The organism is Vogesella aquatica, from assembly GCF_028548455.1.
Taxonomy (GTDB): Bacteria; Pseudomonadota; Gammaproteobacteria; order Burkholderiales; family Chromobacteriaceae; genus Vogesella; species Vogesella aquatica.
On the sequence record NZ_JAQQLF010000001.1, the window covers coordinates 168,200 to 222,665 of the forward strand.

General features: G+C 66.0%; 57 protein-coding genes and 1 riboswitch (1 of these 58 only partly in view). Of the genes, 28 read left to right on the forward strand and 29 right to left on the reverse strand.

Going from position 1 to position 54,466, the window contains the following annotated elements:
* Positions 1–206 precede the first annotated feature (206 nt).
* From PQU95_RS00805 to PQU95_RS00830, 6 genes are read left to right on the forward strand one after another with little or no spacing between them, the layout of a single operon-like run.
* Positions 207–563, forward strand: a complete 357-nt coding sequence (locus PQU95_RS00805; RefSeq protein ID WP_272750246.1) for a VOC family protein — start codon at positions 207–209, stop codon at positions 561–563.
* A gap of 23 nt (positions 564–586) precedes the next feature.
* Entirely contained in the window at positions 587–949 is a 363-nt protein-coding gene (locus tag PQU95_RS00810; RefSeq protein WP_272750247.1) for a DUF1801 domain-containing protein, read from the forward strand.
* Complete coding sequence (locus tag PQU95_RS00815) at positions 946–1,425, forward strand: EVE domain-containing protein (protein ID WP_272750248.1); 480 nt, start codon at positions 946–948, stop codon at positions 1,423–1,425. Before PQU95_RS00810 ends, PQU95_RS00815 begins: the two co-directional genes overlap by 4 nt.
* 9 nt (positions 1,426–1,434) lie before the next feature.
* On the forward strand, positions 1,435–1,677 hold the full coding sequence (locus PQU95_RS00820) for a recombinase RecA (protein WP_272750249.1): 243 nt from the start codon (positions 1,435–1,437) through the stop codon (positions 1,675–1,677).
* A 7-nt stretch (positions 1,678–1,684) separates the two neighbouring features.
* Entirely contained in the window at positions 1,685–2,386 is a 702-nt protein-coding gene (locus PQU95_RS00825) for a helix-turn-helix transcriptional regulator (RefSeq protein ID WP_272750250.1), read from the forward strand.
* A gap of 60 nt (positions 2,387–2,446) precedes the next feature.
* Positions 2,447–2,854 (forward strand): VOC family protein, encoded by a 408-nt coding sequence (locus tag PQU95_RS00830; protein WP_272750251.1) that lies wholly within the window; start codon positions 2,447–2,449, stop codon positions 2,852–2,854.
* A 47-nt stretch (positions 2,855–2,901) separates the two neighbouring features.
* Here PQU95_RS00830 and PQU95_RS00835 read toward each other — a convergent pair whose 3' ends face one another.
* The 7 genes from PQU95_RS00835 to PQU95_RS00865 all read right to left on the reverse strand — a co-directional run bounded on the left by PQU95_RS00835 (position 2,902) and on the right by PQU95_RS00865 (position 12,919).
* Positions 2,902–4,539, reverse strand: coding sequence for a diguanylate cyclase (locus tag PQU95_RS00835; RefSeq protein ID WP_272750252.1), 1,638 nt, complete (start codon positions 4,537–4,539; stop codon positions 2,902–2,904).
* Positions 4,540–4,773: 234 nt separating this feature from the next.
* Positions 4,774–5,172, reverse strand: a complete 399-nt coding sequence (locus PQU95_RS00840; protein ID WP_272750253.1) for a helix-turn-helix domain-containing protein — start codon at positions 5,170–5,172, stop codon at positions 4,774–4,776.
* A gap of 519 nt (positions 5,173–5,691) precedes the next feature.
* Complete coding sequence (locus tag PQU95_RS00845; RefSeq protein ID WP_272750254.1) at positions 5,692–9,822, reverse strand: DEAD/DEAH box helicase; 4,131 nt, start codon at positions 9,820–9,822, stop codon at positions 5,692–5,694.
* A 250-nt stretch (positions 9,823–10,072) separates the two neighbouring features.
* Positions 10,073–11,350 (reverse strand): glutamate-1-semialdehyde 2,1-aminomutase, encoded by a 1,278-nt coding sequence (gene hemL, locus PQU95_RS00850; protein WP_272750255.1) that lies wholly within the window; start codon positions 11,348–11,350, stop codon positions 10,073–10,075.
* Between the two features lie 261 nt (positions 11,351–11,611).
* On the reverse strand, positions 11,612–11,944 hold the full coding sequence (locus PQU95_RS00855) for a thioredoxin family protein (RefSeq protein ID WP_272750256.1): 333 nt from the start codon (positions 11,942–11,944) through the stop codon (positions 11,612–11,614).
* A gap of 57 nt (positions 11,945–12,001) precedes the next feature.
* The gene (locus tag PQU95_RS00860) at positions 12,002–12,394 is read right to left on the reverse strand and encodes a hypothetical protein (RefSeq protein ID WP_272750257.1); all 393 of its coding nucleotides are present in this window, start codon (positions 12,392–12,394) and stop codon (positions 12,002–12,004) included.
* A 114-nt stretch (positions 12,395–12,508) separates the two neighbouring features.
* Entirely contained in the window at positions 12,509–12,919 is a 411-nt protein-coding gene (locus PQU95_RS00865; protein WP_147686410.1) for an EamA family transporter, read from the reverse strand.
* Positions 12,920–13,021: 102 nt separating this feature from the next.
* Between PQU95_RS00865 and PQU95_RS00870 the strand changes: the two genes are divergently transcribed.
* Entirely contained in the window at positions 13,022–13,906 is an 885-nt protein-coding gene (locus tag PQU95_RS00870; RefSeq protein WP_272750258.1) for a LysR family transcriptional regulator, read from the forward strand.
* A gap of 45 nt (positions 13,907–13,951) precedes the next feature.
* Here PQU95_RS00870 and PQU95_RS00875 read toward each other — a convergent pair whose 3' ends face one another.
* The 6 genes from PQU95_RS00875 to PQU95_RS00900 are packed head-to-tail and all read right to left on the reverse strand — an operon-like array spanning position 13,952 to position 16,593.
* The gene (locus PQU95_RS00875; protein WP_272750259.1) at positions 13,952–14,413 is read right to left on the reverse strand and encodes a CYTH domain-containing protein; all 462 of its coding nucleotides are present in this window, start codon (positions 14,411–14,413) and stop codon (positions 13,952–13,954) included.
* Positions 14,397–14,807 (reverse strand): DVU_2496 family lipoprotein, encoded by a 411-nt coding sequence (locus PQU95_RS00880; protein WP_272750260.1) that lies wholly within the window; start codon positions 14,805–14,807, stop codon positions 14,397–14,399. The genes PQU95_RS00875 and PQU95_RS00880 overlap by 17 nt, the downstream gene beginning before the upstream one ends.
* Entirely contained in the window at positions 14,807–15,223 is a 417-nt protein-coding gene (locus tag PQU95_RS00885; protein ID WP_147693151.1) for a CopD family protein, read from the reverse strand. Before PQU95_RS00885 ends, PQU95_RS00880 begins: the two co-directional genes overlap by 1 nt.
* Before the next feature lie 2 nt (positions 15,224–15,225).
* The gene (locus PQU95_RS00890; protein WP_272750261.1) at positions 15,226–15,576 is read right to left on the reverse strand and encodes an MmcQ/YjbR family DNA-binding protein; all 351 of its coding nucleotides are present in this window, start codon (positions 15,574–15,576) and stop codon (positions 15,226–15,228) included.
* Between the two features lie 10 nt (positions 15,577–15,586).
* Positions 15,587–16,399 (reverse strand): M48 family metallopeptidase, encoded by an 813-nt coding sequence (locus tag PQU95_RS00895; RefSeq protein ID WP_272750262.1) that lies wholly within the window; start codon positions 16,397–16,399, stop codon positions 15,587–15,589.
* A gap of 29 nt (positions 16,400–16,428) precedes the next feature.
* Positions 16,429–16,593 (reverse strand): rubredoxin, encoded by a 165-nt coding sequence (locus tag PQU95_RS00900; RefSeq protein WP_026107757.1) that lies wholly within the window; start codon positions 16,591–16,593, stop codon positions 16,429–16,431.
* A 112-nt stretch (positions 16,594–16,705) separates the two neighbouring features.
* Here PQU95_RS00900 and thiD point away from each other — a divergent pair, with 112 nt between their 5' ends.
* The 4 genes from thiD to PQU95_RS00920 are packed head-to-tail and all read left to right on the forward strand — an operon-like array spanning position 16,706 to position 19,351.
* A complete protein-coding gene (gene thiD / locus PQU95_RS00905; RefSeq protein WP_272750263.1) occupies positions 16,706–17,560 on the forward strand; it encodes a bifunctional hydroxymethylpyrimidine kinase/phosphomethylpyrimidine kinase in 855 nt (284 codons plus the stop codon).
* Entirely contained in the window at positions 17,557–18,165 is a 609-nt protein-coding gene (thiE, locus tag PQU95_RS00910) for a thiamine phosphate synthase (RefSeq protein ID WP_272750264.1), read from the forward strand. The genes thiD and thiE overlap by 4 nt, the downstream gene beginning before the upstream one ends.
* Positions 18,162–18,656: a GNAT family N-acetyltransferase gene (locus tag PQU95_RS00915; protein ID WP_272750265.1), complete on the forward strand. Its 495-nt coding sequence runs from the start codon at positions 18,162–18,164 to the stop codon at positions 18,654–18,656. Before thiE ends, PQU95_RS00915 begins: the two co-directional genes overlap by 4 nt.
* Before the next feature lie 53 nt (positions 18,657–18,709).
* Entirely contained in the window at positions 18,710–19,351 is a 642-nt protein-coding gene (locus PQU95_RS00920; RefSeq protein ID WP_272750266.1) for an HAD family hydrolase, read from the forward strand.
* A gap of 30 nt (positions 19,352–19,381) precedes the next feature.
* Here PQU95_RS00920 and PQU95_RS00925 read toward each other — a convergent pair whose 3' ends face one another.
* The 4 genes from PQU95_RS00925 to PQU95_RS00940 form a co-directional block, all read right to left on the reverse strand.
* The gene (locus tag PQU95_RS00925; RefSeq protein WP_272750267.1) at positions 19,382–20,173 is read right to left on the reverse strand and encodes a DinB family protein; all 792 of its coding nucleotides are present in this window, start codon (positions 20,171–20,173) and stop codon (positions 19,382–19,384) included.
* A 117-nt stretch (positions 20,174–20,290) separates the two neighbouring features.
* Positions 20,291–21,568, reverse strand: coding sequence for a DASH family cryptochrome (locus PQU95_RS00930; protein WP_272750268.1), 1,278 nt, complete (start codon positions 21,566–21,568; stop codon positions 20,291–20,293).
* Positions 21,565–21,714: a DUF2256 domain-containing protein gene (locus PQU95_RS00935; RefSeq protein ID WP_017507755.1), complete on the reverse strand. Its 150-nt coding sequence runs from the start codon at positions 21,712–21,714 to the stop codon at positions 21,565–21,567. The genes PQU95_RS00930 and PQU95_RS00935 overlap by 4 nt, the downstream gene beginning before the upstream one ends.
* 42 nt (positions 21,715–21,756) lie before the next feature.
* Positions 21,757–22,695, reverse strand: coding sequence for a LysR substrate-binding domain-containing protein (locus tag PQU95_RS00940; protein ID WP_272750269.1), 939 nt, complete (start codon positions 22,693–22,695; stop codon positions 21,757–21,759).
* A gap of 121 nt (positions 22,696–22,816) precedes the next feature.
* Here PQU95_RS00940 and PQU95_RS00945 point away from each other — a divergent pair, with 121 nt between their 5' ends.
* Entirely contained in the window at positions 22,817–23,419 is a 603-nt protein-coding gene (locus PQU95_RS00945; RefSeq protein ID WP_272750270.1) for an FMN-dependent NADH-azoreductase, read from the forward strand.
* 88 nt (positions 23,420–23,507) lie between these two features.
* On the opposite strand, the gene PQU95_RS00950 is transcribed toward PQU95_RS00945, so the two are convergent.
* The 3 genes from PQU95_RS00950 to PQU95_RS00960 form a co-directional block, all read right to left on the reverse strand.
* On the reverse strand, positions 23,508–25,040 hold the full coding sequence (locus tag PQU95_RS00950; protein WP_272750271.1) for an FAD-binding domain-containing protein: 1,533 nt from the start codon (positions 25,038–25,040) through the stop codon (positions 23,508–23,510).
* On the reverse strand, positions 25,037–25,783 hold the full coding sequence (locus tag PQU95_RS00955; RefSeq protein ID WP_272750272.1) for an SDR family NAD(P)-dependent oxidoreductase: 747 nt from the start codon (positions 25,781–25,783) through the stop codon (positions 25,037–25,039). Before PQU95_RS00955 ends, PQU95_RS00950 begins: the two co-directional genes overlap by 4 nt.
* A 109-nt stretch (positions 25,784–25,892) precedes the next feature.
* Positions 25,893–27,479, reverse strand: a complete 1,587-nt coding sequence (locus tag PQU95_RS00960) for a GGDEF domain-containing protein (RefSeq protein WP_272750273.1) — start codon at positions 27,477–27,479, stop codon at positions 25,893–25,895.
* Positions 27,480–27,728: 249 nt separating this feature from the next.
* Between PQU95_RS00960 and PQU95_RS00965 the strand changes: the two genes are divergently transcribed.
* From PQU95_RS00965 to PQU95_RS00985, 5 genes are read left to right on the forward strand one after another with little or no spacing between them, the layout of a single operon-like run.
* Positions 27,729–29,162: a circularly permuted type 2 ATP-grasp protein gene (locus tag PQU95_RS00965; RefSeq protein WP_272750274.1), complete on the forward strand. Its 1,434-nt coding sequence runs from the start codon at positions 27,729–27,731 to the stop codon at positions 29,160–29,162.
* On the forward strand, positions 29,159–30,082 hold the full coding sequence (locus PQU95_RS00970) for an alpha-E domain-containing protein (protein WP_272750275.1): 924 nt from the start codon (positions 29,159–29,161) through the stop codon (positions 30,080–30,082). The genes PQU95_RS00965 and PQU95_RS00970 overlap by 4 nt, the downstream gene beginning before the upstream one ends.
* On the forward strand, positions 30,079–30,606 hold the full coding sequence (locus PQU95_RS00975) for an arsinothricin resistance N-acetyltransferase ArsN1 family B (RefSeq protein WP_272750276.1): 528 nt from the start codon (positions 30,079–30,081) through the stop codon (positions 30,604–30,606). Before PQU95_RS00970 ends, PQU95_RS00975 begins: the two co-directional genes overlap by 4 nt.
* Positions 30,597–31,391 (forward strand): transglutaminase family protein, encoded by a 795-nt coding sequence (locus PQU95_RS00980; RefSeq protein WP_272750277.1) that lies wholly within the window; start codon positions 30,597–30,599, stop codon positions 31,389–31,391. Before PQU95_RS00975 ends, PQU95_RS00980 begins: the two co-directional genes overlap by 10 nt.
* On the forward strand, positions 31,388–32,137 hold the full coding sequence (locus tag PQU95_RS00985) for a proteasome-type protease (RefSeq protein WP_272750278.1): 750 nt from the start codon (positions 31,388–31,390) through the stop codon (positions 32,135–32,137). Before PQU95_RS00980 ends, PQU95_RS00985 begins: the two co-directional genes overlap by 4 nt.
* 86 nt (positions 32,138–32,223) lie before the next feature.
* Here the strand turns inward: PQU95_RS00985 and purT are convergent, their stop codons facing one another.
* Complete coding sequence (purT, locus tag PQU95_RS00990; RefSeq protein ID WP_272750279.1) at positions 32,224–33,426, reverse strand: formate-dependent phosphoribosylglycinamide formyltransferase; 1,203 nt, start codon at positions 33,424–33,426, stop codon at positions 32,224–32,226.
* Between the two features lie 190 nt (positions 33,427–33,616).
* Between purT and PQU95_RS00995 the strand changes: the two genes are divergently transcribed.
* Positions 33,617–34,285, forward strand: coding sequence for a flagellar basal body L-ring protein FlgH (locus tag PQU95_RS00995; protein ID WP_227302077.1), 669 nt, complete (start codon positions 33,617–33,619; stop codon positions 34,283–34,285).
* Between the two features lie 3 nt (positions 34,286–34,288).
* Here the strand turns inward: PQU95_RS00995 and PQU95_RS01000 are convergent, their stop codons facing one another.
* On the reverse strand, positions 34,289–34,816 hold the full coding sequence (locus PQU95_RS01000) for a hypothetical protein (protein ID WP_272750280.1): 528 nt from the start codon (positions 34,814–34,816) through the stop codon (positions 34,289–34,291).
* 241 nt (positions 34,817–35,057) lie between these two features.
* On the opposite strand from PQU95_RS01000, the gene PQU95_RS01005 reads away from it, so the two are divergent.
* Positions 35,058–35,822: a response regulator gene (locus tag PQU95_RS01005; RefSeq protein WP_272750281.1), complete on the forward strand. Its 765-nt coding sequence runs from the start codon at positions 35,058–35,060 to the stop codon at positions 35,820–35,822.
* 62 nt (positions 35,823–35,884) lie between these two features.
* Here the strand turns inward: PQU95_RS01005 and PQU95_RS01010 are convergent, their stop codons facing one another.
* The 3 genes from PQU95_RS01010 to PQU95_RS01020 all read right to left on the reverse strand — a co-directional run bounded on the left by PQU95_RS01010 (position 35,885) and on the right by PQU95_RS01020 (position 41,133).
* Positions 35,885–37,918 carry a M3 family metallopeptidase gene (locus PQU95_RS01010; RefSeq protein ID WP_272750282.1) on the reverse strand — a complete coding sequence of 678 codons (2,034 nt, stop codon included), beginning with the start codon at positions 37,916–37,918 and terminating at the stop codon, positions 35,885–35,887.
* A 105-nt stretch (positions 37,919–38,023) separates the two neighbouring features.
* Positions 38,024–39,622, reverse strand: a complete 1,599-nt coding sequence (locus PQU95_RS01015) for an NAD(P)-binding protein (protein WP_272750283.1) — start codon at positions 39,620–39,622, stop codon at positions 38,024–38,026.
* A complete protein-coding gene (locus tag PQU95_RS01020) occupies positions 39,622–41,133 on the reverse strand; it encodes a polyamine aminopropyltransferase (protein ID WP_272750284.1) in 1,512 nt (503 codons plus the stop codon). The genes PQU95_RS01015 and PQU95_RS01020 overlap by 1 nt, the downstream gene beginning before the upstream one ends.
* 67 nt (positions 41,134–41,200) lie before the next feature.
* On the opposite strand from PQU95_RS01020, the gene PQU95_RS01025 reads away from it, so the two are divergent.
* From PQU95_RS01025 to PQU95_RS01050, 6 genes are all read left to right on the forward strand, one after another.
* On the forward strand, positions 41,201–41,602 hold the full coding sequence (locus PQU95_RS01025; RefSeq protein ID WP_272750285.1) for a DUF350 domain-containing protein: 402 nt from the start codon (positions 41,201–41,203) through the stop codon (positions 41,600–41,602).
* Between the two features lie 138 nt (positions 41,603–41,740).
* Positions 41,741–42,760 carry an SPFH domain-containing protein gene (locus PQU95_RS01030; protein ID WP_272750386.1) on the forward strand — a complete coding sequence of 340 codons (1,020 nt, stop codon included), beginning with the start codon at positions 41,741–41,743 and terminating at the stop codon, positions 42,758–42,760.
* Positions 42,761–42,791: 31 nt separating this feature from the next.
* The gene (locus PQU95_RS01035; protein WP_272750286.1) at positions 42,792–44,258 is read left to right on the forward strand and encodes a DUF4178 domain-containing protein; all 1,467 of its coding nucleotides are present in this window, start codon (positions 42,792–42,794) and stop codon (positions 44,256–44,258) included.
* Position 44,259: 1 nt separating this feature from the next.
* Positions 44,260–44,415, forward strand: a complete 156-nt coding sequence (locus PQU95_RS01040; RefSeq protein ID WP_272750287.1) for a hypothetical protein — start codon at positions 44,260–44,262, stop codon at positions 44,413–44,415.
* Positions 44,412–44,771 carry an adenosylmethionine decarboxylase gene (speD, locus tag PQU95_RS01045; protein ID WP_272750288.1) on the forward strand — a complete coding sequence of 120 codons (360 nt, stop codon included), beginning with the start codon at positions 44,412–44,414 and terminating at the stop codon, positions 44,769–44,771. The genes PQU95_RS01040 and speD overlap by 4 nt, the downstream gene beginning before the upstream one ends.
* A gap of 419 nt (positions 44,772–45,190) precedes the next feature.
* Positions 45,191–45,733, forward strand: a complete 543-nt coding sequence (locus PQU95_RS01050; RefSeq protein ID WP_272750289.1) for a cysteine hydrolase family protein — start codon at positions 45,191–45,193, stop codon at positions 45,731–45,733.
* 4 nt (positions 45,734–45,737) lie between these two features.
* Here PQU95_RS01050 and ung read toward each other — a convergent pair whose 3' ends face one another.
* From ung to PQU95_RS01065, 3 genes are all read right to left on the reverse strand, one after another.
* Positions 45,738–46,451 (reverse strand): uracil-DNA glycosylase, encoded by a 714-nt coding sequence (gene ung, locus PQU95_RS01055; RefSeq protein WP_272750290.1) that lies wholly within the window; start codon positions 46,449–46,451, stop codon positions 45,738–45,740.
* 75 nt (positions 46,452–46,526) lie between these two features.
* Positions 46,527–46,853: a rhodanese-like domain-containing protein gene (locus tag PQU95_RS01060; protein ID WP_272750291.1), complete on the reverse strand. Its 327-nt coding sequence runs from the start codon at positions 46,851–46,853 to the stop codon at positions 46,527–46,529.
* On the reverse strand, positions 46,853–47,512 hold the full coding sequence (locus tag PQU95_RS01065; RefSeq protein WP_272750292.1) for a protein-L-isoaspartate O-methyltransferase family protein: 660 nt from the start codon (positions 47,510–47,512) through the stop codon (positions 46,853–46,855). The genes PQU95_RS01060 and PQU95_RS01065 overlap by 1 nt, the downstream gene beginning before the upstream one ends.
* A gap of 129 nt (positions 47,513–47,641) precedes the next feature.
* Positions 47,642–47,776, forward strand: a riboswitch (TPP riboswitch).
* A gap of 104 nt (positions 47,777–47,880) precedes the next feature.
* On the opposite strand from PQU95_RS01065, the gene thiC reads away from it, so the two are divergent.
* Entirely contained in the window at positions 47,881–49,785 is a 1,905-nt protein-coding gene (gene thiC / locus PQU95_RS01070; protein ID WP_272750293.1) for a phosphomethylpyrimidine synthase ThiC, read from the forward strand.
* Between the two features lie 83 nt (positions 49,786–49,868).
* Here thiC and PQU95_RS01075 read toward each other — a convergent pair whose 3' ends face one another.
* The gene (locus PQU95_RS01075) at positions 49,869–51,389 is read right to left on the reverse strand and encodes a TPR end-of-group domain-containing protein (RefSeq protein ID WP_272750294.1); all 1,521 of its coding nucleotides are present in this window, start codon (positions 51,387–51,389) and stop codon (positions 49,869–49,871) included.
* Positions 51,390–51,512: 123 nt separating this feature from the next.
* On the opposite strand from PQU95_RS01075, the gene PQU95_RS01080 reads away from it, so the two are divergent.
* Positions 51,513–52,481 (forward strand): tetratricopeptide repeat protein, encoded by a 969-nt coding sequence (locus PQU95_RS01080; RefSeq protein ID WP_272750295.1) that lies wholly within the window; start codon positions 51,513–51,515, stop codon positions 52,479–52,481.
* Between the two features lie 192 nt (positions 52,482–52,673).
* Positions 52,674–54,466 carry the 5' portion of a tetratricopeptide repeat protein gene (locus PQU95_RS01085; RefSeq protein ID WP_272750296.1) on the forward strand. The gene runs 271 nt beyond the window's last position, so only the first 1,793 of its 2,064 coding nucleotides appear in the window; its start codon is at positions 52,674–52,676; the stop codon falls past the right edge of the window.

Consider the following 54,466-nt stretch of genomic DNA (forward strand, 5'->3'; position numbering starts at 1 on the left):
CTGCGTAGCGGGTGATCATACCCAGTACGCTGCGTATTAGGACAAAAGCAAAAAATACGCCGGCAAATAGCCAGGCACTGTGGCGCGGGTTGTTGCCGTTTTGCCACTGCACAACCTTCTGTCCGCCGCTGCTGACAGAATGCTGGCAGCAGGGTAGCGGCATAGTGGCAGCAGCAACCCGCTACTACCTCATCAGGAGACACATCATGAGCAATATGATTCACTGGTTCGAGATCCCGGCTACCGACTTTGACCGTGCCGTCGCGTTTTACCAGCAGGTGTTCCACGTGGAACTGAAAGTGGAACAGTTCATGGATGACCACATTGCCGTATTTCCCGATAGCAGCGGCTGCATCATGGCCAGCCCGCGGCTGCAGCCCGCTGCCCAGGGCACACGCATTTATCTGGACGGCAGCCCCGATGTCAGCACGGTACTGAGCCGTGCAGCACAACACGGCGGCCAGGTGCTATTGCCCGAAATGTCCCTGCCGGATGGCAATGGCCAGATCGGTCTGTTTGCCGACAGCGAAGGCAACATTATCGGCTTGCACACCGAACCCTAAACACCGCCACAGAGGTAGCCGCCATGTCACCACCCATCTCCCGCACACAGCAATGGCTGTGCGATATCAGCCAGCAACAGCCACTGCAGCACACCATCCTGCAAGCGGTACGCCAGCACATCCTGGCGCTGGCACCCGGTATACAGGAGGAGATCAAGTACGGTGGCATCCTGTTTGCCGACAATGCGCCGTTTTGCGGGCTATTTGCCTACCAAGCCCACGTTTCGCTGGAATTCAGTGCCGGGGCGCAGCTAGCCGACCCGCACCGGACGCTGGAGGGTAGCGGCAAACTGCGGCGCCATATCAAACTGCACAGCCTGGAGGAGGTAGGCCGCAAGCAGGTTGCGGCCTACCTGCTTGCCGCGTGGCAGCAGCAAGCCACATGAGGCGCCAGGGCGAACTCGGCGGCATCGCCCCGCGACCGCCGCGCTACTGGGTGGGCGTGGCCTGCAAAGAGCACGTTGGCCGCGGCCTGGTAGGCGGCTTTGCCCAGCTCTGCCACGGCAAGCACGCCGCGCTGGCGCGCATGCAGCCCGGTGATGGCCTGGTGTACTACTCGCCGGTGCTGACCCTGCAGGGGCGCGAGCCTTGCCAGCAGTTTACCGCCTTGGGCTACGTGGCTGACGCTAACGCGTATCAGGTGGCCATGCATGAAGACCTTGTGCCATGGCGGCGCGATATCCACTGGCTACCCAGCCAGCCGGCCGCCATCCGTCCCTTGCTAAGCCGGCTTTCATTTATAGAAAACCCGGCACGCTGGGGCTACCCTTTCCGCTATGGCCACCTGGAGATCAGCGCCAGTGATTTTGCCTTGATCGCACAGGCCATGGGCGCGACACTGCCGGCTACCACAGCGACATAAGAGGCCATCATGCCGTTTCCCGCTCACGAACACGCCGCCATGCTGGCACTCAAAGGCGTCGGCCCTACCGTCATCAGCCGGCTGGAACAGCTGGGCTATAGCTCGCTGGCACAGCTGGCCGGGGCCGATGCGCAAGCGCTCTGCCGGCAAATAGCCGGGCTATTGCGCAGCAGCTGCTGGCAGAACAGCCCGCAAGCGCGCGCCAGTATCGCGGCCATCCTGACACTGGCAGAGCAATATGCGCCGGGCTGACCGACTGATGCAGATACTGCTGCTGCTACGCGGGCGGCGGCGTACTACCGCCGCGCAGCTGGCGCAGTGGCTGGAGGTATCACAGCGTACCGTGTATCGCGATATGGCGGACTTGCTCACCAGCGGCGCGCCGGTAAATGGCGAAGCCGGGGAAGGCTACTGGCTGGAAGCCGGCTTTACGCCGCCACCGCTGAGCTTCAGCGCCGAAGAGTTGGCCGCACTGGAGGTGGGCGCCCGCATGCTGGCCAGCTGGGCCGACAGTGACACCGCGGCCGCCGCCGCTAGCGCAGTCAGCAAGATCCATGGCGTACTGGGCAGCGCCGGCCTGACGCCGGCACCGCTATTTGTACCGCCCGGCGGCCACTACCCGCTGCACACCTTGCCTACACTGCGCACCGCCTGCGAGCAACAACATTGCCTGCTGCTGCACTACCGCGACGAAGCCGGCAATGGCACGCAGCGCGAAGTGGCACCACTGGGGCTGTTTTTCTGGGGCGATCGCTGGACGCTGGCGGCCTGGTGCCTGCTGCGCCGCGATTACCGCCACTTTCGCATCGACCGCATCCAGAGCCTGGCAAGCAGTGCGCAAAGCTGGCCGGATACCATCTCGCTAGACACCTTCCTGCAGCAAAGCGATGCCGGCGACAGCGCACGCGAACGGTTGTACCGTCAAACCCACCAACCGTGGCACCGCCGCAGCGCAGACTGACGGCCAAGCCACAGCGACCAACGCAAGCACGGTGTGCGCGCTACTTAACGGAGACTTTTCATGGAAGCACGACTAAGCTTTGTCACCCTGGGCGTGGCCGACCTGGCCCGCGCCACCGCCTTTTACCGCGACGTGCTACAGCTGCCGCAGGTCCCCATGCCGGACGGCGCCGGCGTGGCATTTTTCGAGCTGGGCAAAACCTGGCTATCGCTATACCCACGCGCCGCGCTGGCCGGGGACGCTAGCGTGGCCGACAGCCCGACAGCGGCGTTTCCGGGCTTTACGCTGGCGCACAATGTGCGCGAAAAGCACCAGGTAGACGAGGTGCTGGCCGGGTTGGCCGCACGCGGCGCCAGCATCGTGAAACCAGCAGAAGATGTGTTCTGGGGCGGGCGTAGCGGCTATTTCCGCGACCCGGACGGCTTTCTGTGGGAAGTAGCGTGGAACCCGGGTTTTCCGCACACCTGACACCCGGGCTGCACCCCGCGCCTTGCCGCAGCGCCAGCGGCGCGGGGCTAGGTCTGCGCCGTGCCGGCACCCTGCACGCTGGCCAGGCACACCTGGCGGCGGCCGCCATCCTTGGCGCGGTACAGCGCCTGGTCTGCCGCACCCAGCAATGCACGCAGGCGCTGCTTGCCCCCCGAGGCGCCCTCGGCATACAGCTCGGCCACCCCGGCACTGAGGGTCACCTGATGGCCGGGTAACAGGCTGAACGAGCTTGCGGCCAACTGTTGCAGTAACTGTTCTGCCAGCAACGCCGCCTCGGCAGCACGAGTGTCGGGCAACAGCAACACAAACTCTTCGCCACCAAAACGGCAGTACAGGTCCTGCGGCCGGGCCAGTGCGGCCAACAGCTCGCCAATACCGCGCAATACCTGATCCCCCGCCAGGTGGCCAAAGGTGTCGTTCACCCGCTTGAAGTGGTCGGCATCCACCAGCACCAGGCTGCTCCAGCGCGCACCCACGCCCAACATGGCATCAGCCCGTGGCCAGAAGTGATGGCGGTTGGGCAGGCCGGTCAACATATCGGTATTGGCCTGCTGCTCGGCCGCCTGCAGCCGCGCACTACGCCGCTCCACCTCCCGCGCCAGGTTATTGCTGGTTTCACGGTAATACTCGCGCTCACGCTCGGCCTGATGCAGGCGGAACATCAGCTCCACATGCTTCATGCGCGCCTCGAACTGCTGGGTAAACACACGCTCGCGGCCTTGGTGGAAACGCTGGAAATGTTCGAACGCCAGCTGGTAATCGCCCAGCGCCTGGTAACACATGGCGGCTTCGTAATCGCACTCGTGCAACGCGCTACGCATATCGTGCAGCGACAGCAAAGCCAGCGCCTGCATCAGCTTGCCCAGCGCCGCCTCGCAGCGGCCATGCTGGCGGTACAGCGCACCGGCACGGTACAGCGCGTCGGCCTCCTGGCGCAGGCGGCCGTGTTCGCGCGCCAGCGCCTGTACCTTGTCCAGCAGCCGCAACGCCTCCGGCAGGTTGCCCAGGCCTGCCTCGCTGCTGGCGTAGCTCAGGTACAGCTCGCACAGGGACTCATAGCCCTTGGTGTCTGTGGCGCTGAACAGGAACAAGGCCTCGCCCAGCAGCTGGCGTGCCTCGGCAAACTTGCCTTGCTGCATGTACGCCCGCGCCAGGCTGTCCAGCGCCATGGCCAGCGTGTGGTTGTGCCCGTTCTGCCGCGCCAGCGCCACGCAGCGCTCGATAAACGGCGCCGCCTTGTCCGCCATCTTGATCTGCACATAGGCGTAACCCAGGTTGTTCAGCAACCTGGCATACCACTCGCTGGACTGCGATTGCTCGATATGCGGCAACGCCTGCAGGTAGAGCGTGAGCGCGTCGGTAAACAAGCCTTCGTGCACGTACACGTTGCCAATCAAGGCGTCTTGTATCGCCACGCTGAAAGGGTCGCCCAGCTGGCCAAACAGCTGGCGCGCCGCCAGCGCGTCTTCCAGCGCCTGCCCCAGCAAACCGCGCGCGCTATAAATGCGCCCGCGTATCTGCAAAGCCTGCGCCAGCAGCAGCACCTGCCCCTCGGCACGCGCTACCGCCTGCTCGGCATATTGTTGCGCTTGCAACAAATCGTTCAGACGCAGCGCATTGGCCCGCTGAATCAGGTCTTCGGTGGAGAGTAAAGGGTCAATCATTGGCAAAGGCATCGCTAGTCAGGCTGATCGAAGTACGACAGTCTACCCGTCGTCACCCGTCTGACATAGCTGCAATGCCCATTCAGGGTAGCCAGGCCGCCCGGCATGGCTGTTGTTTTGTGACACCCTCCGTCACGAAATCATACAAGCCGCTGAAAACACACAATTGTCACGATTAATGTCACACAAACAAGCCTGCCTGCGGTCGGGCCCGCGCACAGCATCACCGGCACGCTAGAACTCGATCGTGACCTTCTTGGCACCCATGGATTTGGCACGCGCGATCAACTGTTCCAGTGTGGCGTCGGCTAGCAAAATGCCCGGCGCCAGTACCGGCTCGCTGCGCACCGCAGTAGCAGCCACAGCCGGCAAGACCTGCGGCGCAGGGCGCGGCAAAGTAGCCGCCGGCGTGCTGCTGTGCTGCAGTAATTCAGCCAGCACCTTGCACAGGCGCTCGTAAGCGTCGCGGCTGGGTTTGATGTTGCTGCCATCCTGCGCCTCGTAACGCTGGATGGCAGCAGTAGACAAGCCTACCTGCGCAGCCAGCGCAGTACGGGACAGCTGCAGCTGTTTGCGGATGGCTTTCAGCGCGGGGGCGAATTCGGCACTTTCAAAGTCAGGCAACACAGACATGGCAGGCTCCGGCAGGTAGCGAAAAACGGCAATCATACAGACGGCGCAGTATTAATACAATCAATACACACAACAGGTATGGCTGTATGTATTGATTTTACAACAAGCGCGACGTAGCACAGCAGGCGCACAAGGAATTACCCCAGCAATAACAACAACAAAGCCTGGCAAATACACTGCTCGCCACTTGTATTAATACATAAACACAATTAAATCACACAATTCACACAATTAATGTGTGCATCTGTCTGCTTTGTTGTATTAATGCAGGCGCAAATCATACAAAATCACACACCCAGTTTTGTGGTCAACCGCACGCTGACCGTGGCCCAGCCACCACGCCACATGCAATGCGCGTCACACAATACAACTTGCCAGCCACCTGGCCATGGCCGGGCGGCGCTTATTTCGTGACCGCCGCGCCGGTATGTTCACACCCGGCAGACAGTCGACAAAAAAATACCGCCCCGGCGTGGGGCGGTATGGGCGCGAACGTTTCGTACGGCTGCGGGCCAGCACCTAAGCAATGTCGCCTTTCAACAAGGCCAGCAGTGCTTCGGCGTCCAGCTTGGCACTGATGTCACCACCGGACAGCAAGCTGTCGGCCAGATCGCGCTTGGCGTGGTGTAGTGCCACGATCTGCTCTTCGATGGTGTGCTCGGCCACCAGACGGTAGATGGTTACCGGGCGCAGCTGGCCCATGCGGTAGGCACGGTCGCTGGCCTGGTCTTCTACCGCCGGGTTCCACCACGGGTCCAGGTGGATCACGTAGTCGGCCGCCGTCAGGTTCAGGCCGGTACCGCCGGCTTTCAGGCTGATCAGGAAAATGTCGCCGTCGCCTTTCTGGAAAGCGTCGACGCGCGCCTTGCGCTCGCGCGCCGGGGTGCTGCCATCCAGGTACTGGTAGCGCACGCCGCGTTCGTCCAGCAGCTGGCGCACGATGGCCAGATGGTCGACAAACTGGCTGAACACCAGCGCCTTGTGGCCGTTCTCCAGCAGCTCGTCGGCGATATCGGCAAAGGCCGCCAGCTTGCTGCCGGACAGCGTGGAATCCGGCAACGCCAGCTTGGGGTGGCAACAGAAGCGGCGCAGGCGGGTGATCTCGGCCAGCACCTGCATCTGCTTGCCGTCGTCGCCCTGCAGCTCGTCCAGCTTTTCGACCGCTTGCTGGCGCATGGCTTCGTACAGGTGCAGCTCGTCGGCCGACAGCGGCACCTTGCGGGTGATTTCGGTACGCGGCGGCAGCTCGTCCAGCACCTGGGTCTTGGTGCGGCGCAGGATAAACGGCTGGATCAGCTGCTTCAGCGCACGGCGGGCGTTTTTGTCACCGCGCTCGATCGGCGTGGCAAAGCGCTGCGCAAAGCGTTCCTGGCTGCCCAGCAGGCCGGGGTTCACAAAGCGGAACAGGTTCCACAGCTCGCCCAGGTGGTTTTCTACCGGGGTGCCGCTGGCAGCCAGGCGGAAGCCAGCCTGCAGGTTCATGGCGGCTTGCGAGCGCTTGGTACCGGCGTTCTTGATGGCTTGCGCCTCGTCCAGCACCACGGTTTGCCACGGCACGGTGGCAAAGGCGTCGGCGTCTTGCTGCAGCAGGCCGTAGCTGACAATCACCAGATCCATGGCGTCCAGCCCCAGCAGCGTGCGCTGCTGCTGGTAGGCGCGCACTTTCAGCGTGGGGGCAAAGCGCGCGGCTTCGGCGATCCAGTTCAGCGCTACCGAGGTCGGCGCTACCACCAGCTGCGGGCCATCCGGTGCGCGCTCCAGCAGCAGGGCCAGGGTTTGCACGGTCTTGCCCAGGCCCATATCGTCGGCCAGGCAGGCACCCACACCCCAGCGCGCCAGGCGCGACATCCAGGCGTAGCCTTCCTGCTGGTAGTCGCGCAGCGTGGCTTGCAGCGTGGACGGCACCTGCGGCTGGTAATCGCGCAGGCTTTCCAGTGCGGCCAACTGTTGCTGCCAGGCGTCGTCGGCGTCGAATTCGCCCACCTCGCCGGCCAGCTCGGCCAGCAGCGGGGCGTTCAGGGCCGACAGGTAAACGCCGTCCTTGCCCACGTGGTCGGCCAGCAGCGCCAGCTCGTCCAGGCGCTTTTTCATGACATCGGTCAGCGCCAGCCAGTCTTCATCGCCCAGCTGCAGGAAGCGCCCGGGCTGGTTTTGCACCAGCGCCAGCAGCTCCTTGAGCTGCAGTACGCGGCCGTCGTCCAGCTTGAGCTGGCCGTTCAGCACGAACCAGTCGCCTTGCTGCTTCAGGCCCATGGCCAGCTGCGGCAGGCCACGGCGGCCCTTGATGCGCATGCGTTCGCCTTCCGGCCACACACAGGCCAGCAGGCTGGCGTCCAGCGCCTGCAGCTCGGACAGCACTTGCAATGCGGCTTGCGGGTCCGGCAGCTGCCATTCCTGGCCATCGCTTTCGGCGGCCGCCAGACCGGGGCAGGCGTCCAGCACTTTTTGCAGCGCGGCTTTTTCGGCTTTCAGGCGGCGCTGGGTTTGCACAGTGCGGCCGTCCAGCTCGCCCACGATGGTTTCCAGGCCCTGGCCCGGGCGGCTCCAGCTGCCACCGGGCAGCGGGCGCACCAAGAGCTGCATGCGCAGGCCCTGCGCCAGCGGCAGCAGGTGGGCGTACAGCGTGCCGTCGGCCGGCACGGCGTCCACATTGGCGGCCAACTCGGGCAGGTCGGAATGGATGGGCACCAGCGGGGCAATGCTGGTCACGGCTTCTACCAGCTGCGCTTTGGCCGCTACCGGCACGGTGAGCTCGCGCCCCAGAATGGCAGCGATCTGGCGTACCTCGCGGCTGACGCTGTACACCATCAGCCGGGTGGGGGTGTCTTTTTCCCATACCACTTCGCTGTCGGCGGTGATCTTGGCCGGCGACAGGCGCAGGCGGATCTGCCCGTCGCGCTCTTGCAGCTGCAGCGCCACGCTGCCGGCCACCACGTCGATGTGCACATCCGGCGCGTCGCCCCAGAACATGGCCGGGTGGCCTACCAGGAAGGGCAGCGCCTTTTCGGCGTCCAGCTCCCAGGCGCTGTTGCTGGAGTAATGATGCTGGTCGTGATGGCTGCGGATGTAACGCAGCAGCTGGCGGTCCTGCTCTTGCAGGTAATCGAAGCTTTCCGGCTCGTCCAGCAGGCGGCGCAGCGCTACGGCGCGGCCTTTGCTCCACTGGCTCTTGGCACCCAGCTTCTGTTCGCGCGGCTCCAGCAGGGCGCCGTGCGGGGCCAGCGTGAGCAGCCACGCCAGCCGGGTTTGTTTGCTATCCACGTTTGCCTTGCCTTCAGGGGATTTTCCGGCGCCCAGCAGCTTCAGCGCATTGAGCGCGTGTTGCCAGGCTTCCTGGCGCTGGTAGGCGGCTACCAGCGGGATCAGGCCACGCTCGGCGTGCCAGCGCGGGTGGGCGCGGCGTTCGCCAAACTGGCGCTCCAGCAGGGCGGCCAGCTCTTCGGCCACCCAGACATAGCCTTCTTCGAACATCTGGTCGCGGAAGCTGGCCAGCGCCGCCTGCCAGGCCGGGGTGCGCGCCTGGTTCACGTCCAGCCAGAACGCACCCAGGGCCAGCAGCAGGCCGTCCACACCACACAGGGCGCTGGCGTCCGGCAGCTGCAGCTTGGCCGATAGCGCGGTTCCCTCCTGCAGCAGCAACAAGTGCTGCAGCACGTAATAGCTATGGCCGTAGCGCTGCTTGATGGCGCTGGCGATGGCCTGCTTGAGCTGCGGCTGGCGGGCTTTTTCCTGGCTGCCGATCAGCGCCAGGCAGTAAAAGGCGTTGAGCGGCGCGGGCAAATCTACCGTGCGCTTTTTGGTTTGCGCGCGGATGTCGGCCAGCCAGTCGTCCAGCATGGACAGCGCCTCGGCAAAGCGGCCTTGCAGTACCGGCAGGTAGCACAGGCGCGCTACCGGCAGGCCGTCGCCTTCGGCGCCGGGCTGGCGCACCAGCTCGAAATCGGCACGCCAGATGCCTTGCAACAGCAGCTGGGCGGTGAGGTCGTCCCAGTCGCGGTAGCCGTCGTCCAGCCGCGACAACGCGTAGCGGTAGCCTTCGGCAAAGTGGTCCAGCCGCCAGTTGGCGTCGGGCAGATAGTCTTGCAGCAGCAGTACCTGGATGTCGTCGTCCAGGCGGTCGAACAGCTGGCGGCCGGCGGCGTTGGCGAACAGGCGCTTGAACGGCGGCTGCGGCGTGGCGCCACCGGCCTGCATCAGCTGCTGGTACTGCGCCAGCCACTGCTGGGTAGGCTCGGCCTTGCCCTGCAAAATGGCCAGCCACAGCCGCAGCTGGATGGCGGTAGCGCCGGGCACGTCCCACTGGTTACGCGGCAGCGGCAGGTGTTCGCACAATAGCTCGGCCCAGGCAGACAGCTCGCCCTGTTCGCCCATCAGCTGCAGCAATACGGCGTTACGGGCGGGTGGGGCAATGCGGTAGGGCAAGCCGGCGGTACGCACAATGGCACCGCGGTGTTCCAGGTCGCCCAGAATCACACCCAGCTTGTCGCCATTCACGGCCTTGCCGTGTTCGTCGCGAATCAGGTTCAGCTGCAGCAGCGCCAGCAGCGCGGCCTTGGACTCACCCGAGGGCAGCAGGGCCAGCGCGTGCAGCACGGCCATGGTGTGGGCGGGCAGGGTGTCCAGCGTAAAGTCGATGGAAAGCGCGGTCATGTAAGCCTGATAAACAATGGCTGAGCAAGCGGCTGCCCACCGGTAAAGGCCGTATTCGGGCAGCGTTGTTTTATCAGCGATTATTCAAATTAAACAGGCACGGCGGCCAAGGTGCAGCCACGCCTGCGGGTTAGACAAACCCGTAATACTACGGCAAGCGCGGGCACCCCGCCACGGCCAATACGCGGTGCAGCAAAACAAACACCCCGCGCTGGGACAGGGCGGGGTGTCGGGGTGCTGCGCCAGCAGCTCAGATACGTGCCAGGGCGCGGCCGGCGGCTGCGATGGTGTCCTCGATCAGCGCGTCGGTATGGGCAATCGAGGTAAAGCCCGCTTCGTATGCGGACGGTGCCAGGTACACGCCTTCGTCCAGCATGGCGTGGAAGAAGGCCTTGAAGCGCGGGATGTCGCACTGCGTGGCTTCGGCGTAGCTGGTGGGCACGCGGTCGCTAAAGTAAAAGCCGAACATGCCGCCCACGCTATCGGTGGTCATCGGCACGCCTGCGGCGCGGGCGGCGTCGGCCAGGCCTGCGGCCAACCTGGCACTACGGCGGCCCAGGGTGTCGTAGAAGCCCGGCTGCTGGATCAGGCGCAGCGTGGTCAGGCCGGCGGCCACCGACAGCGGGTTACCGGACAGCGTACCGGCCTGGTACACATTACCCAGCGGCGCGATCTTGGCCATGATGTCGGCGCGGCCGCCAAAGGCTGCCAGCGGCATGCCGCCGCCAATCACCTTGCCCATGGTGGTGAGGTCGGGGGTAATGCCGTGCAGGCCTTGCGCGCACTGCAGGCCGACGCGGAAGCCGGTCATTACCTCGTCGTAGATCAGCACCGCGCCGTGTTGCTCGGTGAGGCTGCGCAGCGCCTGCACAAACTCGGCCGACGGCTTGATCAGGTTCATATTGCCGGCGATCGGTTCCAGGATCACGCAGGCAATCTTGTCGCCCAGCTCCTTGAAGGTGTCGGCCAGCTGCTGCACGTCGTTGTACTGCAGCACCAGCGTATGCTTGGTGAAATCAGCCGGCACGCCGCCGGACGACGGGTTGCCGAAGGTCAGCAGGCCGGAGCCGGCTTTCACCAGCAGGCTGTCGGAGTGGCCGTGGTAGCAGCCTTCGAACTTCACGATCAGGTCGCGGCCGGTAAAGCCACGCGCCAGGCGGATAGCGCTCATGGTGGCCTCGGTACCCGAGCTCACCAAACGCACCTGTTCTACCGACGGCAGCAGCTTGCAGATTTCTTCGGCGATCTCGATCTCGCCTTCGGTCGGGGCGCCGAAAGACAGGCCGCCCACCGCGGCATCCTGTACCGCCTTCACCACCTCGGGGTGGGCGTGGCCCAGGATGGCCGGGCCCCAGCTGCCCACGTAGTCCAGGTACTGCTTGTCGTCGGCGTCCCAGAAATAGGCACCCTCGGCACGCTTCACAAAGCGCGGGGTACCGCCTACCTGACCAAAGGCACGCACCGGCGAGTTCACGCCACCGGGGATCACCTGCTTGCCACGTTCAAACAGCTCGAGATTGCGGGACATCGTATTCCTTTCTGGCGGCATCACACGCCGCACGGGCTAATGGGGCATCGGGCAGCGCACGCTACCCGGCAAAATCCTGTCGGTCAGGATACGGCAAGCTGCGCAGGCAAGCGTTGACCTGTATCCAGCCACCGTCATGTCTTGGCCATGGCGGCGGCGCACCCTGCAGCGGGCGTCTGTCATCAAGGGCAGGATTGTCCGGCAAATCGGCGCGCAAGGCCACCACCGGGCAGAAACGCAGCGTTCGGCGCTGCCGGCGGCCTAGTCTGCTGCGGGCAGCAAGGCCAGCAGTGGCGCCAGCTCGGCGCGGGAGGTTGGCCGCACCACACGGCCCAGCTCCACGCCACCGTGCAGCAGGATCAGCGTGGGCCACAGCTTCACGCGAAAAGTACGCCCCAGCCGCCGCCCGGCACCGTCTTCTACCTTCACGTGCTGCCACTGCGGCGCCTGTTGCAGCAGCTGTTCGATGGCCGGCTGTGCCGCCTGGCAATGCGGGCACCAGCCGGCGCCGAACTCCAGCAAAACAGGGCCGGGCAGGGCGTCCAGCGCGGCGCGCTCGGGGGCGTCGGGGGAATAGGTGGCGAGATAGGGCATGGCAGGACTCCGGCAAAGAGGGACTGCCGACAAGGTAGCGCAGCCGGCACCTGGCGGCTAGCGCCGCCCGGCCTTGCGCCGCCAGTCGCGGAACAACTTGAAGCACAGGCCGATACACACGCAGCTCATCGCGAGATGCAGTGCGGCACCAAGGGCAAAAGCCGCGGGTTGGTTCGCAGCGCTTACCTCGACACTGCGCCCGATCGCACGCAGCGTCCAGGCGATACGGCCGCTGGCCACCTCGGCCATCAGGCTTGGCACGATCATGAGCGTCGCCAGCACGGCAACAAAAAACACGACGCCAGCCTCGGATGCATCGGGCGATGCCTTGCCTGCAGACACCGGCGCCTTGGCCTGCTCGCGCCCAGTCAGCCGTACCACCAGCCACACGATCAGCAGCGGTATGGCAGCAAATGCCAGTAATAACAGCAAAGCGAACAGACCTGGCATGCTGCGCCCCCAGAATGCCAAATGAAAACAGCATCATGCCATAGCCCTGCGACCAACCCCAGTGCCACCCGCGCCTACCGCTCATACAGCCAGGGTTGGCCGCAAGGCTGTGGCTTATTTCTGCAGCATCAGCCACAAGCCGGTCAGGCTCAGCCCGGCACCGGCCAGCCGTGGCCAGGATAGGGTTTCGCGGAACAGCCAGTAACCCAGCGGCAGCAATAGCAAGGTACTCAGCGCTGTGCTGCTCAGCCCGGCCACGCCCATACTGCCACCCGCACGGTAGGCCAGCAGGAAGCCCAGCTCGATACCGAGAATGCCCAGCGCCACGCCGGCGCTACTCCAGTCCAGCGCACCCAGCTGGCGGCTGCCGGCGACAAAGGGCAGCGCTACCAGGCACACCAGCATGGCCAGGCCGTAGCTGATAGCCAACGTCAGAAAGGGGTTGATCCCCGCCGGGATCTGCTTGATGGACAGGTGGTAAACAATCGAGCCGGCAACCGCCAGCAACAAGGCAGCCAGATACATGGTGCACTCCGGTAATAGGGGACGATAGCCCATGCTAGCGGCCAAGCTTGGCTATAGGTAGACTGCCCTTTTCGAGCACACTCATAAGCAATACTTATAACCATGGACATCGACACCAGCCTGCTGCGCAGCTTTGTCAGCATCGTGAACCTCGGTAGCATCAACCGTGCCGCGCAACAGCTGAACAAGACGCAACCGGCGCTGAGCCTGCAGCTGCGCAAGCTGGAGCAGCAGCTTGGCAACACCCTGCTACAGCGCAGCACGCGCGGCGTGGTACTGACCGCCGCCGGCGAGCGGCTGCTGCCCCACGCGCGCCGCCTGCTGGCGCTGACCGACGGCATTACCGGTCAGTACGCCAGCGCCGATACCGGCAGCGCACCGCTGCGCATCGGCCTGCTGGAAGACCTGGCCGGCAGCTGCCTGCCACAGGTACTGGCCGACTTTGCCGCGCACCAGCCCGGCCTGCGGCTGTCGGTGCAGCTGGGGCTGAGCAAGGCGCTGTTCCCGGCGCTGGCGCAGGGCGAGCTGGACATCATGGTGTGTACCCCGCTGCCGCAGCAGCCCGCCGCCGTAGTGGCCGACGAAACCCACGGCTGCCCGCTGCACTGGTACGCCGACCGCTATTTCACACTGCCGGACGGCGCACTGCCGCTGGTGATGTTTGCGCCACCGTGCAGCTGGCGCGACCGCATGCTGGCGGCGCTGGACCAGGCCGGCCAGCCGTGGCGCATCGTGTTCGAAAGCGCCAGCCTGCCGGCGGTGCAGGCGGCAGTGCGCGCAGGTCTGGGCGTGGCCGGCCTGTTGCCGGATACCGCGCCGCCAGACAGCGTGGTATTGCGCCACCCGCGCCTGCCGGCACTGGGCACCGTACCGCTGGCGGTATACCGGCCACCGGGTAGCCAGCACCCGCAAGCGCGCGCCTTGGCCACACTGTTTGGCCGTGCGCTGGCCACTATCGGCCAGCCTGTACCTGCGCAGCAGGCATGAAAAGGGCCGCCAACCCATGGGGTGGCGGCCAACTTGCCGTGCCGCTTACCAGCGGCTGAACGGGTTCTTTGACAGGTAGGCGTTGGTAAAGCGGCCGTCGAAGGTGACTTCTTCGCCCAGCCACGCCGGCTTGTCGAACGGCGTGTCTTCGGACGGCAGCTCGATCTCGGCCAGCACCAGGCCGGCGTTTTCGCCGAAGAACTCGTCCACTTCCCACACAAAGCCGCCCATTTCGATGCGGTAACGCAGCTTGTCCACCACCATCGGGCACATGGCGTCCATGATGGTTTGCGCCTCGGCTACCGGAATGGTGTATTCGAACTCGTGGCGGCTGATCTCGCTGATCTGGCCTTTCAGCGTCAGCCAGGCTTGCTCGCCCACCACGCGCACGCGCACGGTGCGCTCTTTTTCTACCGACAGGTAACCCTGCCGGTAGCGCACGCCTTCGGCCAGGCCACGCCAGGCCTCACCGTTTACGCGGTAACGGCGTTCAATTTCCACTGCCATGGGATTCCTCTTTCTTGATGGGGCGAGCCGGGGCTTTCAGGCGCCAGTCGGCCTCGCGGTAGGGGTAGACGTCTTGCGGCCAACGTGCGTCCAGCCGGTACACGTGCCAGGGTTGGCCAGGCTGCAGGCGGCCGCCTTTGAGCGCATCGGTGTAGTCGCTACGCGCCGCCAGTACGCTGCAGTAGGCCTTGGTGCCGGGGTAGTGGCCGTCGCTGGCGCGCTGCAGGCCGGGGGGGACCTGGCCGGGCAGCAGCTTGCCGGGCAGGGCGGCGGTAGTGGCAGCCGGGGTATCGCCCCAGTCGGTGCCGGACAGCACGAACACGCCGTCGGTACAGTCGTCGCGCTGGCAGCCGGCCAGCAAGGCCACCAGCAGGGCGGGGAGCAGCAGTTTCATCAGAACGGTTTCACGATCACAAGAATGAGCACGGCCAGCAACACCAGCACCGGCAGCTCGTTGAAGAAGCGGAACCACACGTGGCTGCGCGTATTTTGCCGCGCGATAAAGTCGCGCTGCAGCTTGAAACAGTAGCCGTGGTAGGCAATCAGGCCGGCCACCAGTGTGAGCTTGGCGTGCAGCCAGCCGCCGGAAACGCCGTAACCCAGCCACAGCACCAGGCCCAGCGCCATGGCCAGCACACCCAGCGGCGTCATGAAACGCAGCAGCTTGTGCGACATCAGCAGCAGGCGGTCGTACTCGGCACCGGGCGCGGCCATGGCCAGGTTCACAAACAGGCGCGGCAGGTAAAACAGGCCGGCAAACCACGAAATGACAAAAAACAGGTGAAACGCCTTGATATACAAATAGGCCATGGTCACAGTCCGTACGCGGCGCGTACTTTTTTGGGGAGTTTACTCAGCACCAGCCGGTGCGATGCGGCCAACCCTGCCGCCAGCTCGGCCAGCGGCAGCGCCTCGCTACTGGCGACGCTGATCCAGTGCGCACGCGCCAGATAAGGGGCCGGGCGCACGCCGGGCAGGCCGGACAGCGCCAGAAAATCGCCATCGGCTACCTTGTAGGCCAGCGCATCGGCCACGAAGGTGGCGAACATCTTGCCCTCCACCTTCAGCACCGTTACGCCGTCCCACAGTAGCTCGCTGCCGGCGCCGGGTAGCGCCAGCGCGCTAGCCTGCAGTTGGTCCAGCTGGGCGGGGGTAAGTTTCACGTGAAACGCCTCAGGCTCGCTTGGCGGATTGGTATAGCGGCATCACCTTGGGGATCAGGCGTTGCAGCTCGCCAATACGCGCATCGCCGGACGGGTGAGTCGACAAAAAGCCCGGCCCGCTGCCGCCACCGGCTTTCATCATCTTCTGCCACAGCGATACCGAGGCCTGCGGGTTGTAGCCGGCGCGCGCCATCAGCTCCAGACCGATGGTGTCGGCTTCGGTTTCCATCACGCGGCTGTGCGGCTTGGACAGCGCCACGTCGGTGGCCAGTGCGGCCAACTGCATGGACGTCTGCGACAGCCCGGCCAGCTGGCCCACGATATTCAGGCCGGCCTGCTTGGCGTACTCCTCGCTCATGCCTTCGCGGCTATGCTCGCGCAGCGCGTGGGCGATTTCGTGGCCGATCACCGTGGCCAGCTCGTCGTCGGTGGCCTTGAGCTTGTTGATCAGGCCGGTGTACACCATGATCTTGCCGCCAGCCATGCAGTAGGCGTTCAGTTCGTCCACGCTGGCCACGTTCACTTCCCACTGCCACTTCATGGCGTCCAGGCGGAAAGCGCCCACCTGGCGGATCAGGCGGTCGGAAATGGCACGCACGCGGCGGCTGGTGGCCGGGTCGGCGTTCAGCGCACCGGCTTGCTTGGCCTTGGCCAGCTCCTGGCTATAGGCCAGCGCCGACTGCTGGTCTACCTCTTGCGACGACAGCAGCACGAACTGCTTGCGCTTGACGCCCACCTCGCCGCTGGAAGTGGTGTTGACACAGCCTGCCAGCGCGGCGGCCAGAAGCAGGGCGGTAGCGGTGCGGGTAGCCAGCTTGTTCATCGTAGTTTGCCTTTCTGCTTGCAGATGGCTTAAAACGCCATCATTTCAAAGTCGTCCTTGCGGGCGTCACAATCGGGGCAGGTCCAGTTCATGGGCACGTCTTCCCACTTGGTACCCGGCGCGATACCGTCTTCGGGGCGGCCTGCCGCTTCGTCGTAGATAAAGCCGCAGATCAGACACATCCAGGTTTGCATAGCGTTAGCCTTTGAAAGAGTAATATGAAGTCATGGGGGCGCGTTACAATCGCCGCGCGGCACACCGCATTGCCCCTATTGTAAATCCAGCCGCGAGAAAAGAGGTCAAGCCTTGAGCACTGACAACCCGCTCCCCCCCATTGTGCTGACGCTGGCCGGCTCCGACCCCACCGGTGGCGCCGGCATCCAGGCCGATATCCTTACCCTGGCCAGCATGGGCTGCCACCCTTTATCGGTGATTACCGCCATCACCGTGCAGGATACGCGTGGCGTGCAGGACTTCATGGTGATCGACGACGAATGGGTGCTGGACCAGGCGCGCGCGGTGCTGGAAGACATGCCGGTGGCCGCGTTCAAGGTGGGGATGATAGGCAGCATCGACAATGCCGTGGCCATTGCCGAGCTGGCCAGCGACTACCCCGACATCCCGCTGATCTACGACCCGGTACTGGCCAGCGGCCGTGGCGACGAGCTGTCGCGCGAGGAGCTGATCCACGTGCTGCGCGACGTACTGCTGCCGCAAGTCACCGTACTCACGCCCAATAGCGTGGAAGCGCGCCGCCTGGCGGCCAACGATGACGAAGACGAAGAAAGCCTCAGCCTGGCCGACTGCGCCAAGCGCCTGACGCGGCTGGGCTGCGACTACGTGTTCATCACCGGCACCCACGAAGCCACCCGCGACGTGGAAAACCGCCTGTACGACCTGGCCGGCGAGATCCGCGCCGACACCTGGCCGCGGCTGAACGGCAGCTTCCACGGCTCCGGCTGCACGCTGGCCTCGGCCATTGCCGGCCTGGTGGCACGCGGCCTGGCGGTGCCCGAAGCGGTAAAAGAAGCACAAGATTTCACCTGGCAGGCGCTGCGCTACGGCTTCCGTCCCGGCATGGGCCAGTACATCCCCGACCGCCTGTTCTGGGCCAACGACGACGCCAGCGAAGACGACGACAAGGACACCGACACGCCATGATCCGCGGCCTGTACGCCATTACCCCCGACACCGACAACAGCGAACAGCTGATCGAGCAAGTCAGCGCCGCCCTCGACGGTGGCGCGCGCATCCTGCAATACCGCAACAAGGGCAGCGACGCCGTGCGCCGCCTGTGGCAGGCCAACATCCTGAAAAGCCTGGCACAAAGCCGTGGCGCGCTGTTTATCGTGAACGACGACGTGGCGCTGGCCGAAGCCGTCCGCGCCGACGGCGTACACCTAGGGCGTGACGACGACGCCATTGCCGCCGCCCGCGCGCGGCTGGGCGACGGTGCCATCATCGGCGCCAGCTGCTACAACAGCCTGGACCTGGCGCGCAGCGCGGTAGCTGCCGGCGCCAGCTACGTGGCCTTCGGCGCCATGTTTGCCTCCGGCACCAAGCCCGGCGCCGTGCACGCGCCGCTGTCGCTGTTTGCCGACGCGGCCGGCCTGGGCGTGCCGCGCGTGGCCATCGGCGGCATCACCCCCGACAACGCCGCCCAGGTGGTGGCGGCCGGCGCCGACGCCATCGCCGTGATCGGCAGCCTGTTCGACGGCGACGGCATCGCCGAACGCGCCGCCGCCCTGGCCGCACTGTACGCGTGAGCGCCACGCTGCGCCGCGCCAGCACCGACGATGCGGCCAAGCTGGCCGCACTGGGCGCGCTGGTCTGGCTGCATACCTACAGCACCGACGGCATCAACGCCAGCCTGGCCGGCTACGTGCTGGGCCGTTTCACCATCAAGGCCAAACAGGCGCTGCTGGCCGACCCGCAACACGAGCTGTGGCTGGCCGAGCGGGACGGCCAACTACTGGCCTACGCTACGCTGCACCACGGCCAAGCCTGCCCCGGCCAGCACGCGGCCAACTGCGAGCTGGCCACGCTGTACGTCCACCCGCTGTTTGCCGGCCTGGGGCTGGGCCGCCAGCTGCTGCAACACGCCCACCGCCGTGCCGGCGCGCTGTGGCTCAGCGTGTGGCAGCACAATACCCGCGCCATCGCCTTCTACCAGGCACAAGGGCTGCAACACGTCGGCGACACCGTGTTCGAGCTGGACGGCAGCGCCCACCGCAATCTGCTGCTGGCGCTGGGCTGAGCCACAACGGGGGCGTGTTACACTGCCCACCTCATTCCCATGGCATTAACCCGATGCAAACCCAAGCCCTGCTGTTTGACCTGGACGGTACGCTGGCCGCCAGCGAAAGCCTGAAAGGCCGCGCGCTGGCCGACACCTGCGCCGCCTTTGGCCACCCCGTCGACTACCGCCGCTACGCCGACGTAATGGGCGGTGACTGGCCCACCGTCACCGGCCATTTTTTCCGGCTGGCCAACCTTGAGATCGATCTGGCCACCTTTAACGAACACTTCCGCCCGCGCTACCAGCAGCTGCTGGCCGACGAAGCCTGCCTGAGCCCCGGCGCCGACGCGCTGCTGGCCGCCGCGCAGGCAGCCGGCGTGCGCCTGGCCGTGGTCAGCAGTGCGGCGCGCTGGATGGTGGACGCGGTACTACAGCGTTGCGGCGTGGCCGGGCGCTTCGAGCTGGTCATCAGCAAGGAAGACGTGGACCGCCACAAACCCGACCCGGCGGCCTACCTGCTGGCGCTGGACAAACTGCAGCTGCCCGCCAGCGCCGTGTGCGTGCTGGAAGACTCCGCCGCCGGCCTGGCCGCCGCCCGTGCCGCCGGCTGCCGCTGCCTGGTGCTGCGCCACGACTTCAACCACAGCCACGACTTCCGCAGCGCCGACGCCACGCTGCACACGCTGGCCGACGCGCTGCCGCTGCTGGCGTAAGCCCGTGCGGCCAACCCTGGCCGCGCCGCCTCACACTGCCACGCCGTCCAGCGCCTGCAACAGTTCGTCGATTTCCAGCCGGTGCGTCGCGTCATGGTCGGCCATGTCGGCCACCAGCTCGGCCAGCGTCAGCCGGCGCCGGCCTTCCCATACCGCCACCCGCGCCTGCTCGGCCTCGCCACAGCTGTGCAAGCGCGCCAGCAAGGCCGCCCGCGCCTGGGCAAAGCCGGCCAGCGCGGTGGCGAAATCCTGTTGCTGATAGCCGCGCTGCTGCGCCCACTCGCTACCGTTCACACCGTGCAGCTCGGCCAGCGGGCTGGCCAGCATAGCCTCGATGCGCGGCAGGAAGGCGTCGCGGTCGAGGTCGCGCAGGTGGCAGGCGTGCTCCAGCGCGCTGAAGGCGGTACCTGCCGGGCGTTCGCGCAGGCGCGCCGCCGGGATGGCGGCCAGCAGGGTGGCTACCTGCTGCGGCATCGCTGCCAGCTCGGCCAGCAGGGTGGCAAAGTCGCGCGCCACCGGCAGCGGCGACCATACCGCGCCGTAGCTGAAATAGCCGCCCGGCACGCGGCCACGCGGCCGCAGCAGCGCGTGGCCGTGGCGGCGCATCACCTCGCCCACCATGGCGCCGCAGAACTGGCGCGCGCTCTGGTCGGCGTCCAGCTCGGGAAAGCAGCGCTGCAGCGTGTGCACGATGGCGGTGACCGCCGGCAGGCCGGCACGCGACAGCGCAGCGTATTCGGTGTAACGCTGCGGGTGGTCGATCAGCGCTTCCAGCTGGCGGCCCAGCGCCGTCTGGCGAAACTGGTCAAAGCGGTTGTGCATAACAGCCCCCTAAGTAACGTATCGTATTGATACATTACTACCAGTGACGCCATCACGGCAAGCGGCCAGCTGGCGGGCTGTGGCTTTATTGCCAGCGCCCAGGGTTGGCCGCAGCGGCTAGCGCGTGCCCCACAGCCGGCGATAGGCCCCGTCGGCGTCGTAATCGGCAGCCTGCTTGTCGGGGTTGAAACGGCGGCTGCCGCGCGGGTCGGTGCCGCGCCCGGCCAGGTACAGCCAGTTGCCCTGGTTGCTGTACACGTCGTAATCCACCAGCTGCGCTTCGAACCACGCCGCGCCGGCGCGCCAGTCGCCGCCCAGATCGTGCAGCAGGTAGCTGGCCACGTTCTGGCGCAGGCGGTTGGACAGATAGCCGGTTGCGGCCAGCTCGCGCATGCCGGCATCGATAAAAGCGTGGCCGGTGCGGCCCTGGCACCAGCGCGCAAACGCCGCGTCGGCCATCGGCGCCGGCGGCTGGCCGTGCAGGCCACGGCCCCGGTACAGCCGGGCGCCGTACTGCACATGCAGCAGGCGGAAGTAATCGCGCCACAGCAGCTCGAACCACAGCCAATAGCTGCCGTCGCTGGCGCCGTGCTGTGCCTCGTAGCCTTGCAGCGCGGCGTACAGGGTGCGCGCCGACACACTGCCCAGGGCCAGCCACAGCGACCACTTGCTGGAGTAATCCTGCCCGACCAGGCCATTGCGGGTGGCCTTGTACGTGCGCGGCAGGTCCCGCGCCAGGTATTGCTGCAGATGCGCCAGGCCGGCCGCCTCGCCAGCGTGCGCCGCCGGCAGGTGCCAGGGCAGGCTGCTGCGCGGGTCGGGCTGGACGTCGATAAACGGCAAGGGCTGCCAGTCCACGCCGGCGGGTGGCGGTGGCAACCGGGCCGGTGCGGCCAACGGCGCGGGCGGGCGTACGCCGGCAGCTTCCACCCGCTGGCGGAAGGCGGTAAAGCTGGCCGGCAGCACGGCAGGGGCAAACGGCAGGCTGGCCGGGTCTAGCAGCGTGCTCTGCCATACAGTGTCTACAGCGAAGCCGGCCAGGCGCAGGGCGGCTACCTGCGCCTGCTCCTCGGGCGCGGCGATGTCTTCGGCCACGATGCGCTGCACGCCATGGCGCGCCAACAACGGCGGCAACACCTGCTGCGGCGCGCCATGCAGCACCAGCAGGCGGCTGCCGCGCGCTTGCAAGGCGGCGTCCAGCGCGGCGATGGCGTCGGCGCGCACCCGCTGCCGCGCCGGTGACAGGCGGGCAAACGGCCACGGCGAGTGCGGCTGCCAATGGTCGTCGAGGCACACCAGCGGCAGCAGGGTGTCGGCGTGCGCCAGCGCCTGGCACAAGGCCGGGTTGTCGCCCAGGCGCAGGTCGTGGCGGAACCAGTACGCTACGGCGCTCATGATGCGCTCCGGCGCGTATGGCGGCAGCGGTCGGAGCAGTACTTCACCTCGTCCCACACCGCCTGCCATTTCTTGCGCCAGCTGAACGGGCGGCCGCAGGCGGCGCACACCTTGCTGGGCAGGTCGGCTTTCTTGCGCATTTTCATGCTTGCTCTCCTTGCAACGGTGGCGGCGCCTGCGGTGCTTGTTCAGCCAGGCAAGGGCAGGCCGTGCCCTTCGCAGCGCGCCAACTGCGGCGGCAGCGCCTCCACCAGAAAATCGATAAAACAACGCACCGCCGGTATCAGGTGGCGGCGCCCGGTAAACGCGGCGTGCAAAATGCCGTCCGGCGTGCGGTAGCCGGGCAGCACGCGTTGCAGGCGGCCGTCGGCCAGCGCGTCGTGGCACACCATCAGCGGCAGCAGCGCCAGGCCGCTGCCGGCGATGGCGGCTTCGCGCAGTACCAGCAGGTCGTCGGTCATCAGCCGCGGTTCGGCGATGTCCAGCCGGGTGAGCTGGCCCACTTCGTCCAACAGCGGCCACTCGCCACGGCCGTCGGGGCGGCTCATCACCAGCGCCGGCCAGGCGGTAAGGGCGGCCGGGTGTTGCGGCCAACCCTGGGCCGCAATCAGCGCCGGGCTGGCCACCAGCGCGCTTTCGCTTTGCGCCAGCGGCCGCGCCACGATGCTGGCGCTGTCGTCCAGCCGCTGCCGCACGCGCAGCGCCACGTCGATGCCGTCGTTGATCAGGTCCACGCGGCGGCCGGTCACTTCCAGCACGATGCGCACCTGCGGGTGGCGCGCCATGAAGGCCGGCAGCAGCGGCGCCAGCAGCGTCTTGGCCAGCAGCTCCGGGCAGCTGACGCGCACCAGGCCGCGCGGCTCGGCGGTGTGGCGGGCGATGGTTTCTTCGGCCGCCTCGGCCTCGGCCAGCATGGCCTGGCAGTGGCGGTAGTACTGCGCGCCGACGTCGGTCAGCGCCAGCCGGCGCGTGGTGCGCTGGAGCAGGCGCACGCCGATGCGCGCTTCCAGCTCGGCCACGCGGCGCGACAGCCGCGACTTGGGCACGCCCAGCTGGCGGCTGGCGGCGTTGAAACCGCCGTGCTCGACCACCTTGGCAAAAAACAGCAGATCGTTGAGGTCTTGCATCACATTGTCTCGCCAGTGGAACAATGAATCCGATTCTAGCCGTCTAGTGCGCGATTGGTTGCAGATTTACAGTACACACATCGCCGCAGCGTGCGGCACACACCCACAACGGAGCCGCACCATGAACATCCTGCACCTCGATTCCAGCATCCTCGCCACCAACTCGGTATCCCGCGGCCTGACCCAGGCGCTGGTTAGCACCCTGGGCGCCCGCCACGCCGGCGCGCAGGTGACCTACCACGACCTGGCCGCTAACGAGATTCCGCACCTGTCCGGCGAAATCCTGGGCGCCGCCTTTACCGACAAGGCCGACTGGAGCCCGCTGCAGCAAGCCGAAGCCGCCCGCAGCGACGCACTGATCGCCGAATTCCTGGCCGCCGACGTGCTGGTGATCGGCGCCCCGATGTACAACTTTGGCGTACCGTCGCAACTGAAAGCCTGGATCGACCGCGTAGCCGTAGCCGGCCGCACCTTCAAGTACACCGAAACCGGCCCGGTTGGCCTGGCCGGTGGCAAAAAGGTGTACGTGGTGTCCGCCCGTGGCGGCGTGTACAGCAACGAACAAGGCCAGCAAATGGACTTCCAGGAAGACTACCTGAAGACCGTACTGGGCTTCCTGGGCATCACCGACGTGTCCTTCGTGCGCGCTGAAGGCGTGGCCATGGGCCCGGATGCCAAGGCAGCCGCCCTGGCTGCCGCCGAAGCTGCCATCGCCGCCGCTTAAGCATTCCGTACCGACTAACACGGCCGCCCCTGGCAACAGGGCGCGGCCGTGTTGTTTTGTGCGGGCGGGCAAGGGGGCGGCGCGCACCTTACCAATCCAGGCTCAGCTGGCCGGGCGTGGCCGGCGGCTGGCGGTGACCACGCGCCTCGCCACGCTTGCGCGAACCGTGCCGCGCCACGATGGCGGCCTTGCCGGCGCGCACCTCGGGCCGGCCGCGTAGCGCAAACAGCCGCGCCTTGGCCTCGCGGGTGGCGGCTTCCACGTCCACCAGCGGCTGCGGAATGTCGCGGCCAACCTGCACGCCGCAGCGCGCCTGGATGTCGGGCGGCATGCGCCACGGCTCGAACAGCCATACGTCGGGCACGCGGCGCAGCGGCGGCAGCCATTGCCGCACAAAGCGGCCGTACGGGTCGTGCTCGCGCGCCTGCTTCAGCGGGTTGTAGATGCGCGGCACGTTGATGCCGGTGGTACCGGACTGCATTTGCAGCTGGCTCCAGTGAATGCCCGGCTCGTAATCGACAAACTGCTGCGCCAGCCACAGCCCCACCGGCCGCCAGTGCAGCCACAGCGGGTAAGCCGCCACCGACACCAGCATGGCGCGCATGCGAAAGTTCAGCCAGCCGGTGTGGCGCAGCATGGCGATGCAGGCGTCTACCAGCGGCCAACCGGTGCGGCCGTCGCGCCAGGCGGCAAAGCGCGCCTCGTCCCAGTCGTTTTCGCGCAGGCCGTCGTAGCCGCGATGCAGGTTGCGCCATTCCAGCGCCGGCTCGCTTTCCAGCTTCTGGATGAAATGGCAGTGCCAGTACAGGCGGCTGATGAAAGCGCGGATGCCCGCCGTGCGCCGGCTGGCGGCACCATCGCCGTGCAGCTGCGCCAGCATGGCGCGGCTGGCCTGCACCACCTCGCGCATCGAGATGCACCCCAGCGCCAGATACGGCGACAAACGCGAGCAGGCGCTGGGCGCCGACAGCGGTGACGAGATGCCGCCACGGTACTGCGCGGCGCGATCCAGCAGGAAATCGTCCAGCACCGCCAGCGCCGCCGTGCGGCCACCGGGCTGCCGGCCCGGTGCGTCGCCGTCGCCCAAACCCAGTGCCGCCGCACCCGGCAGGTGCACCGGCGGCCAACTGAGTGCCACTTGTTGCAGCGCCGGCAGCGGCAATAACGGTGCTGCCATCAAGGCTTCCCACTGCGGCTGCCAGTGGTCGCGGTTCAGGCCGCCACGCACCACGCCAAACTGCGGCCACTCGCGCCACTGCACACGGTTGGCCGCACACCAGCGCGCCACGGCAATGTCGCGGCGGTAGGTCCAGTCGTTGCCGGTTTCCTCGTGGGCGAACAGCGCGTCGAACGGCGCTTGCGCGTACAACTGCGTCAGCACCTCGCCGATCTCGCCCACCGCCACGTACAGCCGCAGGCCGCGCTCGCGCAGCTGGCCAGCCAGGTCGTGCAGGCTTTCGCGCAGAAAATGATATTGCCGCGCCGAGGCGTCCGGCTGCTGCCACAGCCCCGGCTCTACCACGTACAGGCACAGCAGCGGGCCACGGGCGGCGGCGGCGCACAGCGGGGCGTGGTCGGCCAGGCGCAGGTCGCGCTTGAACCAGACAACGCGGTAGCTCATGCCTTGGGCAGCGGGTGAATCACGCCGTGGCCGCCATCCACGCCGATGTTCTGGCCGGTCATCCAGCCGGCTTCGGGCGACAGCAGGAAGGCGATCAGCGCGGCGCTGTCGTCGCCCTGGCCCACGCGCTGCATCGGGTTGGCCTGCGCGTTGCGGGCGATGGCTTCCGGCGTGCCGGTGAGCCGCGCCGACAGCGCCGACACCGTCAGCCCCGGGTGCACGCAATTCACACGGATACCGCGCTCGGCGTAGCTGGCGGCGGTGCTTTGCGCCAGCGCTGCCACCGCCGCCTTGGCACTGGCAATGGCTTCGTGATTGGGGAAGCCGGCCTGCGCCACCAGCGAGCCCACCAGCACGGCGCTGGCCGGCTGCTTGTGCTTGAGCGCAGCGGCAACAAAGGCTTTGAGCACGTGCACCGCGCTCAGCCAGTTGTGCTGCATCAGCTGCCAGGCGTCGTCTTCGGCGGTGAGGTGCAGCGGGCGGATCAGCGTACTGCCCACACAGTGCGCCAAGCCGGTGAGCGCCACGCCGTCGGCGGCCAGGCCGGCCACCGTATCGCGCACCGCGGCGGCGTCCAGCGTGTCCAGCGGGCGCACGAGTACCTCGCCGGGCAGGCTGGCGGCCAGTGCGGCCAACCCGTCTTCGCGGCGGGCACTCAGCACCAGGCGGTGGCCGGGCGACAGACGCCGCGCCAGCGCGCTACCGATGGCGCCGCTGGCGCCGGTAATCCAGATGGTTTGCATGGCCATGGCCTGTTTGATTTGTCCAATACAAATCATATACAGAAATGGCTTGAATCGATATGGCCGCCTGTACAAAGACTGGCCGCCAGTACTCGCTCGCGGCGACAGGCTAGGGCTGGTACACGCGCCAGGTGCGCCGCCCGGCCGCCTTGGCCTGGTAGAGCGCAGCATCCGCCTGCTGCAGCAAGTCGTCTTCGCTGTCTTGCCTGCCGCTACCAAACGTTACGCCGGCCGAGAAAGCCAGCGGCACCAGCGCGCCGCTATCGACACGCAGCTGGCTGCTATCCAGCGCGGCCTGCAGCTGCGGCAATAATTGTGCGACGCGGGCTTCGTCCGCCGCCGGCATCACCAGCAGGAACTCCTCGCCGCCGTAGCGCACCAGCAGGTCGCCAGGCGCCACGATGGCGGCCAGCCGGGCGGCAAACAGGCGCAGCACGGCGTCGCCCACCGCGTGACCGTGGTGGTCGTTTACCTGCTTGAAATGGTCCAGATCCAGCAACAGCACACACAGGCGGTGCTGCTGTTGCTGAGCCGCCTGCAACAATGCCGGCAGCTGCTGATGCAGATAGCGGCGGTTATGCAGGCCGGTCAGCGGGTCACGGCTGGCTTGCTCGCGCAGCTGTGCCTGCAGGCCTTCTACTTCGAGGATGCGGGCCGCCAGCTCCACATTGAGCTGCTGCAGCGCGTTGCGCGCCGTTTCTGCCTCTTGCTGGCGGCGCAGGGCCAGGTCGCGCTGCTGCGCCAGCCGGTCGGCAGCCTGGTGCAGCTGCCGGGTACGCTGGGTAAGGAAGCGGTAGCCCAGAAACACCATGGCAAACAGCAGCACGGACATGACCCAGTACACCGAGCGGGCCGAATCGCGGTAGAGCAGGGCACGTTGCTGCCATTGCTGCTCGGCAGCGCCGGGCATGGCCATCACGCTGCGGTCGGCCAGCACAAACGACAGCCACAAAAAGGCGATGACACCGGCCAGCGACGACAATGCGGCCAACCATACCCAGCGGTAGCGGGCCTCGCTAGCCAGGCTGGGCCAGTAGCGCTCGCGCCAGCGCAACACTGCGGGGCCAAACAGGTAGAGCAGCGGGGCACAGGTAGTCACTGTTTGCAGGAAATTGCCTGCCCACCAGCCTTGCCACGCCTGGAACGCCCCCAGCGCCGACAGCTTGTTGTAATAGCTCCAGATGAAGGAGCCGGTGGCGCTGGCAATGCCGGACACAAAGCTGATGGACACGAAAAACATCAGGGCAGCCACACTGCGCGGGAGAAAGCTCACGCGTACCTGCTGGTACACCAGCGCCATCACCAGCAGGCCCAGCGGGTTGGCCAGGCCAAAGACCATGGCCCAGCCCGGGTGCAGGCCGGACAGCAAGCCCACCATGAAGGTGGTGAGGTAAGCCAGCGAGGCACCCCAGGCGTAACCGAAACACAGCACCCAGAGCGTACTGATGGTCAGCGGCGGGTAAATGCTCAGCAGGAAAGTCAGCTCGCCGGCGTTCACCTCAAAGCCGTACCAGCCACCGTACAGCTGCAATACGCCCAGCCACAGGCTGGCCCCCAGCGACAGTAGCCAGCCCAGAATCAGCGGCCAGCGGGCAGCGCCGCCAGCCAGTAATACCCGTGGCGAGAGCGCATGGTAGAAGCCGGCGGTAACCGGCGTGTCGTCGGCGATGATATCCGTGGGAGGGGCGGCGGCCATGGTGGCGTTTTCGATAAATGTTTGTCCGCAATATACGAGCTGGATAGCGCTGGCGGCAAGCCACACTCTACCTGCCGCGCAAATGAGCCATTACGGGGCATGGCGCACCAGTACGACACCTGCATGCAACCCGTCTTCGTGCATGCCTCATTACTGTGCAAACCACACGCCGCCAAGCCATTGGCAAGCCCATGCCGACTGGCACAGGGCTTGCTGTTCTGCACAGGACATCTACCGCAGGAGAGTGCCATGCATGCCCTGACCCTACCCGAGTCCGGCCACTACGACGAGATGCTGCTAGACAGCGGCGGCATCCGCCCGCACTACCGCGACTTTGCCCGCTGGCTGCACTCGCAGCCGCCAGAAACCCTGGCGCGCAAACGTGCCGAGGCCGACCTGATGTTCCACCGTGTCGGCATTACCTTTGCCGTGTACGGCGACGATTCCGGCGCCGAGCGGCTGATTCCGTTCGATACCGTGCCGCGCATCATCCCGGCCAGCGACTGGCAAACGCTGGAAGCCGGCATGCGCCAGCGTGTTACCGCGCTGAACGCCTTCCTGCACGACATCTACCACGAACAGCACATCGTGAAAGCCGGGCTGATTCCGGCCGAGCAGGTGTTTTCCAACAGCCAGTACCAGCCGGCCATGCAGGGGCTGGACCTGCCGCACCGCATCTACGCGCACATCACCGGCGTAGACGTGATCCGCCACAGCGACGGCAACTTCTACGTGCTGGAAGACAACCTGCGCGTGCCGTCCGGCGTGTCCTACATGCTGGAAAACCGCAAGATGATGATGCGGCTGTTCCCCGAGCTGTTTGCCAGCCACGCGGTGGCGCCGGTGCAGCATTACCCCACGCTGCTGCTCAATACGCTGCGCCACGCCAGCGCGGTGGATAACCCCACCGTGGTGGTGCTGACGCCAGGCCACCACAATAGCGCCTACTTCGAGCACGCTTTCCTGGCGCAGCAGATGGGGGTGGAACTGGTGGAAGGGCAGGACCTGTTCGTGAAGAACAACCGCGTGTACATGCGCACCACCGCCGGCCACAAACAGGTAGACGTGATCTACCGCCGCATCGACGACGCCTTCCTCGACCCGCTGGCTTTCCGCGCCGACAGCATGCTGGGCGTGCCCGGCCTGCTGTCGGTGTACCGCGCCGGCGGCGTGATCCTGGCCAACGCCATCGGCACCGGCGTAGCGGACGACAAGTCCATCTACCCCTACGTGCCGGACATGATCCGCTTCTACCTGTCGGAAGAGCCGCTGCTGCAAAACGTGCCCACCTGGATGTGCCGCCGCCCAGCCGAGCTGGACCACGTGCTGAACAACCTGCACGAGCTGGTGGTGAAAGAAGTCCACGGCGCCGGCGGCTACGGCATGCTGATCGGCCCGGCCGCCAGCGCCGCCGAGATCGAAGACTTCCGCCAGCGCATCATCGCCGACCCCGGCAACTACATCGCCCAGCCCACGCTGTGCCTGTCGTCCTGCCCCACCTTTGTGGAGTCGGGCATTGCCCCGCGCCATATCGACCTGCGCCCCTTTGTGCTGTCCGGGCGCGACATCAGCATGGTGGCCGGCGGGCTGACCCGCGTGGCACTGAAAGAAGGCTCGCTGGTGGTGAATTCGTCGCAAGGCGGCGGCACCAAAGACACCTGGATTCTGGAGGACCAATCATGATGCTCTCGCGCACCGCATCCCAGCTGTACTGGATGAGCCGCTATATGGAACGCGCCGAAAACCTGGCGCGCCTGCTGGACGTAACCCACAGCCTGTCGCTGCTGCCGCAATCGCGCGGTGGGGCCGACATCAGCGCCGCGCTGGCCACCACCGGCGCACTGGAAGCCTGCCGCACGCGCCACCCGCAGCTGGCCGCCGGCGACGTGATGCACTTCATGACCTTTGATGCGGCCAACCCGGCCAGCATCGTGAACTGCCTGAAGTACGCGCGCGAAAACGCCCACGCCGTGCGCGGCAAGATCACCGGCGAAATGTGGGAAAGCATCAACGCCAGCTGGCTGGAGGCGCGCCAGATGGGGCTGGAAGGCCGCCCGCTGGCCGGCTTTTTCGACTGGGTGAAAGAACGCTCGCACCTGTTCCGCGGCACCACCTACGGCACCATCCAGCGTAACGATGCCTTCTCGTTCATCCGCCTGGGTACCTTCATGGAGCGTGCCGACAACACCGCACGGCTGATCAACGTGAAATCGCACCTGGTGGGCAACGCCGCCGAAGACAGCGCCGCCGACTTTTACCTGTGGGGCGCGCTGCTGCGCTCGCTGGGCGCCTTCGAGGCCTACCACGAGCTATACCGCGACACGCTCAGCTCGCGCCGCGTGGCCGAGCTGCTGATCCTGCGCCCGGACGTGCCGCGCTCGCTGCGTGCCTGCATGGACGAAATCGCCGAGCTGCTACCGCTCATCAAGGGCGACACCGGCCACCGCGCCAAACGCCTGGCCGCCACACTGCACGCCGAGCTCAGTTACGACGAAATCGACACCATTCTGGCCGGAGGCCTGCACGCCTACCTGACCCAGTTTCTCAGCCAGATCTACGGCCTGGGCGACGCCATTCACGGTGCCTACCTGGAGGCAGCATGAGCGAACTCTTCATCCGCGAGGCCACACCGGACGACGCCGCCGCCATCTGCGCCATCTACAACCCCTATATCGAGTACACCACCATCTCGTTCGAGGAAAAACCGGTAGCCGTCAGCGAGATGGCCGAGCGCATCGCCCACACCCAGGCCCAGGGCCTGCCATGGCTGGTGGCCGAAGCCGGCGGCGACATGCTGGGCTACGCCTACGCCACGCGCTGGCGCGTGCGCCCGGCCTACCGCCACGCGGTGGAAAGCAGCATCTACATGCGCCAGGCCACGGTAGGCCAGGGCGTGGGCAAGCTGCTGTACCGCGAGCTGATACGCCGCCTGGCCGTGCTGGGCCTGCACACCGTGATTGGCGGCGTGGCGCAGCCCAACCCGGCCAGCGACGGCCTGCACCGCGCGCTGGGCTTCAAGCAAGTGGCCCAGTTTGAACAGGTTGGCCGCAAGTTCGGCCGCTGGCTGGACGTGGCCTACTGGCAGCTCCCCCTTACCCGAGACCTTGCGGAGGCATCATGCAACTGACCATCGACCACGAAACCGTCTACCGTTACGACGACACCGTCAGCCACAGCACGCAGTACCTGCGCCTGACCCCGGCCAGCAGCGGCCACCAGCGCGTGGTGAGCTGGCAGCTGGAGCTACCGGTGGCCGCCAGCGAAAGTACCGACGCCTACGGCAATATCCTGCACGTGCTGACGCTGGACACGCCGCACAGCGAAATCCGCCTGAAAGCACGCGGCGTGGTGGAAACCTGCGACGACTGGCTAGGCCAGCCAGAAACACTGCCGGCACCGGTATTCCTGCGCGAAACCGCGCTGACCGAGCCGGACGACGCCATCCGGGCGCTGGCCGCCGCCCACGCCGACGCCATGGCGGCCAACCCCGAAACGGGCCTCGCCGCGCTGATGCTGGCCATTGCCGACGCCATGCCGTACACGCAGGACGTCACCCACGCCGCCACCACCGCCGCACAGGCACTGGCACTGGGTGCCGGCGTGTGTCAGGATCACAGCCATGTGTTTATCGCGGCCTGCCGCAGGCTGGGCCTGCCGGCGCGTTACGTCAGCGGCTACCTGCTGAGCGACCGCGATACGCACGTGGCCAGCCACGCCTGGGCAGAAGTGTATGCCGGCGAACAGTGGCTGGGTTTCGACATCAGCAACCGCAAGCGCCCCGACCGCCACCACCTGAAGCTGGCCGTGGGTCTGGACTACAGCGACGCCAGCCCGGTACGCGGCGTGCGCCGCGGGGGCGGCAGCGAAGCGCTGCAGGCGCATGCACGGGTTTCGGAGGCAGACCAGCAATGACCTATTGCGTAGGCATGGTACTGGACGAGGGGCTGATCTTTGCATCGGACTCGCGCACCAATGCGGGGGTGGACCACGTGGCCACCTTCCGCAAAATGAACGTGATCGCGGTACCGGGCGAGCGCCAGATCGTGCTGCTGAACGCCGGCAACCTGGCCACCACGCAAAGCGTGGTCAGCCTGCTGAAAAACCGGCTGGCGCACGATGCGGCCAACCTGCACACGGTGAAAAGCCTGTACGAGGCTGCCGAGCTGGTGGGCCAAACCATACGCGAAGTACTGGCGCGCGACGGCAACGGCAGCACCCAGGGGCAGGGCGTGGATTTCAGCTGCAGCTTCCTGGTAGGCGGCCAGATCCGTGGCGAGCCGCCACGGCTGTTCCAGGTCTACCCGCAGGGCAACTTCATCGAAGCCACGCCGGACACCCCGTATTTGCAGATAGGCGAAGCCAAGTACGGCAAACCCATTCTGGACCGCGTGATCAGCCACCGCACCCCGCTGGCGCAGGCCATCAAATGCACGCTGATCTCGTTCGACTCCACCATCCGCTCCAACCTGTCGGTGGGCCTGCCCATCGACCTGCTGTGGCAGCAGCGCGATAACTTCGATTTCGCACCACGCCACCGTGTAACCGAAGACGACCCCTACTTCCTGCAGCTGCGCCAGGGCTGGGGCGAGGGGCTGCGCCAGGTGTTCGGCCAGCTGCCGGACGCGCTGTGGTTCAAGGACGGCGACGGCGCAGACTGAGCAGCGTGCGCCACAGCAACAAGGGCAAGCCATACGGCTTGCCCTTGTGCGTTTCTGGCGGCTGCGGCCAACGTTGGCCGCCAGGCTTAGTCGCCGCGCACCGGCACCACTTTGCCGGCGGCGTCGCGGGCGCGCTCGCGGGCGCTGCCCACATCGTCGGCGTAGGCCACCGCCACGCCCATGCGGCGGCGCTCGAAGCTTTCCGGTTTGCCGAACAGGCGGATATCCGCGCCCGGTACCGCCAGCGCCTCGGCCACACCGTCAAACGCGATGCCGGCCGCTTCCAGGCGGCCGTAGATCACCGCCGACGCTGCCGGCGTGCGCAGGCTCACGTCCACCGGCAGGCCCAGAATGGCGCGCGCGTGCAGCTCGAACTCGCTGAAACGCTGGCTGGCCAGCGTCACCAGCCCGGTGTCGTGCGGGCGCGGGCTCACTTCGGAGAACCACACCGTGTCGCCCTTCACAAACAGCTCCACACCAAACAGGCCACGGCCACCCAGCGCGGCGGTGACCTTGGCGGCCATCTCCTGCGCCCGCTGCTGCGCCAGCGCGCTCATCGCCTGCGGCTGCCAGCTTTCCACGTAGTCGCCGCGCTGCTGCAAATGGCCCACCGGGGCGCAGAAATGGGTGGCCACACCACCGTGGCCGTCGTTGGCGCGCACGGTCAGCAGGGTGATCTCGTACTCGAAATCGATGAAGCCTTCCACGATGACGCGGCCCTTGTCCACGCGGCCGGCGCTGACGGCGTAATCCCAGGCGGCAGCCACATCGGCGGGGCCTTTCAGCAGCGATTGCCCTTTGCCGCTGGACGACATCACCGGCTTCACCAGGCAGGGGTAGCCGATGCCGGCGTCGATGGCGGCCTGCAGTTCGGCCAGGCTGCTGGCAAACGCGTACGGCGAGGTGGGCAGGCCCAGTTCTTCTGCCGCCAGGCGGCGGATGCCTTCGCGGTTCATGGTGAGGTTGGCCGCACGCGCGGTGGGAATCACCTCGGCCAGGCCGTCGGCCTCGATGCGCAGCAGCTCTTCGGTAGCGATGGCTTCGATTTCCGGCACCACCAGGTGCGGGCGCTCGGCCTCTACCAGCGCACGCAGCGCGGCGGGGTCGGCCATATTGATAACGTGGCTGCGGTGCGCCACCTGCATGGCCGGCGCGTCCGGGTAACGGTCGACGGCGATGGTTTCCACGCCCAGCCGTTGCAGGGCAATGACCACTTCCTTGCCCAGTTCGCCACTGCCCAGCAGCATGACGCGTCGTGCCGACGCGGAAAGAGGGGTACCAATACGCATGACAAGCTCCCGAAGGCCAAAATGACAGCCGGTATGGTATGCCAAACCACCACCGCCGTGGCGTGCATGCTGCGTGTCGGCTTTGTAAACGGCTTGTTGCAGGGCGGGACAAAATGGCGACCATGCCAGGATATGCCCGATACACGGGGCTGCTTGAATGATACCGGACACCACAAACCGGACCCGCACCATGCGCCGCCTCGCCTTGCTCTGCCCCGTGCTCCTGCTTGCTGCCTGCACTACCCATTCCGTGGTGCAGCTGCCCACCAGCAGCTACCCCCAGCTCAAACCCATGCTGGCCTCGCCCGGCGACGGCGGCATTTTCAACCCGGCCACCGCCAGGCTGTTCTTCGAGACACAAATCGCCCGCCATGTAGGCGACGCGGTAACGGTGAGCATAGAAGAAGACATGAGCAGCAGCACCAGCCGCGCGCTGGACGACAAAGCCACCGGCGCCAATACGGTGAAAGGCCCGGGAGCGTTGCATACCCTGCCGGGCCTGGTGAAAGAAGTGTTCGATGTGGACGTGAATTCCAGCTATTCGCTGGCCGACAAAGACGACAGCAAAATGAACAACCGCACCAAGATCAGCGGCAACATGATGGTGTCGGTGCTGGACGTGCTGCCCAACGGCTACCTGGTGGTAGGCGGCGACAAGGTGGTGCTGCTCAATGGCAAGCAAAGCACGCTGCGCTTTTCCGGCATCATCAACAGCGCACAACTACAGCCGAACAACAGCATCTCGTCGCGCTACGTGATTAACGCCCGCCTGGACCAGATCAACCAGAACATGCCGCTGGATGCCAGCGTGCTGGCCTGGGTGCAGTTTCTGTTTGGCGCGGCGGTTACGCTTTACTAGGCATTAGGGCTGGCGCGGCGGGGTGGACACCAGCTCGTCCAGCAGGAAAATCAGCTTGGCCTCGGTGCTGGCCCAACGGTCGAAACCCAGCATGCGCGGCTCGTACACCACCTTGCCCAGCGTGGTGCTGCCCTGTTTCAGCGCCATGCTGGCGTAGTTCAGGTAGGAAAAATCCTGCTCCCACGCGCGGGTAGCGGCGTACACCAGGGTCACACAGCCGCCGGGCACCGCACCCGATGCGTATACCTGGGTTTCTATACGGCGGCGGCGCAAGGCCGCCTCGATCACCGTCAGCATGTCCGGCACGGTAACCGCCTCGTTCCACTCGATACAGATTTTCTGGAAAGGGGCAGGGCGGCGTGACGCGCTCTGCTCGGCCTTTTCGGCCATGGCCTGCATTTCGCTGGCAGTAGAAAACGAAAAGGTAAACACGTCACGCGCCGGGCTGGGCAGGTTCTGTACGGTAATGCAGCCGGACAGCAAACCCAGGCAGCCGAGCAGCGCCAGGCGGAAAAACGGGTAAATAGGCATGGCAACAAGCCGCATGGCGGCAGCAGTGATTTGCTGCAGTCTACGGGCGCCATTATTGCCACCGTTTGGCCACTTTGTATGCAAACACATACAAAGCGCACAAATCAGCGGGGCATTGCCCTATTAAGCTGTACCTGACGCCACCTTACCCACACACGGCACGCCACGCACTACCCCTGCCTGGCAGCGCCAGCACCTGGCACCGCCCCTGCGGCCAACCAGGCATGACCACGGACACACCATGCAGCACACGACAGACGCCACCGCGACACCCGGCCCCTTTTCAGGCGATAGCCTGCGCGTTCTGGTGGTAGACGACGACCAGGCGATACGCGAGCTGGTCTGCCAATACCTGGGCGGTTTTGCCATGGTGGCCGAGGGCGCGGCAGACGGCCGCGAAATGGAAGCCTGGCTGGCGCGCCAGCATTTTGACGCCATCGTGCTGGATCTGATGCTGCCAGGCGAAAACGGCCTGAGCCTGTGCAAACGGCTGCGCAGCCAGTCCGACATCCCTATCCTGATGATGAGCGCGCGCAACGACCTGACCGAGCGCATCATCAGCCTGGAAATCGGCGCCGACGACTTTCTGTCCAAACCGTTCGACACCCGCGAGCTGGTGGCCCGCCTGCACTCGGTACTGCGCCGCAACCGCAGCCAGGCCAGGCCGGCGCTGCCCGACAGCGGCCACCAGCGCGTGCGTTTTGGCAACTGGCTGCTCAACAGTACCCTGCGCCAGCTGCACGACCCGCAGGGGACCGTGATCCCGCTATCCAGCGCCGAATTCCGCCTGCTGTCGGTGCTGGTGCAGCGCCCGCACACGGTGCTGGACCGCGAGCTACTGCTGGACCTGACCCGCGGCGGCACGGTGGACGTATTCGACCGCAGCATCGATATCCTGATCTCGCGCCTGCGCGGCAAGCTGCGCGACGACCCGCGCAACCCGGCGCTGATCCGCACCGTACGCGGCGAAGGCTATATGCTGGACGCGCATATCAGCGCCGCCTAGCCGCCACACGTAGCAAGGCCGCCCCTGCGGGGCGGCCTTGTGCGCTTAGCCTGCGGCCAACCTTACACCGCTAGCAGGCCACGTTTTTCCAGCATCGGCGCCGCCTGCGGGTCGTGGCCACGGAAGGCGCGGAACGCCGCCCGCTGCTCGCGCGCGTCGCCGGCGCTGTAAATGTAACGCTGCAGCTTGGCAGCCAGCGCGGCGTCAAACGGGTTGCCGGCTTCTTCAAACGCCGCAAACGCTTCGGCCTCCAGCACCTCGGCCCACATATACACGTAGTAGCCGGCGGCGTAGTAGTCGTCGGAAAACACGTGGCCAAAGTGCGGCAGGCGGTGGTTCATGCCCGCTTCCGGCGGCACGCCCAGGCGCGTACGCTCGGCTGCCTCGAAGGCGAGGATGTCCACGCCGTCGGCGTCGCTACGCTGGTGCAGCGCCAGGTCGATCAGCGTGGACGCGCTGTAGCGCACGGTCTCGAAGCCCTGGTTGAAGGTGCTGGCGGCCTTGATAGCGGCCACCAGTGCCGGCGGAATCGGCTCGCCGCTGTCCACATGGCGCGCGTGCTCGGCCAGCACTTCCGGCACCAGCGCCCAGTTTTCCAGCAGCTGCGACGGCAGCTCCACGTAGTCCTGCGGCGTATTGGGGCCGGACAGCAGGCGGTACTGCACGTCGGACAGCAGGCCGTGCAGCGCGTGGCCGAACTCGTGGAACAAGGTGCGCACGTCGTCAAAGCTCAGCAGGGTAGGGCCGCTGCCAGCCTTGGCGAAGTTGTTGTTATTGATGACGATAGGCAGCACGCGGTCTGTGCCCTTGCCGCTTTGCTGCTGGAACAAGTGCATCCACGCCCCGCCGCGTTTGCCATGGCGCGCGTAGTTGTCGCCGATGAACAGGCCGACCACGGTGTCGTCGCGGCGCACTTCCCATACCCGCACGTCGGGGTGGTAGCGCGGCAGGTCGTCACGCGGGGCGAACTGCAGGCCAAACAGGCGGCCGGCCACGTCGAACATGGCGGCCTGCATGCGCGGCAGGCTGAAGTAGGGTTTGATCTGGGCGTCGTCCAGCGCGTAGCGCGCCACACGCACTTTTTCGGCCAGCAGCCACCAGTCCCACGGCTGGATGTCTTGCGGCAGGCCCTGGCGCGCCGCTTCCTGCTGCAGCATGACTTTTTCGGCGGCAAAACGTTGCTTGGCCGGCTCCCACACTTGCGCCAGCAGGTCGTACACCGCCTGCGGCTTGCCGGCCATGCGGTCTTCCAGCGCGTAGTCGGCGTAGCTGGCGTAGCCCAGCAGCGCGGCTTTCTCGGTACGCAGCGCCAGAATCTCGCGCGCCAGCGGCGCGTTGACGCGCGCCGGGTTTTCGCCACGGCTGGTCCAGGCGCGCCACAGCTGTTCGCGCAGGTCGCGGCGGGTGGAGTAGGTCAGAAAACCGATCACCGCCGAACGCGACAGCGTCAGCGCGTAGCCATCCAGCCCGCGTTCGGTAGCGGCGTTGCGTGCCGCATCCAGCACGTAGCCGGGCAGGCCGTCGATATCCTGCTCGCCCAGCGGCAGTACGTACTCGCCCTCGTCGGCCAGCACGTTCTGGCTGAACGCGGTTTGCAGCTCGGCCAGGCGCGACACGATGGCGGCAAAGCGGCTGCGCGCCGCGCCATCCAGCCGGGCGCCTGCACGCACAAAGTTGCGGTGCAGGCGCGCCAGCAGGCGCTGCTGCTCTTCGTCCAGCCCCAGCGCGGCGCGTTCGCGGTACACCGCGTCCAGGCGGGCAAACAGCGCGGCGTTCAGGTACACGCTGCTGTGGTGGGCGGCCAGGCGCGGCGCCATGTCGCGCTCTACCGCCTGCAGCGCATCGCTGCCTACCGAGGCAGACAGGTTGTCCAGCAGCAGGCTGGCGCGTTCCAGCAGCAGGCCGCTCTGGGCCAGTGCGGCAACGGTATTGGCAAAATCGGGGGCAGCCGGGTTGGCCGCAATGGTGTCCAGCTCGGCCTGATGGGCGGCGAACAGCGCCTCGAACGCCGGTACAAAGTGCGCGGCGTCGATCTGGTCGAACGGGGGAAACTGGTGGGGCGTATCCCAGTTGGCTAGCAGCGGATTGGTGCTCATGGCAGCCTTTCTGTCATGGAAGATGGCCGGGTAAGCCGGTATTTCACTGTATCACAAAGCCATGGCGGCCTTGGCGTGGCACAAACTGTCCTTTGGTGCCGGCCATCAGGCCGCCAGCACGCGCTGCGCCGCCACGTCGCCCCACCATGCAGCCTCTTCAAACAGCGACAGGCCGGACAAATCGGCGTGGGCGAACAGGATGGGGCCGTCGGCGGTGCGCAGTGCGGCCAGGCCGGGGTTGGCCAGAAAGCCCGGCTGCGGGCTGGCCATGGCGTGGGCGCGTACTGTCAGGCGTGCGGCCAACATATGGCGGCGCAGGCGCGGCCCGTACACGGCGTACAGGTCAGCCGTAGCCTGCTCAAACAGCGCGTCGGCGCTGGCAGCGGCCAACCATGGCCGCGTGGCGGCGGGCGGCGCATCGGCAAAGGCGTGGTAGGTGGTGAATACCGTGCGCTCCGGCAGCGCGGCGCGGATCAGCTGGTGGGTGGCCACCACGTAGCCCAGGCTGCGGCTGCCGTACACCACGTTGTCCCACGCCAGCGGCTGGCTGGCCGGCTCGGCGGGGAAGCGCGCCAGCAGCACATTGCCCACCAGCCACGGCGCCCGCGGCGGCAGGTGGGCGCGTTCAAAGCCCAGCGCTGGCAGCTGCGGCAGCAGGTGCCAGGCCACGTGCAGCGGCGTGGCCACGATAACGCGCCGTGCGATCAGCCGCTGCGCACCGGTAGCGTCGATGTAATCCACCTGCACCTGCTTGCCGTGCTGGCGGATGCGCCAGGCGGCGCCGTCCAGCTGCTTGTCGGGGCCGATGCGGCCGCGCATATGGCGCAGTAGCGGGTTCAGCCCGTCCGGCCAGGTGAGCACCGCACCGTCCTCGGCGTTGGCCGCATGGCCGCCACGGGCGGCAAAGTAGTGCAGGCCGGCCCAGGCCGAGGTATGCGCCAGCGTGCTGCCGTAATCGTCGCGGCAGCAGTAGTCCAGATACCACAGCAGGCCGGGCGCGGTGTAACCGTGCGCCGCCAGCCAGCTGGCAAAGCTTTGCCTGTCCAGCGCGCGCCAGGCCGGGTCTTGCGACGCCAGCGCGGTGGGCACGGTAAACACGCGGCGGCCGTCGGCGCCGTGCTGTAGCTGCAATTGTTTCACGTGAAGCAAAAAGCGCTGCTGCTGCGCGTCGTCGGCAGCACCCAGGCCGCGCGGCAGCAGGCCATCCTGCCACTGGCCGTCACGCCACAGCCGCTCGTCCGGCGCGTGCACCAGCACGCGTTCGTCAAACGTTGGCCGCAGGCTGTCGCTGCCGGCTTCGATCACGCCCATCTCGGCCAGCAGCGTGCGCACGTGCGCCGACTCGGGCGAGGGCAGCGGCAGGTAGTGCGCGCCGGTGGGGTAGCGCCAGCCGTCAAAGGCACCGGCGGCAGCGTTGCCGTCCGGCTCCGGCCCGTTCAGCAGTACAAAGTCGCGGTAGCCTTCGCGCGCCAGCCGCCAGCCGGCAAACAGGCCGGCCACGCCGCTGCCGACGATCACGGTGTCCACGCGCCGCTCGCTACGTGGCGGCGGCAGCGTGGCGGCGTCGCGCAGGCGGTGGCCGGCGGCCATGCCGGGGCGCAACACGTCCACCGGCAAGCCCCAGCCCAGCAGCTGCTGGCAGCCGGCAAGCAGCGGCAAGCCGGCCAGCGCGGCGGCGGTGCGCAGAAAGTCGCGGCGCTGCATCAGCGGATCACCTGCGACCAGTCCTGCTCGAAGTAATGCACCAGGCGCTGGTCGTTCAGCTGGTTGGGTTCGACGCGCCACGGCTGCATGTCGGGCGGGAAGAAGAACATCTGCCGCGTGGCTTCGCGGTCGAGGAATTTCAGCGGCACGCGGTAGGCCTGCGGCGGCGTGTAGCCGGGGCGATGGGCGGCGATGATGAAGCCCCACTCGCCAAACGACGGCACGTAGGCGTGGTACGGCGTGGTAGCCAGCCCGGCGGCGCGCAGCGTGGCGTTGATGCTCCAATAGGAACGCGGCGCGTGGTAGGGCGAGGTGGATTGCACCACCGCCAGGCCGTTGTCGGCCAGATGGCGCGACAGCAGCCGGTACAGCGGCACCGAGTACAGCTTGCCCAGCGCAAAGCTGGACGGGTCGGGGAAGTCCACGATGATGGCGTCGAACACCTCGGCGTGCTGCTCCAGCCAGCGCGCCGCGTCGTCGTTCACCACGCGCAGGCGCGGGTTGCGCAGCGAGCCGCCGTTCAGCGCCAGCAGCGGCGCGCTACGGCTGAACAGGCCGGTCATCGCCGGGTCCAGGTCCACCAGCGTGACCTGTTGCACCTGGGGGTATTTCAGCACCTCGCGCGCGGCCAGGCCGTCGCCGCCACCCAGGATCAGCACCCGCCGCGCCCACGGCAGCGCGCCCAGTACCGGGTGCACCAGCGCCTCGTGGTAGCGGTGTTCGTCGCGGCTGGAAAACTGCAGGTTGCCGTTGATGTACAGCCGCAGGTCGCCCTTCCAGCGTGTCAGCACCAGGCGCTGGTAGGGCGTGGTTTCGGCGTGGATGACGTCGTCGCCGTAGATGGCTTTTTCGTTCCAGCGCGTCAGCTCGTCGGCGGCGATAAAGCCGCCGCCCAGCACCAGCAGCACCAGCAGGCTGCGCAGGTACTGCACGGTTGGCCGCAACAGCTCGGCGCGGAACACGCGGCAGGTCCACAGCGCCACCGCCACGTTGCTCAGGCCGAACAGCAGGGCCGAACGCGCCAGCCCCAGCCGCGGCGCCAGCACGATGGGAAACAGCAGCGACACCGCCAGCGCGCCCAGGTAGTCGAAGGTGAGCACGCGGCTCACCAGCTCGGCAAAGCGCTGCTCGCGCTGGTGCAGCAGCCGCATCACCAGCGGAATCTCCATGCCCACCATGGCGCCGGTGAGAAACACCAGCGCGTACAGCGTGAGGCGGAACGACTCGCCGCTCCAGGCAAACACGGCAAACAGCGCGCTGGCAGACAGGCCGCCCAGCAGCGCCACCAGCAGCTCGATCTCGACAAAGGTGTCCAGCACGCGCTCGTCTTTCACGTACTGCGACAGATGCGAGCCCACGCCCATGGCAAACAGGTAGCAGCCGATGATGGACGAGAACTGCAGCACCGAATCGCCCAGCAGGTAGCTGGCCAGCGCGCCGGCGATCAGCTCGTAGGCCAGGCCGCAGGACGCCACCACAAACACCGACAGGATAAGCAGACGATCGCGCATGCAGGCTTTCATGAAACGTGGGTAGAATGGCCAGCATTATTGCCCAAGCCTGCCAAGGACGCTGCATATGTCTACCGCCTTCCTGCCTGCCCTGTTGGCTTACCTGTCCTACGTGGGCAGCGGCGCGCTGCTGCTGGCGCTGTTTACCGTGCTGTACTGCCGCGTGACGCCGCTGGACGAAATGCAGCTGATCCGCCAGCACAACCAGGCGGCGGCGCTGTCGTTTGGCGGTGCGCTGGTGGGCTTTTCGCTGACGCTGGCGTCCAGCGCCTGGCACCTGAACACCCTGCCAAGCTTCATGCAGTGGGGCGTGCTGGCGCTGCTGGTGCAGATTGTGGTGCACATGCTGCTATCGCGCTGCGTACGCGACTTGCAACAGGCGCTGCAGGATAACAACACCGCCATGGGCCTGCTGGCCGGCAGCGTGCAGCTGGCGGTGGGCGTGCTGAACGCCGGCAGCCTGTCCTGAAACTGAACGCGCGTAGCGCACCCGGTAGCCTTCTCCCTCAGGGAGAAGGTGGCGCAAAGCGCCGGATGAGGGTAGCGGGCGCGATCATTTGTTTACGACCCGGCTGCGGCCAACCTTGATGGAGTCTTCGCCATGAGTCTGTTTTCCTTCATTTCCAAGCAGTTCATCGACATCCTGGAATGGCAGGAGGAGGGCGACGGCGTCCTGGCCTGGCGCTACCCGATGCAGGACAACGAAATCCAGTACGGTGCCAGCCTGACCGTGCGCGAATCGCAAATGGCGGTATTCATCAACGAAGGCAAGATCGCCGACGTGTTCGGCCCCGGCATGCACAAGCTCACCACGCAAACGCTGCCGGTGCTGACCTACCTCAAGAACTGGGACAAGCTGTTCGAGTCGCCCTTCAAGTCCGACCTGGTGTTCTTCAGCACCCGGCTGCAGCTGGGGCGCAAATGGGGCACGCCGCAGCCGGTAACGCTGCGCGACCAGGATTTTGGCATGGTGCGGCTGCGCGCCTTCGGCATCTACAGCTACCGCATTACCGACCCCAAGCTGTTCTACACCGAAGTCAGCGGCACCCGCGAACGCTACACCGTGGACGACATGGAACAGCAGCTACGTAACCAGGTGGTGGCCGGCATGGCCGGCGCGCTGGGCGGCAGCGGCGTGCCCTTCCTCGACATGGCGGCCAACCAGGGCCTGATGGCCAGCACGCTGCAGCAGGCGCTGGCACCGGCCTTCGCCCGCTACGGCCTGGCGCTGGACAGCTTTGCGGTAGAAAACATCTCGCTGCCGGAAGAGCTGCAAAAAGCCATCGACAAGCGCATCGCCATCGGCATGGCCGGCGACCTGAACCAGTACACCCGCTACCAGGCCGCCGAAGCCATCCCGCTGGCAGCGCAGAACGAAGGCGGCCTGGCCGGCCTGGGCGCCGCGCTGTCCGCCGGCCTGGGCGTGGGGCAAGTGATGGGCCAGGCGCTACAACAAAGCCTGGCTACACCGGCAGCCGCCCCGGCGGCGACACCGGCCGCAGCACCCGCAGCCGACAGCCCGCAGGCCAAGCTGGCGCAGCTGAAGGGGCTGCTGGACGCCGGCCTGATCACCCAGGCCGACTACGACACGGCCAAGGCCGACGTACTGAAAAAGCTGGTGGGCTAAGCATGATCCACACTGCGGCCAACCCTGCCTGATGTACCACGTCGCCTGCCCCGCCTGCGGCGCCGACGTGCGCTTTCACGCCACCAGCTCGGTGCTGGCGGTGTGTAGCTATTGCCAGAGCACGCTGCTGCGCGACGCCGACAGCGTGCGCGACATCGGCAAAATGGCCACGCTGCTGGACGACTACTCGCCGCTGCAGATTGCCAGTAGCGGCATCTGGCGCGGCCGCCAGTTCACCGTGGTTGGCCGCATCCAGCTGCAGTACGACGCCGGCGTGTGGAACGAGTGGCATATCTTGTTCGATAACGGCGAAAGCGGCTGGCTGGCCGATAGCGTCGGCCAATACGTACTGACGCTGGCGCAAGGCCGCAGCGACAACGCCCCCGCCTTTGACAGCCTGCAAGCCGGCCAGCTCTGGCCGCAGGGCAAAGACAGCTTCGTATTCTGCGACATCCGCCGCGCGCGCTGCGTAGCGGGCGAGGGCGAGCTGCCGCGCCAGCTGCAGCCCGGCTACGACGCGCCGGTAGCCGACGCCCGCTGTGGTGGCCACTTCCTCACGCTGGACTACAGCGACGGCAGCCCGCCACAGCTGTACCTGGGCGAAGCGGTCACGCTCAAGCAACTGAACATGCAGCGCCTGCGCGACGAGCGCATGATCAGCGCCGCCACCGGCAAGCTCAAAGGTAGCGTGCAGCAGCTGGCTTGCCCGCAATGCGGCGCCAGCCTCGACTACCGCGCCGGCAGCGCCACCCACCTCAACTGCCCGTCGTGCGGCAGCGAAGTGGACATCCAGGGCGAACGCGCCACCGTGCTGGGCCAGCACAAGGCGCAGCAAACCAGCACGCTGCGTTTTACGCTGGCCAACGGCAGCCAGGCCACCATCGACGGCAAAGTGTGGACCATCATCGGCCTGCTGGGCTGGGTAGAAGACAAAGACCGCAACAGCAGCTGGAACGAATACCTGCTGTACGAGCCGCAGCAGGGCCTGCGCTGGCTCACCGAAACCGGTAACGGCTGGTGGCTGGGCACACTGATGGACATCTGGGTAGACCAGGCCGGCGCGCAGCAGGCCAGCTGGGGCAAGCAGCGCTTTGCCGCGCGCTACCCCGCCTACGACGCCCACATTGCCTACGCTGCCGGCGCCTTCCCGTGGCGCGCCCGCGTGGGCGAGCGCGTCAGCATCCGCGAATACATCAGCAGCGACGGCAACACCCTGCTGGCCTGCGAACAAAGCCCGCAGGAGCTGACCTGGAGCAGCAGCCGCAACGTGAGCCCGGCCGAGCTGGCGCGCTGGTTTGGCAAGGCGGCTCCGGTAGCCACCGCCTTCAAACCACAGGCTGCCGCCAGCAGCAAAGCCGCGCTACGCCCCATCGGCATGGCCGCCAGCGTGCTGCTGTGGCTGGTCAACGCGCCACTGCTGCTGGCCGGCGATACCGGCGGCACCCTGGCCATCTGTTTCATCGCCACCGTCATCCTGTGGCTACCGCTGGACAACTGACATGAGCCGCCTCACCTACATCCTGTACTGCCTGGCCATCATCGCTGTGAGCACCGCCATCAACTACGCCAGCAATAGCGACGACGACGGCAGCTACCGCAGCAGCAGCGGCTACTACGGCGGCAGCGGTGGCGGCTTTTCGGGCGGCCACAAATGAGCCACCTGGGCGAGCACCTGCTGGCCGAGCTGTACCAGTGCCCGGCCACCGCGCTGGCCGACGCCGCCCGCGTGGAGCAGGCGCTATACGCCGCCGCCCGCGCCGCCGGGGCGCACGTGCTGGCCGGCCACTTCCACCACTTTGGCGCCGGTCTGGGCGTCACCGGTGTACTGCTGCTGGCCGAATCGCACATCAGCATCCACACCTGGCCGGAACACGGCTACGCGGCAGTCGATCTGTTCCTGTGCGGCAGCGCCGCCCACGCCGCCGCGCTGGCCGTGCTGCAGCAGGCACTGCAGGTTGGCCGCATCGAACAGCGCTGCGTGGCGCGCGGCCAATTGCCTGTGCCTGCCTGAAAAATCATTTTTGCTACGGAAAAAAATGTAGAACGCGGAAGAAATGATCCGCTGGTGGGTCAGTGCAGGCACACACTGGGTGGCGATACCGGCTGCTGCTTTTTTCGTGCTTTTCGCGTGCCTTCGTGGCTAAAAGCGTTTTTTTCACAGAAAAATACTGAAAACAAGGAAGAGAAAAGTGCCAGCGTGATAGCGCTGTGTGGTGTGCAGCTAAGTAGACATACCGGTTGACGCTATTGCTTTGGCATGAAACGATAAAGTCATGAAACCAGCCCGCCTGTTCACCACCACAACCACCACCACGACCGCCATGCGGGGTCGGGGAGGCGGGCGGCTGTCGCGCTGAACCTCATCCACCCCGCCCATCCGGGCCGGGGTGCATTGCTCCTGCCCGCGGGCTTTATCCGTCAGGAGCCATCATGTCCCACCCCATCCGTAACGCACTGCTACTCATCGATATGCAGCATGGCCTGTACCATGCGCCCGACGCGCCCTGGCAGCGCGAAGCCTTGCTGGCCAATATCCAGCTGCTGGTAAACCAGGCACGCACCGCCGGCGCACCCGTGCTGGCAGCCCGCCACACCGGGCCGGCAGGCTCGCCGATTGCAGCAGGCAGCGCCTCATGGCAGCTGCTGCCTGAGCTGGGGCTAGACCCGGCGCATGACTATCTCTTCGACAAGACCCGGCCAGACTGCTTTGCCGGCACCGGGCTGAAAGCGTGGCTGCAGGCGCACAATATCAGCCAGCTGGTATTGGCCGGTATGAAAACCCAGTACTGCGTGGATACCACCTGCCGTGCGGCCAACCTACACGGGCTGCAATGCGTGCTGGCGGCGGATGCCCATAGCTGCATGGATACGCCGCAGTTGGCCGCCAGCCAGATCATCGCCCACCACAACGCCACGCTACACGGGGCGTTTGCGCAGGTGCTGCCCAGCAGCCAGATCGTGTTCCAGGCCTAGCGCGTTAGAACAAACCACCCTGCGGCGCCGGTAGCGCCCAGTCGATTGCCTCGCGGCCGTGCGCCTGTAGCCAGGCGTTGGCCTGCGAGAACGGGCGCGAGCCGAAGAAGCCGCGGCTGGCCGACAGTGGCGACGGGTGCACGGCCTTGAACACGCCGTGGCGGCTGGCGTCGATGCGCCCGGCCTTGCCCTGTGCCCAGTTGCCCCACAGCAAAAACACGCAGCCGGGGTTGTGCGCGTTCACCGCGTCGATCAGCGCGTCGGTCACCGCCTGCCAGCCGAACTTGCCGTGGCTGCCGGCACAGTCGGCCTCCACCGTCAGCGAGGTGTTCAGCAGCAGCACGCCCTGTTGCGCCCAGTGGGTGAGGTCGCCGTGGCTGGCGGGGGCGATGCCGAGGTCGCTGGCCAGCTCCTTGTACATATTGCGCAGGCTGGGCGGTATCTTCACCCCGGCCGGTACCGAAAAACTCAGCCCCATCGCCTCGCCGGCGCCGTGGTAGGGGTCTTGCCCCAGGATCACCACGCGCACGGCAGCCGGGTCCACGTGCTGCAGCGCGTGGAAGATCTGGCTGGCGGGCGGGTAGATGACGGCACCGCCGGCGGCGCGTTCGGCGAGCTTGGCGTCAATGTGCTGCAAGTTGGCCGCCATAGCCGGCTGCTGCAGCACGGCTTGCCAGGCGGCGGGCAGGGTGGCCAGGGCGGGGGCGAGGTAGTGCATGGCAAGTTTCCAGTAGAAAAAGGGCAAAAACAAAGCCGCCCGGCAGGGGCGGCTTGGCGGTACAGCAACGGGCGCTCAGTAGTGCGCCATGCTCGGGTCCACGTCGTTGGCCCAGGCTTCCACGCCGCCGCGCAGGCTCAGCACCTGCTCGAAACCGGCGTTCTGCAGGAACAGGCCTACCTGGAAGCTGCGCACGCCGTGGTGGCAGATGGTAACGATGGGCGCGTCGTCCGGCAGCTCGTTGTGGCGCAGCGGAATCAGGTGCATGGCGATCTGCTGCGAGCCGGGGATGCGGCACAGCGCCACTTCCCAGTCTTCGCGCACGTCCAGCAGGTAGGGCTGCGGGCGGCTGCTGTCTGCCAGCCAGGCCGCCAGCTCTGCGGCGTTGATTTCGCGGATCATCAGAAGCTGAAGCGCGACGGCTCGATGGCGTCCAGCTGCTGCAGGCGCGGCAGGTTGGTGTCGAAGCTTACCGCTTCCTGGTAGGCGTTCTCGCCCACGCGGGTAATGACCTTGGCAATCATCACCGGGGCATCGCCCACGATCACGGCCAGGCGGCCACCTACGGCCAGCTGGGCTTTCAGCGCTTCGGGCACTACCGGGGTGGAGCCGCCTACGCAGATCACGTCGAACGGGGCCTGGCCTGGCACGCCTTCGATACCGTTACCCACGCTGAGGGTCACGTTGCGGATGCCGGCGGTTTTCAGGTTGGCCGCAGCGCGCTCGCTTTGCTCGGCGTCCAGGTCCACGCTGTACACGTGCTGGCTCACAGCGGCCAGCAGGGCGGTGAGGTAGCCGCTACCGGTACCCACTTCCAGTACCTTGTCGCTGGCTTTTACTTGCAGGTCTTGCAGCAGACGGGCTTCGACTTTCGGCTCCAGCATGGCGGTGCCGTTTTCCAGCGGCAGCTGCATGTCCACAAACGCCAGCAGGCGCTTTTCTACCGGCACGAAGTCTTCGCGCTTCACGTGGAACAGCAGGTCGAGAATGGAGGTGTCGAGCACATCCCACGGACGGATTTGCTGCTCAACCATGTTGAAACGGGCTTGTTCGAAATTCATTCGGAAACTCCGGGGGATCCAAGACAAATAGACTAAGGGCGATTCTGAAAGCGGGGCTGTGGCAACCCTGCTTCCACAATCGTCCACCAGATGGCAACTTGCGATTATCCCACATTTACCTTACCTTCACAGCATCGCTAGGGGTCCTGCAGCGCTTGTGTACCATTCGCACCAATTTGCGAACAGCATAAGCGCCGTGGGTGAGAGTTACCCTTCGAACCTGACCCGGATAATACCGGCGTAGGGAAGCGTAATCTGCAGACACCGCCCGCCGCGCAGCGTTCCCGCCCGGTTTGCGGCCAACCTTGCAGCCGGGCCAGCCCGGGCCGCTCCTTGCGCCGTTTCATCGCCTTGGAGAACCCGCACCGATGAACGCGCCTGCAACACTGAACACCCAGATGGTAGTGGATTCCGCCGCCATCCAGCCTCTGCCCAATTCCCGCAAGATCCACGTCACCGGCAGCCGCCCCGATATCCGCGTGCCGATGCGCGAGATCCGCCAGGCCGACACGCCCACACAGTTTGGCGGCGAAGCCAACCCGCCCATCTATGTCTACGACACCAGCGGCCCCTACACCGACCCGCAAGCGCAGATCGACATCCGCTCCGGCCTGCCGGCGCTGCGCGCCGCGTGGATCGCCGAGCGCGACGACACCCAGCTGCTGCCCGGCCTGTCCAGCGACTACGGCCGCGCGCGCGAAGCCGACCCCAGGCTGGCCGACCTGCGCTTCAACCTGACGCGCCAGCCGCGCCGCGCCAAGCCCGGCCTGAACGTGACCCAGATGCACTACGCCCGCCGCGGCATCATCACGCCGGAAATGGAATACGTCGCCATCCGCGAAAACCTGAACCGCCAGGCCTATATCGAGTCGCTCCAGGCCACCGGCAACAGCCGCCTGCTGGACCTGATGACGCGCCAGCACGCCGGCCACAGCTTTGGCGCCCAGCTGCCGGACACCATCACCGCCGAGTTCGTGCGCCAGGAAATCGCCGCCGGCCGCGCCATCATCCCCAACAACATCAACCACCCCGAAAGCGAGCCAATGATCATCGGCCGCAACTTCCTGGTAAAAATCAACGGCAATATCGGCAATAGCGCGGTAACGTCGTCGATCAGCGAAGAAGTGGACAAAATGACCTGGGGCATCCGCTGGGGCGCCGACACCATCATGGACTTGTCCACCGGCAAGAACATCCACGAAACCCGCGAATGGATCCTGCGCAACAGCCCGGTACCCATCGGCACCGTGCCCATCTACCAGGCGCTGGAAAAGGTCAACGGCAAGGCCGAAGACCTGAGCTGGGAAATCTTCAAGGATACGCTGATCGAGCAGGCCGAGCAGGGCGTGGACTACTTCACCATCCACGCCGGCGTGCTGCTGCGCTACGTGCCGATGACCGCCGGCCGCATGACCGGCATCGTGTCGCGCGGCGGCTCCATCATGGCCAAATGGTGTCTGGCGCACCACCAGGAAAACTTCCTGTACACCCACTTTGCCGAGATCTGCGAGATCATGAAGGCCTACGACGTGGCCTTCAGCCTGGGCGACGGCCTGCGCCCCGGCAGCGCCTGGGACGCCAACGACGCCGCACAGCTGGGCGAACTCAAAACCCTGGGCGAGCTCACCCAGATTGCCTGGCAGCACGACGTGCAGGTGATGATCGAAGGCCCCGGCCACGTGCCGATGCAGCTCATCAAAGAAAACATGGATAAAGAGCTGGAATGGTGCCACGAAGCGCCGTTCTACACCCTGGGCCCGCTCACCACCGACATCGCCCCCGGCTACGACCACATCACGTCGGCCATCGGCGCCGCGCAAATCGGCTGGTACGGCACCGCCATGCTGTGCTATGTCACCCAGAAAGAGCACCTGGGCCTGCCCAACAAGCACGACGTGAAAGAAGGCATCATCACCTACAAGCTGGCCGCCCACGCCGCCGACCTGGCCAAAGGCCACCCCGGCGCGCAGATCCGCGACAACGCGCTGTCCAAGGCGCGCTTCGAGTTCCGCTGGGAAGACCAGTTCAACCTGGGCCTGGACCCGGACAAGGCGCGCGAATTCCACGACGAAACCCTGCCCAAGGATAGCGCCAAGGTGGCCCACTTCTGCAGCATGTGCGGCCCGCACTTCTGCAGCATGAAGATCACCCAGGACGTGCGCGAATTCGCTGCCAAGCAGGGTATCAGCGAGCAGGACGCGCTGCAGAAGGGCATGGAAGTGAAAGCCATCGAGTTCGTCAAAGGCGGCGCCAAGCTGTACGACAAGGCCTGACGCGGCGATTGCTTCACGTGAAACAAAAAGGTTGGCCGCAGGCAATGCGGCCAACCTTTTTGCGATGAAAACAGTAGCAGCGTTTACGCAGCCGCCTGGCTGGCGGCCTCTTGCTGCTTTACCTCCGCCAGCAGCGCCTGGAACCAATCCAGCCCGCGCAGATTCTCCAGATCGCGGTCGGTACTCAGCTTTGCAAAATCGGGCAGCAAGCCGGCTGAGCGGGTTTCTTCCAGCAAGGTACGGGCTTCGTCGGGGCGCTGCTGTACGGCGCGCAGGCAGGCGAGGTTGTAGGGGCTCTTCAATCCCTTCTCTTTAGCCAGCAGCAATACACGTTCTGCCTCGTTAAGCTTGGCCTCCCGCTCATCACCTTGCAAGGTAAGCGCCCAATCCACGAAGGCACTACCCCAGTTGTTGTAGGCAGCCGCATCGTCCGACTTCAGGCGAGTCGCCTCGGCATAGCGCTGATCGGCCTCTGCAAAGCGTTGCTGCCGCGCCTCGCCCGTCAGGGTTTGGGCCCAGTTAGACAAAACAGCGCCCCAGTTGGAGTAGGCCTCAGCAAAGTCTGGCTTCAGGCGAACCGCCTCGGCATAGCGCTGATCGGCCTCGGCAAAGCATTGCTGCCGTGCCTCGCCCGCCAGGGTTTTGGCCCATTTGGACAAGACAGCGCCCCAGTTGTTGTAGGCCGCAGCTGTCGCTTGCAGCGCGATGGTCTTGCGCCATACCGTGTCTGCCTGCTTCGCCAGCCGCTGAACATCTAGTGGCTCTGTTAATTGAGACACCCACTCACTTAGCACATAACCATAGTTGAACCAGTAACCGCGGTTTTCAGGCTCCAGATCAGTCAACGCTTGCCAACGGCTGGCAGCTTCCTGCCAGTTCTTATCCTTGCCAAATTGTTGCGCAATCGCGGCCAACTTGGACTGCGGCGAATGAGCGGCATTGCTCTGGTTGGTTTGCATTGCAGCTTCGATTACCTCTGGTGCCGCATCGGCAGGTGGCGCCAGCGCGCTGTCTCGGTGTTGCTCGATTTCGGATAGCATCTTGCGAGCTTGTTCAAGGTCCCGCTTCAGAATATCTACGGATGTCTCGGTTAGCTTCAGGTGCTGGTCAAAGCGCTCTTTGGCATCCTTGATGCAATCCTGCATTTCCTGCCGCAGTTCTTTACGCGCATCGCCAGCTTCCTTCATGTTCTGCTTATGATCAGTAGTAATACCTTGCTGTAGCGCATCCCATTCCTGCCGGGATTTTTCATTAGTACGCCATACAAAGAAAACAGAGCTGGCCAATAGTAGCCCTAGGAGAGCTAGCCACCAATCCACAGACTTGCGGCCAACCTCCAGCGCATCTTTTGCCGCGTCGATGATCTGTTTCTCGCGTTCGATGGCCTTTTCTTTGTCTTCTATGGTTTTAGCCACGCTGGCCGCCGCCGCGCTGGCCACCTGCGGCACTTGCGCCCGGGCTTCGCTGGCGCTGATCTGGCGGATGGCCTGCTGCTGGGCCGGAGTAAACGGCGCGCTGGCGGGCAGCTCGGCAACGGCAAGGTTGGCCGCACACAGCGCGGCGGCGAGCAGGGTGGGGCGAACGAGGCGGGCAGGGCTGGGCATGGCGGGTTTCCGGCGGGCAATGCCGTATTCTATCAGCATCAATCGTGCGCAGCGGCCTGCCCAGGCGCTTGCATCGCGACGGGGGGCAGGGTCAAATGGGCGCATTGCACCCAGACACCCGCCATGACCCTGTCCCGCGCCATCTTGCCCCTGCTGTTACTGCTACCCGCCCTGGCCCTGGGCCAGCTAGCCACCCCGCCTGATAGCGGCCAGGAAGACTGGCCGGCCCTGCTGGAAAACAGCGCCCGCCCCGCCATGCAGGGCCGGCTGGAGGAGTCCGAGCAGCAGCTGCGCGCCTTGCTGGCACGTGCACCGGCCGACCAGCCGGCGCTGCAGGCCGACATCCTGCACCGGCTGCAGTTTGTGCTGCGTAGCCGCCAGCAAACCACCGCCGCACTGGCGGCTGCCAGCCAGGCACTGGCGCTGCGCCAGCAGGCCTTTGGGCAAAGCCATCTGCTGGTGGCCGAATCGCAGCAAGCCTACGCCCGTCTGCTGGCGGCTACCCAGCCGGACAGCGCGGAAAAACTGCTGCTAGCCGCACTGCAAACCCGCGACCAGCTGGCGGGCAGCGAAAGCCTGGACGCTGCCGAGTCGCACCACGCGCTGGGTCTGTTTTACCTGCAGCAAAAGCAATACGACAGTGCCGCCGTACAGCTGGGGCGGGCACTGGTCATACGCCAGAAAAGGCTGCCCGCCGACCACCCGGATACGCTGTACACCCAGGCTCGCCTGGGCGCGGCACTGCAGCAGCAAAAGCAATACGAGCGCGCCATCGGCTTGCTGCAAGACGCGCTGGAAGGCGAAGCACGGCGCGGCAATGCCGACGGCCTGCACGCGGCCATCATTACGCGCGAGCTGGCCTACTGCTACCACTACCAGCAGGACTACCCCAGCGCCGAGGCGCTGTACAAGCAAGCGCTCACCTTGCTGGCGCTGAACCTGGGCAGCCAGCACTACGCCTACGCCATCACCCAGCAGGCGCTGGGCTGGCTATACATCAGCAGCCAGCGCGAAAGCCAGGGCCGCGCGCTGCTGGAAAACGCCCGCCAGCTGCTGCAACAAGCCGACAAGCAGCCCGCCCAGCGCAAATAAGGGTTGCAAAAAACGCGCAGGCAGCCAGCCGGAAGACATTTTTCGTCAAACGGTCATGTCTTTGCGGCTTCAACACGATATGATTAACGTTTAAAGAATTCCGCAACATGCACGGCCGCCGCACCACTCACCGCGACAGGCCAGACTTGATACGCCAGCACGGCATGGCGCCCAACTCACAAAGAAACGCATATGAAAAAACGCCTCGCAACGACTGTCATTGTTACCAGCCTGATGCTTGCCGCGCCGGCCTTTGCCGGTATCAAGGAAGGCCGTACCGCCTTCAACAAGGGTGACTTTGCTGCGGCACTGCGCGAGTGGACGCCGGCCGCCGAGCAGGGCAACGCCAGCCTGCAATACCAGCTGGGCGAGCTGTACCGCAAAGGCCTGGGCACACCGGTCAACCTAGAGCAGGCCGGCAACTGGTACCGCAAGGCCGCCGAGCAAGGCTACGCCGATGCGCAGCTGAACCTGGGCCAGCTATACGAAAAAGGCAATGGCGTGGCACAAGACCTGGCCACAGCCGCCAGCTGGTACCGCAAGGCAGCCGAGCAGGGCAATACCGTAGCGCAAACCAACCTGGCCGCCCTGTACCAGAGTGGCCGCGTGCAGCAGCTGGACGTCACCGGTGCCGCCTACTGGTACCGTAAAGCCGCCAAAAACGGTAACGCCCAGGCACAAACCAATCTGGCAGGCATGGTACAAAACGGTGCCGGTATCCCGGCCAACGCCGCCCAGGCCGCCACCCTGTACCGTAAAGCCGCCGAACAAGGCATCGCCCAGGCGCAGTACAACCTGGGTGTGCAGTACCAACAAGGCCGTGGCGTCGAAAAAAGCCCGGTAGAAGCCGCCAAGTGGTTCCGCAAGGCCGCCGAGCAGGGTTATGTCGAAGCACAAGCCGGCCTGGCCACCATGTTCCATAACGGTGTTGGCGTGCCGCAAGACTACACCGCCGCCGCCGAATGGTTTGCCAAGGCCGCCGAGCAAGGCGACGCCGATGCCCAGTTCAGCCTGGCACAGATGTACCAGCAAGGCCGTGGCGTGGAGCAGGATTACGTGAATGCGGCCAACTGGTTCCGCAAAGCCGCCGTGCAGGGCCACCCGAATGCACAGGCCGTGCTGGGTAACCTGTACCAGAGCGGGCTGGGTGTACCGAAAGACCCGGCACAAGCCGCGGTATGGCACCGTCGCGCTACCGAACAGCTGGCCGCCAGCTGGTTCGTGAAAGCCGCCGAGCAGGGCGATGCCAACGCGCAGTACAGCCTGGGCCAGATGCTGGAAAAAGGCCAGGGCACCGCACAAGACCTGGCCGATGCGGCCATGTGGTACAACAAGGCGGCCAACCAGGGCCACGCCGGCGCGCAAACCAGCCTGGCGCAGCTGTACGAGAAGGGCAACGAGCTGCCACAGGATTACGCGCAGGCCGCCAGCTGGTACGCCAAGGCCGCAGCGCAGGGCGATGCCCAGGCACAAGCCAGCCTGGCCGCACTGCACATGAAAGGCAACGGCGTAGCGTTTGACCCGAAACGCGCCTTTGCCCTGAACCAGCAAGCCGCCGCGCAAGACAACGTAGCCGCACAGGTAGCCTTGGCTGCGCAGTATTACAACGGTCAGGGCACCGAGCAGAACTACGAGCAAGCGGCCAACTGGTACCGCAAAGCGGCCAAGAGCGGTAACGCCGACGCGCAGTTCAGCCTGGGTGGCCTGTACGAAAACGGCCAGGGCGTGAAACAGAGCAACGACGAAGCCGTGGCCTGGTACCGCAAGGCAGCCGCCCAGTACAACGTAGGCGGCCTGAACAACCTGGGCGTGATGTACTACTACGGCCAGGGCGTACCGAAAGACGCCACCGTGTCCTACGCGCTGCATAACCTGGCCCGCGCCCAGGGCGACACGCTGGCAGCCAACAACCTGGCGCAGCTGGAACAGGATATGGGCCGCGCCCAGCTGGCTCGCGCACAAGACCTGTCCCGCCGCATGAATGT

Coding starts and splice junctions, on each gene's coding strand:
- PQU95_RS00950 (WP_272750271.1), bottom strand. CDS start 25,040: ATGAGCTACCGCGTTGTCTGGTTCAAGCGCGACCTGCGCCTGGCCGAC.
- PQU95_RS00815 (WP_272750248.1), top strand. CDS start 946: ATGAGGCGCCAGGGCGAACTCGGCGGCATCGCCCCGCGACCGCCGCGC.
- PQU95_RS00820 (WP_272750249.1), top strand. CDS start 1,435: ATGCCGTTTCCCGCTCACGAACACGCCGCCATGCTGGCACTCAAAGGC.
- PQU95_RS01050 (WP_272750289.1), top strand. CDS start 45,191: ATGTCCCACCCCATCCGTAACGCACTGCTACTCATCGATATGCAGCAT.
- PQU95_RS01080 (WP_272750295.1), top strand. CDS start 51,513: ATGACCCTGTCCCGCGCCATCTTGCCCCTGCTGTTACTGCTACCCGCC.
- PQU95_RS00870 (WP_272750258.1), top strand. CDS start 13,022: ATGGACATCGACACCAGCCTGCTGCGCAGCTTTGTCAGCATCGTGAAC.
- PQU95_RS00825 (WP_272750250.1), top strand. CDS start 1,685: ATGCAGATACTGCTGCTGCTACGCGGGCGGCGGCGTACTACCGCCGCG.
- PQU95_RS01065 (WP_272750292.1), bottom strand. CDS start 47,512: ATGAATTTCGAACAAGCCCGTTTCAACATGGTTGAGCAGCAAATCCGT.
- PQU95_RS00830 (WP_272750251.1), top strand. CDS start 2,447: ATGGAAGCACGACTAAGCTTTGTCACCCTGGGCGTGGCCGACCTGGCC.
- PQU95_RS00805 (WP_272750246.1), top strand. CDS start 207: ATGAGCAATATGATTCACTGGTTCGAGATCCCGGCTACCGACTTTGAC.
- purT (WP_272750279.1), bottom strand. CDS start 33,426: ATGCGTATTGGTACCCCTCTTTCCGCGTCGGCACGACGCGTCATGCTG.
- PQU95_RS00875 (WP_272750259.1), bottom strand. CDS start 14,413: ATGGCAGTGGAAATTGAACGCCGTTACCGCGTAAACGGTGAGGCCTGG.
- PQU95_RS00840 (WP_272750253.1), bottom strand. CDS start 5,172: ATGTCTGTGTTGCCTGACTTTGAAAGTGCCGAATTCGCCCCCGCGCTG.
- PQU95_RS00945 (WP_272750270.1), top strand. CDS start 22,817: ATGAACATCCTGCACCTCGATTCCAGCATCCTCGCCACCAACTCGGTA.
- PQU95_RS01060 (WP_272750291.1), bottom strand. CDS start 46,853: ATGATCCGCGAAATCAACGCCGCAGAGCTGGCGGCCTGGCTGGCAGAC.
- ung (WP_272750290.1), bottom strand. CDS start 46,451: ATGCACTACCTCGCCCCCGCCCTGGCCACCCTGCCCGCCGCCTGGCAA.
- thiE (WP_272750264.1), top strand. CDS start 17,557: ATGATCCGCGGCCTGTACGCCATTACCCCCGACACCGACAACAGCGAA.
- PQU95_RS01040 (WP_272750287.1), top strand. CDS start 44,260: ATGAGCCGCCTCACCTACATCCTGTACTGCCTGGCCATCATCGCTGTG.
- PQU95_RS01005 (WP_272750281.1), top strand. CDS start 35,058: ATGCAGCACACGACAGACGCCACCGCGACACCCGGCCCCTTTTCAGGC.
- PQU95_RS01020 (WP_272750284.1), bottom strand. CDS start 41,133: ATGCGCGATCGTCTGCTTATCCTGTCGGTGTTTGTGGTGGCGTCCTGC.
- PQU95_RS00960 (WP_272750273.1), bottom strand. CDS start 27,479: ATGGCCGCCGCCCCTCCCACGGATATCATCGCCGACGACACGCCGGTT.
- PQU95_RS01000 (WP_272750280.1), bottom strand. CDS start 34,816: ATGCCTATTTACCCGTTTTTCCGCCTGGCGCTGCTCGGCTGCCTGGGT.
- PQU95_RS01025 (WP_272750285.1), top strand. CDS start 41,201: ATGTCTACCGCCTTCCTGCCTGCCCTGTTGGCTTACCTGTCCTACGTG.
- PQU95_RS00895 (WP_272750262.1), bottom strand. CDS start 16,399: ATGAACAAGCTGGCTACCCGCACCGCTACCGCCCTGCTTCTGGCCGCC.
- PQU95_RS00885 (WP_147693151.1), bottom strand. CDS start 15,223: ATGGCCTATTTGTATATCAAGGCGTTTCACCTGTTTTTTGTCATTTCG.
- PQU95_RS00900 (WP_026107757.1), bottom strand. CDS start 16,593: ATGCAAACCTGGATGTGTCTGATCTGCGGCTTTATCTACGACGAAGCG.
- PQU95_RS00880 (WP_272750260.1), bottom strand. CDS start 14,807: ATGAAACTGCTGCTCCCCGCCCTGCTGGTGGCCTTGCTGGCCGGCTGC.
- PQU95_RS01015 (WP_272750283.1), bottom strand. CDS start 39,622: ATGCAGCGCCGCGACTTTCTGCGCACCGCCGCCGCGCTGGCCGGCTTG.
- PQU95_RS00925 (WP_272750267.1), bottom strand. CDS start 20,173: ATGCACAACCGCTTTGACCAGTTTCGCCAGACGGCGCTGGGCCGCCAG.
- PQU95_RS00940 (WP_272750269.1), bottom strand. CDS start 22,695: ATGCAAGACCTCAACGATCTGCTGTTTTTTGCCAAGGTGGTCGAGCAC.
- PQU95_RS00955 (WP_272750272.1), bottom strand. CDS start 25,783: ATGCAAACCATCTGGATTACCGGCGCCAGCGGCGCCATCGGTAGCGCG.
- PQU95_RS00965 (WP_272750274.1), top strand. CDS start 27,729: ATGCATGCCCTGACCCTACCCGAGTCCGGCCACTACGACGAGATGCTG.
- PQU95_RS00865 (WP_147686410.1), bottom strand. CDS start 12,919: ATGTATCTGGCTGCCTTGTTGCTGGCGGTTGCCGGCTCGATTGTTTAC.
- PQU95_RS01035 (WP_272750286.1), top strand. CDS start 42,792: ATGTACCACGTCGCCTGCCCCGCCTGCGGCGCCGACGTGCGCTTTCAC.
- PQU95_RS00845 (WP_272750254.1), bottom strand. CDS start 9,822: ATGACCGCGCTTTCCATCGACTTTACGCTGGACACCCTGCCCGCCCAC.
- speD (WP_272750288.1), top strand. CDS start 44,412: ATGAGCCACCTGGGCGAGCACCTGCTGGCCGAGCTGTACCAGTGCCCG.
- hemL (WP_272750255.1), bottom strand. CDS start 11,350: ATGTCCCGCAATCTCGAGCTGTTTGAACGTGGCAAGCAGGTGATCCCC.
- PQU95_RS00855 (WP_272750256.1), bottom strand. CDS start 11,944: ATGCCCTATCTCGCCACCTATTCCCCCGACGCCCCCGAGCGCGCCGCG.
- PQU95_RS01075 (WP_272750294.1), bottom strand. CDS start 51,389: ATGCCCAGCCCTGCCCGCCTCGTTCGCCCCACCCTGCTCGCCGCCGCG.
- PQU95_RS00975 (WP_272750276.1), top strand. CDS start 30,079: ATGAGCGAACTCTTCATCCGCGAGGCCACACCGGACGACGCCGCCGCC.
- PQU95_RS00920 (WP_272750266.1), top strand. CDS start 18,710: ATGCAAACCCAAGCCCTGCTGTTTGACCTGGACGGTACGCTGGCCGCC.
- PQU95_RS00860 (WP_272750257.1), bottom strand. CDS start 12,394: ATGCCAGGTCTGTTCGCTTTGCTGTTATTACTGGCATTTGCTGCCATA.
- PQU95_RS00980 (WP_272750277.1), top strand. CDS start 30,597: ATGCAACTGACCATCGACCACGAAACCGTCTACCGTTACGACGACACC.
- PQU95_RS00810 (WP_272750247.1), top strand. CDS start 587: ATGTCACCACCCATCTCCCGCACACAGCAATGGCTGTGCGATATCAGC.
- PQU95_RS01010 (WP_272750282.1), bottom strand. CDS start 37,918: ATGAGCACCAATCCGCTGCTAGCCAACTGGGATACGCCCCACCAGTTT.
- PQU95_RS00985 (WP_272750278.1), top strand. CDS start 31,388: ATGACCTATTGCGTAGGCATGGTACTGGACGAGGGGCTGATCTTTGCA.
- thiC (WP_272750293.1), top strand. CDS start 47,881: ATGAACGCGCCTGCAACACTGAACACCCAGATGGTAGTGGATTCCGCC.
- PQU95_RS00930 (WP_272750268.1), bottom strand. CDS start 21,568: ATGAGCGCCGTAGCGTACTGGTTCCGCCACGACCTGCGCCTGGGCGAC.
- PQU95_RS00995 (WP_227302077.1), top strand. CDS start 33,617: ATGCGCCGCCTCGCCTTGCTCTGCCCCGTGCTCCTGCTTGCTGCCTGC.
- PQU95_RS00935 (WP_017507755.1), bottom strand. CDS start 21,714: ATGAAAATGCGCAAGAAAGCCGACCTGCCCAGCAAGGTGTGCGCCGCC.
- PQU95_RS00835 (WP_272750252.1), bottom strand. CDS start 4,539: ATGATTGACCCTTTACTCTCCACCGAAGACCTGATTCAGCGGGCCAAT.
- PQU95_RS00970 (WP_272750275.1), top strand. CDS start 29,159: ATGATGCTCTCGCGCACCGCATCCCAGCTGTACTGGATGAGCCGCTAT.